General features: G+C 64.2%; 55 protein-coding genes, 2 tRNA genes and 1 pseudogene (2 of these 58 running past the window's edge). 31 read left to right on the top strand and 27 right to left on the bottom strand.

Annotation, left to right across the window (positions count from 1 at the left end; all coding sequences use genetic code 11):
• From NDO75_RS23745 to NDO75_RS23725, 5 genes are all read left to right on the top strand, one after another.
• Positions 1 to 1,142, top strand: partial view of a sulfatase gene (locus tag NDO75_RS23745; RefSeq protein ID WP_310909109.1) — the 3' portion only. Its footprint begins 448 nt before the window's first position; the window shows 1,142 of its 1,590 coding nt (coding positions 449–1,590); the start codon falls outside the window, past its left edge; its stop codon occupies positions 1,140 to 1,142.
• A gap of 128 nt (positions 1,143 to 1,270) precedes the next feature.
• Entirely contained in the window at positions 1,271 to 2,131 is an 861-nt protein-coding gene (locus tag NDO75_RS23740; protein ID WP_310909108.1) for a hypothetical protein, read from the top strand.
• A 112-nt stretch (positions 2,132 to 2,243) separates the two neighbouring features.
• Positions 2,244 to 3,227 carry a glycosyltransferase family 4 protein gene (locus NDO75_RS23735; protein ID WP_310909107.1) on the top strand — a complete coding sequence of 328 codons (984 nt, stop codon included), beginning with the start codon at positions 2,244 to 2,246 and terminating at the stop codon, positions 3,225 to 3,227.
• Positions 3,228 to 4,325 (top strand): glycosyltransferase, encoded by a 1,098-nt coding sequence (locus NDO75_RS23730; protein WP_310909106.1) that lies wholly within the window; start codon positions 3,228 to 3,230, stop codon positions 4,323 to 4,325. It begins immediately after the preceding gene.
• A 152-nt stretch (positions 4,326 to 4,477) separates the two neighbouring features.
• A complete protein-coding gene (locus NDO75_RS23725) occupies positions 4,478 to 5,890 on the top strand; it encodes an FAD-dependent oxidoreductase (protein WP_310909105.1) in 1,413 nt (470 codons plus the stop codon).
• A gap of 15 nt (positions 5,891 to 5,905) precedes the next feature.
• Here the strand turns inward: NDO75_RS23725 and NDO75_RS23720 are convergent, their stop codons facing one another.
• Both NDO75_RS23720 and NDO75_RS23715 read right to left on the bottom strand, forming a co-directional pair.
• Positions 5,906 to 7,765, bottom strand: coding sequence for a glycoside hydrolase family 15 protein (locus tag NDO75_RS23720; RefSeq protein WP_310909104.1), 1,860 nt, complete (start codon positions 7,763 to 7,765; stop codon positions 5,906 to 5,908).
• 262 nt (positions 7,766 to 8,027) lie between these two features.
• The gene (locus NDO75_RS23715) at positions 8,028 to 9,074 is read right to left on the bottom strand and encodes an NAD(P)/FAD-dependent oxidoreductase (RefSeq protein WP_310909103.1); all 1,047 of its coding nucleotides are present in this window, start codon (positions 9,072 to 9,074) and stop codon (positions 8,028 to 8,030) included.
• A 185-nt stretch (positions 9,075 to 9,259) separates the two neighbouring features.
• Here NDO75_RS23715 and NDO75_RS23710 point away from each other — a divergent pair, with 185 nt between their 5' ends.
• Positions 9,260 to 9,634 (top strand): helix-turn-helix domain-containing protein, encoded by a 375-nt coding sequence (locus NDO75_RS23710; protein ID WP_310909102.1) that lies wholly within the window; start codon positions 9,260 to 9,262, stop codon positions 9,632 to 9,634.
• Positions 9,635 to 9,751: 117 nt separating this feature from the next.
• Positions 9,752 to 10,060: a hypothetical protein gene (locus tag NDO75_RS23705; RefSeq protein WP_310909101.1), complete on the top strand. Its 309-nt coding sequence runs from the start codon at positions 9,752 to 9,754 to the stop codon at positions 10,058 to 10,060.
• A gap of 56 nt (positions 10,061 to 10,116) precedes the next feature.
• Here NDO75_RS23705 and NDO75_RS23700 read toward each other — a convergent pair whose 3' ends face one another.
• Positions 10,117 to 10,347: a hypothetical protein gene (locus NDO75_RS23700; protein ID WP_310909100.1), complete on the bottom strand. Its 231-nt coding sequence runs from the start codon at positions 10,345 to 10,347 to the stop codon at positions 10,117 to 10,119.
• A gap of 207 nt (positions 10,348 to 10,554) precedes the next feature.
• On the opposite strand from NDO75_RS23700, the gene NDO75_RS23695 reads away from it, so the two are divergent.
• Positions 10,555 to 11,646, top strand: coding sequence for a lysyl oxidase family protein (locus NDO75_RS23695; RefSeq protein ID WP_310909099.1), 1,092 nt, complete (start codon positions 10,555 to 10,557; stop codon positions 11,644 to 11,646).
• 144 nt (positions 11,647 to 11,790) lie between these two features.
• On the opposite strand, the gene NDO75_RS23690 is transcribed toward NDO75_RS23695, so the two are convergent.
• Positions 11,791 to 11,943: transfer RNA gene (locus tag NDO75_RS23690), tRNA-Met, on the bottom strand.
• A gap of 102 nt (positions 11,944 to 12,045) precedes the next feature.
• On the opposite strand from NDO75_RS23690, the gene NDO75_RS23685 reads away from it, so the two are divergent.
• Positions 12,046 to 13,200 carry a hypothetical protein gene (locus NDO75_RS23685; protein ID WP_310909098.1) on the top strand — a complete coding sequence of 385 codons (1,155 nt, stop codon included), beginning with the start codon at positions 12,046 to 12,048 and terminating at the stop codon, positions 13,198 to 13,200.
• Here NDO75_RS23685 and NDO75_RS23680 read toward each other — a convergent pair.
• Positions 13,197 to 13,625 carry a DUF5830 family protein gene (locus NDO75_RS23680; protein ID WP_310909097.1) on the bottom strand — a complete coding sequence of 143 codons (429 nt, stop codon included), beginning with the start codon at positions 13,623 to 13,625 and terminating at the stop codon, positions 13,197 to 13,199. The genes NDO75_RS23685 and NDO75_RS23680 overlap by 4 nt on opposite strands.
• 226 nt (positions 13,626 to 13,851) lie before the next feature.
• On the opposite strand from NDO75_RS23680, the gene NDO75_RS23675 reads away from it, so the two are divergent.
• The gene (locus NDO75_RS23675; RefSeq protein WP_310909096.1) at positions 13,852 to 14,829 is read left to right on the top strand and encodes a TFIIB-type zinc ribbon-containing protein; all 978 of its coding nucleotides are present in this window, start codon (positions 13,852 to 13,854) and stop codon (positions 14,827 to 14,829) included.
• Entirely contained in the window at positions 14,826 to 15,092 is a 267-nt protein-coding gene (locus NDO75_RS23670; protein ID WP_310909095.1) for a MarR family transcriptional regulator, read from the top strand. Before NDO75_RS23675 ends, NDO75_RS23670 begins: the two co-directional genes overlap by 4 nt.
• Before the next feature lie 75 nt (positions 15,093 to 15,167).
• On the opposite strand, the gene NDO75_RS23665 is transcribed toward NDO75_RS23670, so the two are convergent.
• On the bottom strand, positions 15,168 to 16,316 hold the full coding sequence (locus NDO75_RS23665) for a multicopper oxidase domain-containing protein (protein WP_310909094.1): 1,149 nt from the start codon (positions 16,314 to 16,316) through the stop codon (positions 15,168 to 15,170).
• Between the two features lie 132 nt (positions 16,317 to 16,448).
• Positions 16,449 to 17,810: an NAD-dependent succinate-semialdehyde dehydrogenase gene (locus tag NDO75_RS23660; protein ID WP_310909093.1), complete on the bottom strand. Its 1,362-nt coding sequence runs from the start codon at positions 17,808 to 17,810 to the stop codon at positions 16,449 to 16,451.
• Positions 17,811 to 17,984: 174 nt separating this feature from the next.
• On the opposite strand from NDO75_RS23660, the gene NDO75_RS23655 reads away from it, so the two are divergent.
• Entirely contained in the window at positions 17,985 to 18,290 is a 306-nt protein-coding gene (locus NDO75_RS23655; RefSeq protein ID WP_310909092.1) for a cupin domain-containing protein, read from the top strand.
• Here NDO75_RS23655 and NDO75_RS23650 read toward each other — a convergent pair.
• Complete coding sequence (locus NDO75_RS23650) at positions 18,287 to 18,880, bottom strand: uracil-DNA glycosylase family protein (RefSeq protein WP_310909091.1); 594 nt, start codon at positions 18,878 to 18,880, stop codon at positions 18,287 to 18,289. The genes NDO75_RS23655 and NDO75_RS23650 overlap by 4 nt on opposite strands.
• A 250-nt stretch (positions 18,881 to 19,130) precedes the next feature.
• On the opposite strand from NDO75_RS23650, the gene NDO75_RS23645 reads away from it, so the two are divergent.
• Complete coding sequence (locus NDO75_RS23645; protein WP_310909090.1) at positions 19,131 to 19,622, top strand: metal-dependent hydrolase; 492 nt, start codon at positions 19,131 to 19,133, stop codon at positions 19,620 to 19,622.
• Between the two features lie 28 nt (positions 19,623 to 19,650).
• Here the strand turns inward: NDO75_RS23645 and NDO75_RS23640 are convergent, their stop codons facing one another.
• The gene (locus NDO75_RS23640; protein ID WP_310909089.1) at positions 19,651 to 20,529 is read right to left on the bottom strand and encodes a cytochrome oxidase assembly protein; all 879 of its coding nucleotides are present in this window, start codon (positions 20,527 to 20,529) and stop codon (positions 19,651 to 19,653) included.
• 159 nt (positions 20,530 to 20,688) lie between these two features.
• Between NDO75_RS23640 and NDO75_RS23635 the strand changes: the two genes are divergently transcribed.
• Positions 20,689 to 21,801 (top strand): M24 family metallopeptidase, encoded by a 1,113-nt coding sequence (locus NDO75_RS23635; protein ID WP_310909088.1) that lies wholly within the window; start codon positions 20,689 to 20,691, stop codon positions 21,799 to 21,801.
• A gap of 9 nt (positions 21,802 to 21,810) precedes the next feature.
• Here the strand turns inward: NDO75_RS23635 and NDO75_RS23630 are convergent, their stop codons facing one another.
• The 7 genes and pseudogenes from NDO75_RS23630 to NDO75_RS23605 all read right to left on the bottom strand — a co-directional run bounded on the left by NDO75_RS23630 (position 21,811) and on the right by NDO75_RS23605 (position 26,710).
• Positions 21,811 to 22,509, bottom strand: coding sequence for a helix-turn-helix domain-containing protein (locus NDO75_RS23630; protein ID WP_310909087.1), 699 nt, complete (start codon positions 22,507 to 22,509; stop codon positions 21,811 to 21,813).
• A 54-nt stretch (positions 22,510 to 22,563) separates the two neighbouring features.
• Positions 22,564 to 23,646 carry a glutamate--cysteine ligase gene (locus tag NDO75_RS23625; RefSeq protein WP_310909086.1) on the bottom strand — a complete coding sequence of 361 codons (1,083 nt, stop codon included), beginning with the start codon at positions 23,644 to 23,646 and terminating at the stop codon, positions 22,564 to 22,566.
• 94 nt (positions 23,647 to 23,740) lie between these two features.
• Positions 23,741 to 25,333, bottom strand: a complete 1,593-nt coding sequence (locus tag NDO75_RS23620) for a fatty acid--CoA ligase (RefSeq protein ID WP_310909085.1) — start codon at positions 25,331 to 25,333, stop codon at positions 23,741 to 23,743.
• 398 nt (positions 25,334 to 25,731) lie between these two features.
• Positions 25,732 to 25,839 (bottom strand): annotated as a pseudogene (locus NDO75_RS27815) (VapC toxin family PIN domain ribonuclease); the annotation flags it as partial.
• A complete protein-coding gene (locus NDO75_RS23615) occupies positions 25,836 to 25,988 on the bottom strand; it encodes a hypothetical protein (protein ID WP_310909084.1) in 153 nt (50 codons plus the stop codon). The pseudogene NDO75_RS27815 and the gene NDO75_RS23615, both read right to left, overlap by 4 nt.
• 162 nt (positions 25,989 to 26,150) lie before the next feature.
• Entirely contained in the window at positions 26,151 to 26,288 is a 138-nt protein-coding gene (locus NDO75_RS23610; protein ID WP_310909083.1) for a hypothetical protein, read from the bottom strand.
• Complete coding sequence (locus NDO75_RS23605; protein WP_310909082.1) at positions 26,285 to 26,710, bottom strand: PadR family transcriptional regulator; 426 nt, start codon at positions 26,708 to 26,710, stop codon at positions 26,285 to 26,287. The genes NDO75_RS23610 and NDO75_RS23605 overlap by 4 nt, the downstream gene beginning before the upstream one ends.
• An 867-nt stretch (positions 26,711 to 27,577) precedes the next feature.
• Between NDO75_RS23605 and NDO75_RS23600 the strand changes: the two genes are divergently transcribed.
• Both NDO75_RS23600 and NDO75_RS23595 read left to right on the top strand, forming a co-directional pair.
• Entirely contained in the window at positions 27,578 to 28,237 is a 660-nt protein-coding gene (locus NDO75_RS23600) for a helix-turn-helix domain-containing protein (protein WP_310909081.1), read from the top strand.
• A gap of 92 nt (positions 28,238 to 28,329) precedes the next feature.
• On the top strand, positions 28,330 to 28,755 hold the full coding sequence (locus NDO75_RS23595) for a response regulator (RefSeq protein ID WP_310909080.1): 426 nt from the start codon (positions 28,330 to 28,332) through the stop codon (positions 28,753 to 28,755).
• A gap of 408 nt (positions 28,756 to 29,163) precedes the next feature.
• On the opposite strand, the gene NDO75_RS23590 is transcribed toward NDO75_RS23595, so the two are convergent.
• From NDO75_RS23590 to NDO75_RS23575, 4 genes are all read right to left on the bottom strand, one after another.
• On the bottom strand, positions 29,164 to 29,796 hold the full coding sequence (locus NDO75_RS23590) for a fibrillarin-like rRNA/tRNA 2'-O-methyltransferase (RefSeq protein ID WP_310909079.1): 633 nt from the start codon (positions 29,794 to 29,796) through the stop codon (positions 29,164 to 29,166).
• On the bottom strand, positions 29,789 to 30,676 hold the full coding sequence (locus NDO75_RS23585; RefSeq protein WP_310909078.1) for an NOP5/NOP56 family protein: 888 nt from the start codon (positions 30,674 to 30,676) through the stop codon (positions 29,789 to 29,791). Before NDO75_RS23585 ends, NDO75_RS23590 begins: the two co-directional genes overlap by 8 nt.
• 82 nt (positions 30,677 to 30,758) lie before the next feature.
• Positions 30,759 to 31,886: a DUF63 family protein gene (locus NDO75_RS23580; protein WP_310909077.1), complete on the bottom strand. Its 1,128-nt coding sequence runs from the start codon at positions 31,884 to 31,886 to the stop codon at positions 30,759 to 30,761.
• A gap of 86 nt (positions 31,887 to 31,972) precedes the next feature.
• Positions 31,973 to 32,776: an inositol monophosphatase gene (locus tag NDO75_RS23575; RefSeq protein WP_310909076.1), complete on the bottom strand. Its 804-nt coding sequence runs from the start codon at positions 32,774 to 32,776 to the stop codon at positions 31,973 to 31,975.
• Between the two features lie 174 nt (positions 32,777 to 32,950).
• Here NDO75_RS23575 and NDO75_RS23570 point away from each other — a divergent pair, with 174 nt between their 5' ends.
• Complete coding sequence (locus NDO75_RS23570; protein WP_310909075.1) at positions 32,951 to 34,135, top strand: S8 family serine peptidase; 1,185 nt, start codon at positions 32,951 to 32,953, stop codon at positions 34,133 to 34,135.
• A 33-nt stretch (positions 34,136 to 34,168) separates the two neighbouring features.
• Positions 34,169 to 35,512: a hypothetical protein gene (locus tag NDO75_RS23565; protein WP_310909074.1), complete on the top strand. Its 1,344-nt coding sequence runs from the start codon at positions 34,169 to 34,171 to the stop codon at positions 35,510 to 35,512.
• Positions 35,513 to 35,746: 234 nt separating this feature from the next.
• Here NDO75_RS23565 and NDO75_RS23560 read toward each other — a convergent pair whose 3' ends face one another.
• Positions 35,747 to 36,385, bottom strand: a complete 639-nt coding sequence (locus NDO75_RS23560; protein WP_310909073.1) for a DUF3883 domain-containing protein — start codon at positions 36,383 to 36,385, stop codon at positions 35,747 to 35,749.
• Between the two features lie 412 nt (positions 36,386 to 36,797).
• Between NDO75_RS23560 and NDO75_RS23555 the strand changes: the two genes are divergently transcribed.
• The 7 genes from NDO75_RS23555 (at position 36,798) to NDO75_RS23525 (ending at position 42,781) form a co-directional block, all read left to right on the top strand.
• Entirely contained in the window at positions 36,798 to 37,217 is a 420-nt protein-coding gene (locus NDO75_RS23555) for a hypothetical protein (protein WP_310909072.1), read from the top strand.
• A 254-nt stretch (positions 37,218 to 37,471) separates the two neighbouring features.
• Positions 37,472 to 37,924: a hypothetical protein gene (locus tag NDO75_RS23550; protein ID WP_310909071.1), complete on the top strand. Its 453-nt coding sequence runs from the start codon at positions 37,472 to 37,474 to the stop codon at positions 37,922 to 37,924.
• On the top strand, positions 37,921 to 38,124 hold the full coding sequence (locus NDO75_RS23545; protein WP_310909070.1) for a hypothetical protein: 204 nt from the start codon (positions 37,921 to 37,923) through the stop codon (positions 38,122 to 38,124). The genes NDO75_RS23550 and NDO75_RS23545 overlap by 4 nt, the downstream gene beginning before the upstream one ends.
• The gene (locus tag NDO75_RS23540; RefSeq protein WP_310909069.1) at positions 38,121 to 38,360 is read left to right on the top strand and encodes a hypothetical protein; all 240 of its coding nucleotides are present in this window, start codon (positions 38,121 to 38,123) and stop codon (positions 38,358 to 38,360) included. The genes NDO75_RS23545 and NDO75_RS23540 overlap by 4 nt, the downstream gene beginning before the upstream one ends.
• Positions 38,353 to 38,781 (top strand): hypothetical protein, encoded by a 429-nt coding sequence (locus NDO75_RS23535; protein WP_310909068.1) that lies wholly within the window; start codon positions 38,353 to 38,355, stop codon positions 38,779 to 38,781. The genes NDO75_RS23540 and NDO75_RS23535 overlap by 8 nt, the downstream gene beginning before the upstream one ends.
• Before the next feature lie 238 nt (positions 38,782 to 39,019).
• Positions 39,020 to 39,577 carry a hypothetical protein gene (locus NDO75_RS23530; RefSeq protein WP_310909067.1) on the top strand — a complete coding sequence of 186 codons (558 nt, stop codon included), beginning with the start codon at positions 39,020 to 39,022 and terminating at the stop codon, positions 39,575 to 39,577.
• A gap of 2,010 nt (positions 39,578 to 41,587) precedes the next feature.
• Positions 41,588 to 42,781, top strand: a complete 1,194-nt coding sequence (locus tag NDO75_RS23525) for a transposase (RefSeq protein WP_310909066.1) — start codon at positions 41,588 to 41,590, stop codon at positions 42,779 to 42,781.
• Positions 42,782 to 42,971: 190 nt separating this feature from the next.
• Here NDO75_RS23525 and NDO75_RS23520 read toward each other — a convergent pair whose 3' ends face one another.
• From NDO75_RS23520 to NDO75_RS23510, 3 genes are all read right to left on the bottom strand, one after another.
• The gene (locus tag NDO75_RS23520) at positions 42,972 to 43,163 is read right to left on the bottom strand and encodes a hypothetical protein (RefSeq protein ID WP_310909065.1); all 192 of its coding nucleotides are present in this window, start codon (positions 43,161 to 43,163) and stop codon (positions 42,972 to 42,974) included.
• An 82-nt stretch (positions 43,164 to 43,245) separates the two neighbouring features.
• Positions 43,246 to 43,455 carry a hypothetical protein gene (locus NDO75_RS23515; protein WP_310909064.1) on the bottom strand — a complete coding sequence of 70 codons (210 nt, stop codon included), beginning with the start codon at positions 43,453 to 43,455 and terminating at the stop codon, positions 43,246 to 43,248.
• The gene (locus tag NDO75_RS23510; protein WP_310909063.1) at positions 43,448 to 43,699 is read right to left on the bottom strand and encodes a hypothetical protein; all 252 of its coding nucleotides are present in this window, start codon (positions 43,697 to 43,699) and stop codon (positions 43,448 to 43,450) included. Before NDO75_RS23510 ends, NDO75_RS23515 begins: the two co-directional genes overlap by 8 nt.
• 178 nt (positions 43,700 to 43,877) lie before the next feature.
• Here NDO75_RS23510 and NDO75_RS23505 point away from each other — a divergent pair, with 178 nt between their 5' ends.
• From NDO75_RS23505 to NDO75_RS23495, 3 genes are all read left to right on the top strand, one after another.
• Positions 43,878 to 44,708, top strand: coding sequence for a hypothetical protein (locus tag NDO75_RS23505; protein ID WP_310909062.1), 831 nt, complete (start codon positions 43,878 to 43,880; stop codon positions 44,706 to 44,708).
• A gap of 212 nt (positions 44,709 to 44,920) precedes the next feature.
• Complete coding sequence (locus NDO75_RS23500; protein WP_310909061.1) at positions 44,921 to 45,106, top strand: hypothetical protein; 186 nt, start codon at positions 44,921 to 44,923, stop codon at positions 45,104 to 45,106.
• A gap of 276 nt (positions 45,107 to 45,382) precedes the next feature.
• Entirely contained in the window at positions 45,383 to 47,302 is a 1,920-nt protein-coding gene (locus tag NDO75_RS23495) for a PAS domain S-box protein (RefSeq protein ID WP_310909060.1), read from the top strand.
• A 903-nt stretch (positions 47,303 to 48,205) separates the two neighbouring features.
• Here the strand turns inward: NDO75_RS23495 and NDO75_RS23490 are convergent.
• Positions 48,206 to 49,399, bottom strand: a complete 1,194-nt coding sequence (locus NDO75_RS23490; protein ID WP_310909059.1) for a tyrosine-type recombinase/integrase — start codon at positions 49,397 to 49,399, stop codon at positions 48,206 to 48,208.
• 221 nt (positions 49,400 to 49,620) lie between these two features.
• Here NDO75_RS23490 and NDO75_RS23485 point away from each other — a divergent pair, with 221 nt between their 5' ends.
• Positions 49,621 to 53,652 (top strand): S8 family serine peptidase, encoded by a 4,032-nt coding sequence (locus NDO75_RS23485; protein WP_310909058.1) that lies wholly within the window; start codon positions 49,621 to 49,623, stop codon positions 53,650 to 53,652.
• Positions 53,653 to 53,981: 329 nt separating this feature from the next.
• Here NDO75_RS23485 and NDO75_RS23480 read toward each other — a convergent pair.
• Together NDO75_RS23480 and NDO75_RS23475 are read right to left on the bottom strand one after the other, a co-directional pair.
• Positions 53,982 to 54,064 (bottom strand) — tRNA-Leu (locus tag NDO75_RS23480).
• A 165-nt stretch (positions 54,065 to 54,229) separates the two neighbouring features.
• Positions 54,230 to 54,358, bottom strand: coding sequence for a hypothetical protein (locus tag NDO75_RS23475; protein WP_310909057.1), 129 nt, complete (start codon positions 54,356 to 54,358; stop codon positions 54,230 to 54,232).
• A gap of 160 nt (positions 54,359 to 54,518) precedes the next feature.
• Between NDO75_RS23475 and NDO75_RS23470 the strand changes: the two genes are divergently transcribed.
• A complete protein-coding gene (locus NDO75_RS23470; protein WP_310909056.1) occupies positions 54,519 to 55,013 on the top strand; it encodes a DUF309 domain-containing protein in 495 nt (164 codons plus the stop codon).
• A gap of 140 nt (positions 55,014 to 55,153) precedes the next feature.
• On the top strand, positions 55,154 to 55,675 hold the 5' portion of the coding sequence (locus tag NDO75_RS23465; RefSeq protein ID WP_310909055.1) for a succinylglutamate desuccinylase/aspartoacylase family protein. 276 nt of this gene lie beyond the right edge of the window; only the first 522 of its 798 coding nucleotides appear in the window; it begins with the start codon at positions 55,154 to 55,156; its stop codon lies off the right edge, out of view.

Here is a 55,675-nt window from a genome sequence, read left to right as displayed (position 1 = left end):
ATCTGGCGTCGAAGCTCGTCCACCTCGGCGCGATGGCACACTCGAAACTCGCCAGCGGCGACGGGGCGGACTCGAAGACGCCGTCGGTCATCGACCGCACGAAATCGTTCATCGACGACAGCGACAGCGACGAGGGCTGGTTCGCGTTCGTCAACCTGATGGACGCCCACCTGCCGTACTACCCGCCCGAGGAGTACCGCGAGGAGTTCGCCCCCGGCGTCGACCCCAGCGAGGTCTGCCAGAACTCGAAGGAGTTCAATTCGGGCGCGCGCGAGATCGACGACGAGGAGTGGAACGATATTCGCGGCCTGTACGACGCCGAGATCGCCCACATGGACGCCGAACTCGGCCGCCTGTTCGCGTGGCTGCGCGAGACCGGCCAGTGGGAGGACACGACCGTCGTCGTCTGCGCCGACCACGGCGAACTCCACGGCGAACACGACCTCTACGGTCACGAGTTCGCCCTCTACGACCAACTCATCAACGTCCCGCTGCTGGTCAAACACCCCGACCTCGAGGCCGACCGGCGCGACGACCTCGTCGAACTGCTCGACTGCTATCACACGGTGCTGGACGCGACCGGCGTCGACCCCGATGGGGTCGGTACGACGGCCGGTGCGGATGGAGCCGTCGGCCGCGACCCGACGCGTTCGCTGCTCTCGAGCGAGTTCCGCGCGTTCGACGGGACGACCGAGGCGGATCCCGGCCAGCGGGCCGTCCTCGGAAACGGGGAGGCGGACGCGGCCGACGGCGACTACGCGTTCGTCGAGTACGCCCAGCCGGTCATCGAACTCCACCATCTGGAGGAGAAGGCCAGCGAGGCCGGCATCGAACTCCCCGAGGATCACCGGGCGTACTCCCGGCTGCGGGCCGCCCGCAGCTCCGACGCGAAGTACGTCCGCGCGGATCGCATCCCCGACGAGGGCTATCGGCTCGACGAGGACCCAGCCGAGGAGTCGCCAGTCGATCCGGCCGACGACGAAACAGTCGCCGCCACGGAACGGGCACTCGCCCGGTTCGAGGAGGCCGTCGGTGGCGCGTGGGACGACCCCGACGAGCGAGTCGCCGACGCCGACGACGCGTTAGCCGACGCCGACGAGGAGACCCGCGACCGGCTTCGCGAACTCGGCTATCTCGAGTAGCTCCGCGGCTGATCCGATCGCCCAAACTCGGCAGATAGACCCGGATATTAGCCCGATAAGGGCGGTCGCGGTGACTTTCCGGGAACCAATAAGAATACGTAGGTCGACTCGAAAGGAGGCGATAACGAATGCAGGACCAGCGCTTCCTCGAAACTGACTGGGACTACTGCCTGGTGCTGGATGCGTGTCGGTACGACGTGTTCAGCGAGGTGTACGACGAGTACCTCGACGGGACGTTAGAGAAACGTCGAAGCGTCGGCTCGTCGACCCCGGAGTGGGCCTACCGGACGTTCACCGACGAACACGACATCGCGTACTTCTCGAGCAATCCCTTCATCAACGATCTGGGCATCCCACTGAACGAACTCAAGTGGGGGGCTAGTTGTGACTACGAGTGGTCGGCGTCCGACCACATCAGCAACGTCTTCGACGTCTGGAAGAGCGGCTGGGACGACGACCTCGGCACCGTTCCGCCGGACAGCCTCGGGGAGGCGTTCCACGAGCACCAGGACGCCGTCGAAGCGGCCGATCGGACGGTGCTCCACTACATGCAGCCACACGCCCCCTACCTCGCCCGGGGGAAAGGGCAGAAGCTCAAGCAGATCCAGAAGGGGATCAAGAAACAGGAGGAAGCCGAAAAGGAGGGCGACGGCGGTGGCGGCGCGCTCTCGTCGCTCGGCGATACGATCCGACCGAAAGTCGAGAACACGCTCGAGGGGAGCGAACTCGCCCAGAAGGCCGGCCTCTGGCTCGAACTCGATCCGGCCGACCTCGTCAAGAACGGCACGCGCGACGCCGCGATGGCCCTCTACGAGGAGAACCTCCGGATCGCCCTCGAGTCCGTCGCCGACCTGATCCCGGAACTCGACGGGAAAGTAATCGTGACGGCAGACCACGGCGAAGCCTTCGGCGAGGAGGGCGTCTGGGAACACCACATCGAGACCTACATCCCGGCGCTCATGGAGGTGCCGTGGCTCGAAGTCGAGTAACGCCGCGTTCGATCGAGAACGGAGGCGGAGCGAGTACCGAGACGAAAACCGACGGTCGCCGACGGCGCCCAGCGACGCGGTGCGCCCGGTGGTAACGACACGGGAGTCCGGTATGAAGATCAGCCACTACTTCGAACTCGAGGATCACGTCACCGGCGGTATCCGGGAGTCCGTCGTCCACCAGCGGAAGATGCTGGACCGACTGGAGCTTTCGTATACGACCGAGCCGACGCTCGACGCCGACGTGTTCCACTGTAACCTCATGGGGCCGCGGTCGGTGTTTTACGCGAGACGAGCGCGACGACGGGGCGTCCCGGTCGTCGCGCATACGCACGTCACCGCGGAGGACTTCGGGGACAGTTTCCGGTTCACGAACGCCCTCGCAAAGCCGCTCAAGCCGTATCTCGAGCGGGCCTACGGGCTGGCCGACGCCCTCGTCTGTCCCTCGGAGTACAACCGGGGGCTAATCGAGACCTACACCGACGCGCCGACGACGGTCATCTCGAACGGCGTCGACCGCGAGAAACTCGAGGGGTTCGAATCGCTCGAGGACGAGTACCGCGAGCGCTACGATCTCAGCCCGCCGACGGTGTTCCTCGTCGGTCACGTGATCAAGCGGAAGGGACTGGAGACGTTCGTCGAGCTGGCCCGGCGGCTGCCCGACCTCGACTTCGCGTGGTTCGGCCCGCTGGACCTCTCGCTGAAGGGGCGGGAAACGACGGCACTGATCGAGAACTCACCCGACAACTGCACGTTCACCGGCTTCGTCGACGACATTCGCGGCGCGTACGCGGCCGGCGACATCTTCTGTTTCCCGACCCACGAGGAAAACGAGGGGATCGCGCTGCTGGAAGCGATGACCGCCGGCAAGCCGCTTCTCGTCCGCGACATCGAGACGTTCTCGTGGCTCGAGGACGGCACAGACTGCCTGAAGGCGTCCGGATCGGACGTCGACGCGTTCGAGGACGCCCTCGAACGGCTCACGGATTCCGATCTCAGAGCCCGGCTCGGATCGAACGCGGCCGAACGGAGCGAGGAATTCTCGCTCGAGACGGTCGCGAACCGCTATCAGTCGTTGTACGAGGAGGTGGCCTGAATGAAGATCGGATTTTTCACGGACAGTTATTTCCCTGAGATAGATGGCGTAACGTATACGATCAAACTCTGGCGCGAGGAGCTAGAGCGCATGGGTCACGAAGTGTACGTGATCTACCCTGACGGCGACTACGAGCCCGGCGACCGCGAGATTCCCGTCCGGTCGCTGCCGAATCCGTTCTACGCCGGCTACCGCATCCCGCTCACCCGACGGCCGTCGACGCTGCCCGACCTCGACGTCGTTCACTGCCACGGCCCCGCGCCGATCGGCCTGCTCGGACGGTACTACGCCCGGAAACACGACCTCCCGTCGATTTACACCCACCACACGCCCCTCGAGGAGTACTTCCACCAGAACGTCAAATTCGAGTCCGTCGCTACCGCGCTCTCGAAGCTGTACGTCCCCATCGAGAACGCGTTCCTCGAGAGCTTCGACATCGTTACCGCCTCGACCGAACGTATCGAGCGCGACGTCGAACACGTCCAGCTTCCCGTCGGGATCGATATGGACTTCTTCCAGCCGACCGACGAAGACTGGTACCCCGACCGGACCGTGATCGGCTACAGCGGCCGGCTCAGCATGGAGAAAAACGTCAGCGAGATCCTGCGGGTCGCCGAGGAGTGTCCCGAGTACGACTTCGTCATCGTCGGTGACGGCCCCTATCGGGACTGTCTCGAACGCAATGCCCCCGACAACGTCGAAGTCCGGGAGTTTCTCCCCCGCGAGGAGCTTCCCATCTTCTACTCCTCGATCGACACCTTCCTGACTGCCTCGACCGCCGACACACTCGGGCTCTCGACGCTCGAAGCCAACGCCTGCGGGACCCCCGTCGCGGCCGCCGACGTCCCGCCGTTCGATCGGACGATCGGTCCCGACAACGGCGAGCGGTTCGAATACGGGGACCTCGAATCGATGGTCGAGTCGATCGAGACCTGCCTGGTCACCGAGCGCGAGACCAGGGCGGCCGTCGAACGCTACTCCGTGGGGTATACGATGGACCATCTCGAGCAGCTGTACCACGACGTACCGCTCTCGCGAGAGGAAGCCGCCGTCGCGGCCGACAGCCCGTGGCGGTTCTCCGAGGAAGAGCGGAGCTGAGCCCGTCTCTCGGTTCGACGCGTGACTGACACCCGACAGTGGCGCCTCTCGACGAGTAGCGTCGGGTCCAGAAACGCCGTTCGCTGACGCTCTTGTAGCGCCCGTGCACAGTCAGCGACTAATTATATGAGTCGCCTGTGATGGTCTCCGATATGAGCGATCCGTTCGTTATCGTCGGCGGCGACGCGGCGGGGATGTCAGCGGCGAGCAAGGCCAAACGCGACGACCCCGACCGCGAGGTCGTCGTCTTCGAAAAAGGCGAGTGGGTCTCCTACGGCGCGTGCGGGCTCCCCTACTACGTGAAAGGAGAGATCCAGTCGCTCGAGGACCTCGTCTCGGTGACGCCCGAGGAGTTCCGCGAGGAGCGCGACATCGATCTCCGGACGGGACACGAGGTCGTCGACATCGATACCGACACGCGGACCGTCACCGCCGAGGGCGAGTCCGGTACCGTTGTCCAGCCCTACGGTCACTTGCTGATCGCGACGGGGTCGGAGTCGGTAGTGCCCCCGATCGACGGCGTCGACCGCGAGGGCGTGTACACGCTCGGCTCGATGAGCGACGGGAAGGAACTACGCGAGTACGTCGCTCGAGCGCGCGACGAGGAAGAGCTCCAACAGCCGGACCGGGGACCGGCCTGCCGGTATCTCGAGGACTGTACCGGCCCTGTGGGAATCGTCGGCGGCGGCTATATCGGCGTCGAGATGGCCGAAGCGCTGGCGGCGAACGGTTTCGAGGTAAACCTCTTTCAGCGCGGCGACCGCGTCCTGAACGGATTTAGCGACGAAACGAGCGAGTCCGTCGCGGAGCACCTCCGGGAGCAGGACGTTTCGCTCTACCTCGATTCCGAGGTACGGGCGCTCTCGGGCGGCGACCGCGTCGAGGCAGTCGTTACCGCCGACGAGCGGGTCGCGGTCGAGATGGTACTCCTCGGGACCGGGGTTCGCCCCCGAACGAGCCTCGCCGAGGACGCTGGTATCGAACTCGGCGAGACCGGTGCGATCGCGACCGACGCCTACCGCGAGACGAGCGCGCCCGACGTCTACGCAGCGGGCGACTGCGCCGAGGCGCCCCACGTCGTTACTGGCGAGCCCGCGTACGTTCCGCTGGCGCTGACCGCCAATCGCCACGGCCGTGCGGTCGGCCAGACGGTCACCGGGACGCCGACTGAAGACGGCGACATCGCCGGTACAGCGGCCGTCAAGGCCTTCGACGTCGAAGCCGCTCGAACCGGAATCGTCGACCTCGAGGAGGCCCGCGAGGCCGGGTTCGATCCGGTCAGCGAGACGATAACGGCGAAATCGCGGGCCGGCTACTATCCCGAGGACGGCACCGTCACGGTCACGCTGACCGCCGACCGTGACTCCGGTCGCGTTCTCGGCGCGAGCCTCGTCAGCGAGTACGGCGAGGGCGCGGTCCACCGAAGCCACGCTATCGTCGCGGCGCTCTCGGAAGGTGCGACGGTCTCCGACGTGGAAAATTACGATCTCGCGTACGCGCCGCCGTTCAACACCACCTGGGATCCGGTGCTCGTCGCTGCGAAGGTGCTTTCAGACGAACTCTAAGGTCGATTCGGACGCTCACCAGCCGTCGATGTCGACCGGATCACCGAGGCGGATACCCATCGGCGCCAGTGCGGCCGAATCACGACCCATCGCGTAGCCGATGTACAGGGAGCTGTTGATGATGCCGATGTGGCTGAACGCCTGCGGGAAGTTGCCGAGGTGTGCGCCGGTATCGGTATCCAACTCCTCGGCGACGAGTCCGAGCGGGTTCACGTACTCGAGGAGCGCCTCGAATCGCTCGCGGGCCTCGTCTACGCGCCCGGAGAGCGCGAGCGCGTCGACCAGCCAGCACGAGCAGAGGACGAAGGCCCCTTCGTCCCCCGGCAGGCCGTCGTCGCCGTCGTACCGCCTGACGAGCACGTCGTCTTCGACGAGGTCGGCCTCGATGGCTTCGATCGTCCCACGGATCCGCTCGTCGTCGAACGGGAGAAACCCGACGATGGGAAGCAACAGGCCGGTCGCGTCGAGCGCGTCCGAGCCGTAGGCCTGCACGAACGCACCGATATCCTCGTCGTAGCCGTTCTCGAGGACGTCCGTCTCGATCGCTTCGCGGACGTCCCGCCAGTCCTCGAGCGGCGCGTCGCGGTCGCGTTCAACGGCGATATCGATTCCGCGATCGAGGGCGACCCAGCACAGCACTTTCGAGTAGACGAACTGCTTCGCGCCGCCCCGGACCTCCCAGATTCCGGCGTCCGGTTGGTCCCACACGTCCCGGACGTACTCGACGATATCGCGGATCGTCGCCCAGTCGCCGCCGTCGAGGTCTCGGCCGTGGCCCAGCATCTCGTCGACCGCGAGCAGGAGTTCGCCGTAGATGTCGAGTTGCGTCTGGTCGGCGGCCCCGTTGCCGATCCGAACCGGTCGGGAGTTCCGATAGCCGGCGAGGTGGTCGAGTTCCCGTTCCTCGAGGTCCGCGTTCCCGTGGAGCCCGTAGAGGGGCTGGAGTTGCGCGGGGTCGTCGGTCTGGCAGAGATCCATGAACCAGTCGACGTAGTCGGCCGCCTCCTCGACGTGGCCGAGGTTCATCAGCGCCTGGACGGTGAACCCTGCGTCGCGGAGCCAGTTGTACCGGTAGTCCCAGTTTCGAACGCCGCCGATGTCTTCCGGCAGCGACGCCGTTGGGGCGGCGGCGACCGCGCCCGACTCGGCGTGCGTGAGGAGTTTGAGGACGAGCCCGGAGCGAACCGCGCAGTCGTGCCACGGGCCGCCGAAGGCACAGCCGCCCGCCTCGGCACAGCTGTGCGACCAGTCCCGCCAGAACTGAATCGTGTCGGACAGCGCGTCTTCCGGATCGGAAGCTACGGTTTCGGCACCCGTACACCGGAGCGCGAACCAGGCCGTTTCCTCCGCCTCGAGCGAGATCTCCCCCGTCGCGCGATCACCGTCGACGGCCAGATCGATCGGGGTTTCGAGCACCGTCTGCTCGTCGTGACCCGCCGCACGGAGTCCCGTCTCCGTCCGCGTGAACGTCGTGTTCGCGCGTCCGTAGTCGAAGCGTGGCTCGTACTCGATCTCGAGGTCGATTTCGCCGTTCGCACAGCTGACGCCGCGGTAGAGGATCTTCTTCGGATGATCGACGGCCCCGGCCGGCGGCAGGAAATCCGTCACCGTCGCCGTCCCGGCCGCGGTTTCGAACGCCGTCTCGAGGACGTTCGTCCCCTCGACGTACTGCTGACTCCCCTCGGCCGTATCCGTCGGACCAATGCGAAACCGACCGCCGCGCTCCGGATCGAGGATCGCAGCGAGGATCGTCGGCGATTCGAGGTGAGGGTACGGAAACCAGTCGATCGACCCGTCCGGGCCGACGAGCGCGCACGTTTCCAGGTTCCCGATGACGCCGTAGGATTCGATCGGCGTGTAGCCCGAGTCAGTCACGTGACCACCCCGTGATCGGCACCTGGCTGGCGCCCCGAGGATAGAGACGGGGGTACAGCGGCATGACGATGGCTTCCACGTCGATCAGAAAAAGATCGAGTGTCGTCGAGAAAGACAGTCATCGGGTCCGACTCGTCGGTAGCGGAGTACTACACTCGGATCGAAACGCCCGAGCGATGATTCCGAATCGTCCGGTCCGTCCCGCACGGCGTCCGACGGCCGCTACAAGTTCGATCTCGATCTAGACTCCACCCGAACTCTCTCAGTCGCCCTCGGCCGCGGAGTGGTCACTCGCCTGGCTCCTGAGATCGGGGGCCATCGCGGGAACGTCGTTCGTCGTGACGGTTCCCTCGGCCTCGAGTTCGGCGACCGATTTCGGGAACTCCCGGAGCGACTTGTGGATCGCGATCCCCGCCTTCGCGCCCTGTCCCATCGCGACGGGAACCTGGTTGTGACCGGGCGTTAGATCGCCGACGGCGTACAGGCCCTCGACCGACGTTCGGCCGTGATCGTCGACGGCGACCGTGCCGTCGTCGTTTATTTCTGCGCCGAGGTCGGCCGCGAGGTCGTTGTTGTACTCGCTCCCGTACATCGCGAACCCGCCGCGGTACTCGCGGACGGCTCCGTCGGCGAACTCGAGGGCCTCGAGCCAGCCGTCGTCGCCGTTTCGGACGCCGGTCACGTCCTCGCGAACGATGTCGACGGGGTGGCCCTCGAGCATCGTCGCCGTCTCGTCGCTCCACGTGGGCTCCTCGCCCCGGAGCAGTAGGTCGACGTCGTCGGTGTAGTTGAGCATGATCATCGCGACGTGAGCCGCGCTCTCTCCGTGGCCCATCACGTACACCGGTTCGTCGACGAACATGTAGGCGTCGCAGTGCAGACAGTAGTGGAGGCCGCGCCCGGTTCGGGGCAGCGGTGGGTCGGGGCGACCGTCCGAGAACCCGGTCGCGAGAACGACGCGCTCCGCGACGGCCAGACCGTCCGTCGTCTCGAGAGCGAACGCGTCATCGACGCGCTCGATGTTCGTGACGAACTCCCGGCGGTAGTCGGCACCGTACGACTGGATCTGGTCGACGGCTGTCGAGAGGAATTCGGTTCCCGATACCGATTCCGGGGTGCCGATGACGTTATGCGTCTCCTGCATCATCGCGGCTCGGCCGCCGCCACGGTCGAACACGGCGGTCTCGTGACCGAGGCGCGTTGCATACAGTGCGGTCGTCAGCCCTGCCGGACCACCACCGACGACGACGACCTCGTAATACTGCTCGTCGCCGATAGCGTCCTGATTCGTCAGTCCGTGGTTACTCATTGTAACCTGGTTACGCCTCTGCAGGCATAAACGTCAGCTAACGCGACGGTTACCCGGTTACGAACCGGTAAGTGACCCGGCTCCACGTCGGCGATGGCGGTGATCAAACACGCCAGAGACGAGTTACAGCCGGTAACTCGCTTCCCAGATACAACTATTTGCGCGTTCGGGACGTACCGAGGGCTATGGACGAGTCCACACAGCGAGTAGACGTCTGGTGTGCGGGGGAGGAGTGGTGTCCGATCACTTCCACCGCGTCGCTGATCGGGAAGAAATGGCACACCGTCATCATTCACCGGCTGCTCGAGAACGGACCGCTCGGGTTCAACGCCCTCGAAGACGAGGTCGGCGGCATCTCGAGCAAGGTCCTCTCCGACGTGCTCGACGACCTCGAGGAAAAGCAGCTGGTCAACCGAGAGATCGTCAGCGAGAAGCCGGTTCGCGTCGAGTACTCGCTGACCGAACTCGGCGAATCGCTCGAGCCCGTCATCGAGGAGATGCGCGACTGGGGCCGACAGCATCTCGCGGCCGCAGCGGACGAGGACAGTTCGATCGCCTGAATTGGAATGCTTCACGAGACGCCGGGTAGTTTGATCGCAACCGGATCCCATCGACGTTTCGGCGACTGAAAAATCGGATGCCAAAGTGTAACCCGCGCGCTACGCGAATACACGAACATGACTGTCGACGAGGGGACCGATTCCGGGGGCGGATCGACTGCGGCCGGCGGTCGTCTATCTCGGCTGCGAAATCGTGTCGAAGCAGAGATTAGGGGCCGACTCGAGCGGCTTCGCTGGTGGTACGCGCTGCGAGTTGGCGGCGCGCCTCGCTGTGCGGTCTGTGGCGACGAGGCAGCGTGGATCGCCGTCACGGAGGACGAACCGCGCTGTTTCAAACACATCCCCAGCGAGGGGATGGAGGCGATTCGTGACGTCGAACCCGCGGACTGCTTCACAGACTGGGGCGAAACGACCGACGACGCCTGACCCATCACCCCTCGACCGGACGCATCGACCGCGATCCGCCTCGGTCGGCTTGCCGTTCATACTTTGTGGAGTCCGAGGCGCCGTGCCACCGAGACCGTCAGGAAATCGAGGAGCAGGAGCACGGCGGTCCCACCGACGGCGTTCGCGACGATTCCAGCATACGGAAACTGTGGTATCAGCTCAGTAACATCGAAAACAGAGCGGACCGCCTCTCGAGCGAGGAGATAGAAAATCACGCCGAACCCGGCTCCCTCGAGCGCGAAAATCACGATATATCTGTTCTGCATACCGGTACCGTGATTGTAAACTCTATTAAACGTAATGGCTGTGTGTATTATTGCTATCAATTCGTTCCTCCGAGCCGGCTTGCTGGTTTACCGTGAGACTCACAGACCACTGATACCAATGCGATCACCGAACTGGCCGCCGAAACCGATCGCGTAACATCGATGACGACTCGAGCGAGACTCCTCCCGGGAACAGATTCGTTTCCGATGTTCGGTAGCCAGATCCTAAGCGAAAGCGAGCGGAGGTGTTTCTCGGTTGTCGACGATTTCGAACGAGTACACGAGGTCTACGATCAGTCAGTCGGATTCTTACTATTTTTCTTCTCGTTTTGGTCCAGCGCAGACCGGGAAGAGAAGATGAAGGGTAATTACATACGAGACAGGAAGCGTGCGGCGGTAGTGGCGGGGATTCTTCTCATCGCAGTGGCGGGGGTAGCCACGATTACGCTCGCGGGCGTTGCGGTCGACAGCCCGTTCACAACGAGCGTGTCCGACAGTAGCACGGACCCCGCTACGGCCTCCGGAAGCGAAGACACTGCGGACGAGGGGGGGACTCCTGCGGACGAAGCGAACTCGACAGCGCCGCCGTCCACGCCGACCGAGTCCGACCCTGAATCCGCGGACGACCAAGCAGAAGACGGTCAAACCGAGGACGACTCAGTCGGGGAAGACCGAGCCGAGACCAGGTCGGGGGTCAACTTCGTCCCGGGAGTCAGGGAGTTTACAATTTCGACAGAAGTGTTCGACGAATCCAGCGCCGATGTCGAAGACGGGTTCGTGACCCCGGGCGAACACCGACTCCTTCGATTCGACATGATCATCTACAATGCCGGAAATAGGGATGCCGAGTTAGGGAATCCCATGAATCGTCCGGATCTGTACGAATATTCGGATTCTCATAGCCACGCTCACTTGAAAGGATTCAATAAATATGCCTTATTCAATGAATCTGGCGAGAAGATGGGCGTCGGAAAGAAACAGACGTTTTGTCTCCGGGACAACTTCCGGATGCCGTCCCGTCCAAACGCCAACAGCAGTGCCCAGTTCGACTGTGACTATCAAGGGATCAGTGCCGGATGGGCTGACGTGTACGACTCGTCGCTTCCCGGGCAATATCTCGTAATCGACGCGCTCCCCGACGGAACGTACACGCTTCGAGCCACGACGAACGCGGAAGGGACGATCGACGAGACCTGCACCGGCGATAATACCGTTCGGGTCGACCTTCGCATCGACGACGGCGAAGTCACGGTGACGAACGCCTCACAGAGCCGCCCGATTAGACCGTCTCCTTGTTGAGGACCGAACCGTAGGAAGGTTCATTTCGTTCGTCTTTCCTGCCTCGTGCCCACCTCGTCCGCGCAAGACCTGCGGGCTCGGAGTAATTCGGGCCTGCTTCCAGTGTTACCACTCGTCTTCGACTCGTGATCTCTGTGAGAAGCATGCCCGGGGAGGGCTCCGAACCCTCGATCTCCGCATGTCCCAGGTTCGAGGCTCGGCAGAGTCCTCGAGGGACACGGAGGCTTCCAAGGCGAAACCGCACCGAATCTCTGAACCCTATGAGTGCGGCGCTATGTCCAGCTAAGCCACCCGGGCTCGATTACGGATAGTGCGGTCCGTTTCTTTAACCTTCTCATTCGAGACTGGCGTGTAACGCGGACCCACGGATTTATCACATACTGATACGAAGGGCGCCCCATGAGCGTTCCCGGCATCGTCCACTCTACTCTCGATGGCGAGGAGATCGCGGCGCGGGTCTCTCTGGGCAGCGACGACGAGATCTTCATCACACCCACGCGGACCATCGTCTACCGCGCCGACGGCCTCCTGAGCGACGAATCGGCCGACGAGTATCCCCACGACGCCGACCGACTGACCCTCTCGGAGGGCCGGCGCAAGACCAAGTTCTCCCTCGAGTACGCGCTCGATGGCACGCAGGAGTTCACGATCCCCGCGGGGAAGACCGACGCCGTCCTCCACCCGGTCCTCGCCGGCGTACTCAATGGCAACGGGATCACTGAGTCCGGCGAGACGGTCGTCAAGACCTACCGGTTCAGCGAACTGACCCTGATCATCACGAGCGATCGACTCGTCAAGCACATCGGCGGAGCGGTCTGGGACGGCGATTACGAGGAGTATCGGTTCGACGGCGTGACGAACCTCTCGTTCGAGGACGGCAGCGTCGCGACCCAGATCGTCCTCACGGTCGACGGTCGCCCACAGCGAATCAAAGCGCCAAACGAGGAGGCAAACGACCTCCGCGAACGACTCCAGCGGGCGCTGTTCGACTATCACGGCGTCGGGTCGCTCGAGGAACTCAACGAGACCCTCGGCGGCGACGATGACGAGCCGGCCAGCAGCGAGGGTTCGGTCGATTTCGGCGGTGGCGTCGATCCGCTCGATGCCGATCCGCCGGAGCCGGAGGACAGCGAGCGACGTGACGAGGCGAGCGTGGCGGACGAATCGGACGCCGCCGATCCGCTCGCAGATGTCGGGACGGACGAGACGCCGGCTGCAACAGTGTCGACCGACGAGGGCGACGGTCAGTCTGCCGCCACGCCGTCCCAGTCCGCTTCGACGACGGGAGGTGACCACGACGCCGATGCGATGACGACGGAGACGGAGTCGATCCTCGCGGACGCCGCCGATGCGGCGGCCTCGAGCAGCGCCGGAGACGGTGTCACCACCGCGGAGCCGAGCCAGAGCACGTCTGCGCCCACGCCCGAGACCGATCCCGAACTGCTCGAGCGGATCGACGCGCTCGAGGCGGCGGTCGAGCGCCAGAGCGAGATCATCGAGCAACAGGGAGAGACGATCGAACAGCTCATCGAGGAACTCCGGCAGGGCCGTTAGTCGTCGCGGCCGGTCACTTTTCGGATACACGAGGAGCCGAACGGGCCGAGTTCGCCCGCCTCGAGGTCGATGAAGTAGCCGGTCGAGAGCCCGGAGCCACAGCGCTGGCAGGAGAACTCGCCTTCTTTCGTGATCACGTCCCGTTCGAAGCGGACGTACTGGCGGCTCTTCGGCCGGACGATCCCGTCGTCGCGGTCGATAATGCCGCGGAGTTCCGCCCGGTCGAGGATCGTCCGCGTCACAGTCGGATCGGTCGTGACCGTCTCGATCCGGTCGACGGCGTCGGCCAGCGACAGCGACTCGTGCTCGAGGCGGGCCAGTAGCGCGAGGCCGAGTTCGACGCGGTCGTCCTCGGCGCGCAAGCCAGCCGCTCGGTCGTGGTCGACGTCGGGGTCACCGTCAGTTCGGTCACCGTCGCGGTCCATCTATACGTGGTGTCTGTCCGGAGCGAATAAACGTTGTTCCTCTCGGCGACCGAACCGCCGTCTGCTGGGAGATACTGGCTCGTCTACCCGGCTGCCGTCCGGACAGCAAGAACGCGGCCGCCGGTTCTCACGGGCTGGGAATCCGCCTGTCGTTGATACCCTTTGTCTGCTGTAGTTCGAGCGAGAACAGAACGAAACCGGAGCGTGAACTCCGGCACTACCACTTATGACTCGGACGACCGTTCACACGGCTGACGAGGGATCGACCCGGAACGATGTGCCCGCGATAGAGCGCGAGCGACAGCGGTCCGAGTGTCCGGAGTGTGGAGGTCGGATCGATCACGACGAGGAACACGGCGAGCGGACGTGTCGGGAGTGCGGGCTCGTCCTCGATGCGGATGCGATCGATTACGGCCCCGAGTGGCGGACGTTCGAGGACGACGACGAGAACCGCCGCCGGGTCGGCGCACCGACAACGGCCCGTCGACACGACAAGGGGCTCAGTACGATGATCGGCTGGAGCGACGAGGACGCATACGGCAACAGCATCTCGTCGCGCAAGCGCGAGCAACTCCGGCGGCTGCGAACGTGGAACGAGCGGTTCACCTCGAAGAACGCCGCGGAGCGCAACCTGAAACAGGCCTTCGGCGAACTCGAGCGCATGGCATCGGCGCTCGGCCTGCCGGAGCCGTGTCGCGAGACGGCCGGGGTGTTGTACCGCCGCGCCGTCGACGAGGACCTGCTCCCCGGCCGATCGATCGAGGCGATGACGACCGCCTGTCTGTACGCGGCCGCCCGCCAGCACGGTACCCCGCGGACGCTCGTCGCGTTCGCGTCGGTGAGCCGCGTCGACAAACTCCCCGTCCAGCGGGCCTATCGATACCTGTCGAGCGAACTCGGGCTCGAGATCGAACCCGCTGATCCGGTCCACTACCTCCCGCAGTACGCGTCGGAGCTCGCGGTCAGCGACGACGCCGAACGGCTCGCCCGGGAGATCCTCGAGGCGGCGAAGGCCCGCGACCTCCACAGCGGTCGGAGCCCGGCGGGGCTCGCGGCCGCGGCGATCTACGGCGCGGCGCGGCTGACCAACGAACGGCTGACCCAGGAGACGATCGGCGAGGAAACCGGGGTCAGTTCGGTCACGGTCCGGAACCGATACCGCGAACTCCTCGAGGCGTACGAGGAGGTGGCCATCTCCCGATGACCGCTCGGAACGACCTCGAGTGCGAGATTCTCGAGGCCCTCGCGGACGCGGGGCCGTTGTACGTCGTCGACCTCGCCGCCGACATCGATGAGCATCCGCTCACGGTCGAGAACGCGTGTGGCCGTCTCCGGGGAGACGGCGAGATCCGGTCGATCGGCTGCCAGCGATACGATATTACCGGGACCGGTTGTGCCCGCCTCGCCGAACGGAATCAGTTGGCCGGGGGTTCGGACGGTCGCTCGAGACGGGAAGGCTGGACGTAGCACGGATCGGCGTAAACGGCGTCGATCCGCTCGTTTCTGCTCGAGTCGAGTATCGCGAACTGCTGCTCGAGGGGGTTAGCCCTCGTAGCCGGCGTACTTCATGAGGTTCGCGAAGATGTCGGTGTTCATCGCCTCGCGGTAGACGATCCCGTTGACCATGCCGCCGGGGTAGACGTCTCTGTTCATTGCGTGATCGACCTTGTGGCAGTGCATGAGGTAGATACCGGGATCGGCGTTGGCCTCGAACTCGACGGTGTGGCGCTCCGCTGGGGCGAGGTTCGTAACGTCCTGTTCGTACTGGGCGGCTTCGGGGACCTGCCCGCCGTCTTTTTCGACGAGACGGAATCGGTGGTTGTGCGTGTGCATCGGGTGGGACATGTAGCCAGCGTTGACCATGTGGAGGCGAACGGTGTCGCCGTGATCGACGATGATCGGCGAGCCGTCCTCGGGGTGGAGCGTCCGCGGGAGGCTCTTGCCGTTGATCGTGAACACGTCCGGGTTCCGGTTCCGTGGGCTGTAGTCGAGGTCCTCTCCGGCCATCTGGCGGTTCAGCCGGGAGTCCCAGTCCTTGAGGGTGAAGAAGTACTCCTTATCGGCGGGTTCGTACCCCTTCGGATCGACCCGGAAGATGCCGTACATTCCCATGTCGATGTGGCGGTGGGTCTGATAGTGACAGTGGTAGAGGTGTGTCCCCGGGACGTTCGCGGGGATGGTATAGGTGTGTTTCTCGCCGGGGTTGACCGTGATGCCCGTCGTCGTCGGGACGCCGTCGTTCTCCCACGTCTTCTGCGCCCCGTGGAAGTGCAGCGTGTGGGGCATGTCGGCGTTCGTGTTGTCGAGGGTCACCTCGATGTCGTTGCCCTCGGTCGTTCGGAGGATCGGCCCCGGTACGCTCGGCTGGCCGTCGTCGGCTTTGAACGCCCAGACCTGCGGGAGTTCGACCGGGCCGCCCATCGAGTCCATCGGGTGAACGGCGTGGCGGGAAGTAACCGACGACAGCGTCACGCTGCCGCCCTGTTCGTCGACGTTGACGACCTCGGGAGAACTCGTCCACGGCAGACTCGAGCCGGACGACTTCGTCTCCGGTTCGTCGGCCGGTTGTGCCGATTGTGTGTCCGACGAACCCTGACTCAGACAGCCGGCCAGCGCCGCAACGCCGCCGGTCGCCGCAACGAATTCGCGTCGCGATAGCCCCAATCCGGGTGCACCGATACGATCGCTCATAACAACTTCTGGTAAGAAGAGCCGGCGTATAACGGGGCGAGAGCGTTCTTACGGGACGGGAAAGACCGAGAACATGTTCTCCGACAGTATATAAAGGACGACGGCAGCCGTCGGTGTCGGTCCGGCGATCCGTTACTCGACCCAGACCGTTTTCCGGTTGACGAACTCGAGCATGCCCTCACGCGCGAGTTCGCGGCCGTAGCCCGAGTCGTTGACCCCGCCGAAGGGGACGCGGGGATCGGACTTGACCAGCTGGTTGACGTAGACGCAGCCGGCGTCGACCTCGCGGGCGAGGCGTCGGCCGCGTTCGCGGTCTTCCGTCCAGATGGTGGCGCCGAGGCCGAACTCGGTGTCGTTCGCCTTCGAGACGAGTTCGTCTTCGCTATCGATCTCGTAGACGGCGGCGACGGGACCGAACGTCTCCTCGCTGTCGGCCGGACAGCCCTCGGGAACGTCGGCGAGGACGGTCGGCGGGTAGAACGCACCGTCGCGGTCCATCGGCTCCCCGCCGGTGAGCACCTCGGCGCCTGCCTCGACGCTCGCCTCGACCTGCTCGTGCAGTTCTTCCATGAGATCCTCGCGTGCCTGTGGGCCGATGTCGGTCTCGTCGTCCATCGGATCGCCGACGGTCAGCGACTCGACCTCGTCGACGAACCGCTCGAGGAACTCGTCGTAGACGTCGGTGTGGACGAGGAATCGCTTGCCGGCGATGCAGGACTGGCCGCCGTTCTGGTTTCGCGCCCACGCGCCTGTTTCCGCCGCGTCCTCGATGTCGGCGTCGTCGAGGACGACGAACGGGTCGCTCCCGCCCAGCTCGAGGACCGACTTCTTGAGCTGGTCGCCCGCCGTCGAGGCCACGGCGCGGCCCGCCGGTCCGCTGCCGGTGACGGTCGCGGCTTTGACGCGTTCGTCCTCGATGACGTCGTCGACCAGATCGGAGGGGATCAGCAGCGTCTGGAAGACGTCTTCGGGGTAGCCGGCCTTCCGGAACACGTCTTCGATGGCCTGCGCGCAGCCGGGGACGTTCGAGGCGTGTTTCAGCAATCCGACGTTGCCCGAGGTGAGATGTGGGGCCGCGAACCGGAACACCTGCCAGAACGGGAAGTTCCACGGCATCACCGCCAGGATCGGGCCAAGCGGATCGTAGACCGTCTCGACGGACGACCCTGGGGGGCTCGGGTGTCCGTCGGACTCGAGGTAGGCGCTGCCGTGTTCCGCGTAGTGGTCACAGACCCACGCACACTTCTCGATCTCGGCGATCGCCTGCGAGATCGGCTTGCCCATCTCTCGGGTCATCGTCTCGGCGTACTCGCGTTTGTTCTCGCGGAGCACCTCGCCCGCGGCCGCGAGCAACTCCTCGCGCTCGCGGATCGGCCGATCGCGCCACTCCCCGTAGGCCGCCGTCGCATCCTCGAGGGCCGATTCGACGTCGGATTCGGTGTGTTCCTCGACCGTCTCCTCTCGCTCTCCGGTCGCCGGGTTGACAACCTCCATACAGCAAGTGTATACCAAATATACGCTTAATGTTAACGCAATATCTGCGAGCGGTCGCTCTGACGGTCCGTCGAGGCCCGCGTGCAGCCGACGCCGAGCGTCAGCATTTCGTCGGCATACGGCCCGAACGAATTCGGCCGCACGTTCAAGTCCGAGAACCGTCACCGATCAGCTATGCCCGAGCACACGACACTGGACGCCCTCGAATCGACGCCCCACGCCGAGGTCTTCGGGGAGCGATCACCGCGAACGGTACGGCTCCGCCTCGAGGCCGACCAGCGCGTTCCCGAACATCGCCATCCGGACTCGAACGTCGTCTTGCACCTCCTCGAGGGCTCGCTCGCGCTCACGCTCGGGGACGACGTGTACGACCTCGAACCTGGCGACGTCGTCCGGTTCGACGGCGATCAGGACATCTCACCGCACGCGATGGAGGAGAGCACGGCGTTGGTGGTGTTCGCGCCGAAAACGGACGTCTAGCCGACCGTCGTCGCGACGCCTTTCGTCTGTCGGTAATCGCTCGCCAGCAGCGCCTCGAGCCGCGAGACGATCGCCGCCCGGTCGCCGTCGATCCACTCTTCGGGATCCCTGATCGGAACGACCAGGAACCCGCGCCCTCGAACCTCGCGGGCGTGTAAGGCCGCCATGTCGAGGTCCAGTCGATCCCGCTGGGTCGTATACTCCCGTAGAACGTGGTCCGTCGCGTGGCGGCCGACCGGCAGGAGGATGTGGGCGTCGATCGCACGGAGTTCGGCGTCGAAGAACCGCTCGAGGTCGGCGTAGCCGTCCGACGTGGGCCGTTCTCCGTGTGGAAGGCTGCACATGTGGACGTAGCTCAGAAAGCAGTTCTCGAGGACGGGTGCATCTCGCGGCCCGCTCGCGAAGCCGACCTCGCGGAGGACGGCCTGAACCGCGGCTCCGCTCTCGGTTTCGGTGAACGGGATTCCGGTCGATTCGCCCCCGTGAACGCCGGGATAGTCGCCGATGACGTGAAAGTCGGCGTTGGCGTCACCGTAGCCGAAGACGGCCGTCCGGTCGCCGGGATCGGAGCGGTCCCAGGGCGGTCGCATACCGAACGGATTGCTCGTCCTGTCAGTGACGTTTTCCACGGTATCGGAAAGGGAACGCGCGGCCAAAACAGCAGTGGTCGGTACCGACCGATTCACTGCCTGTGGCCCGGCCCGCCCCCGTGGCCCCGACGACGCCGGACGAGGAACGGATATCGGAACACCGGCGGCGGTGGCTACCGGAGACGACCGGGGACCGCGATCGTCGGCAGTAAGGTGAGTTTATAAGTTGATTGTCCGTCTCATGCTATACATGTATCAGGTGGGCCACTACGGCGGTGCATTGCTAGCGTACACGCCGCTTGGCACCATCGTCACCCTGAGTGGGCACGGGGACATCGCGATCGTCGGTGGCCTCGTTTGCGTGATGCTGTCGACGCTGCCCGACTACGACCATCGGTTACCGCTGATCGAACACCGCGGCCCGACGCATACGGTCGCGTTCGCGCTCCTGGTCGGCGCCGGGCTCGCCGCTCTAACTGCCGTCCTCGTCGACAGTGGCTCGGCGTTCGTCGGTGCCAGCGTGGTCTCCTTTGCGTTTCTCGTCGGCGTCGTCTCGATCGGCTCGCACCTCCTCGTCGATGCGCTGACGCCGATGGGAATCCGACCGTTCTGGCCCCTCTCGCGCCGACGGTATTCCCTCCACCTTACGACCGCCGCGAACCCGATCACGAACTACGGCCTCTTCGGCCTCGGCGTCGCTGCCGTTGTCGCCGGCCTCTCTCTCGTTCTCGTACTCGGCTGATGCGCGTTCAGAAAGGTATAGCGACCCGCTACGGTGAGAGTGCGTCTGCTGCTCCGCTCGCCGACTCGCCGCGGCGGGTGAGCACCAGTCCCGCGACGAACGTCGCGAGTAGCGCGACAGCAGCGACGAGGTAGGGCACCTCGAGCGTCGGGTTCACCGCCTGCCGGCCGAAGAAGAGAACGAGGACCGCGATCGGCGGTGCGGCGGTCAGCGGGGTGACGGCGCGACCGGTAAAGCGCCGGCGACCGATCATCGCGGCGACGATGGCCGCGCCGAGCAGCGTGAGACTGACGGCGTACATCGTCAGTTGCATCGTCGGCGAGTAGATCGCGATCCCGGCCTCGATAGCCGGGCTGAGGACGAGGTGTGCCGGCAGCGCGACGATCCCGAACGCGAGCGCGGCGGTGACGTGAGTACCCGTCAGTCGCGGTGCCCACACGAGGACCGTGGCGATCAGGAACAGCGTGAAGATGGTGACCGCCGTCCAGAAGTGCAGCGAGAGGATGTCTATCGTGTACTGCTTGACGGTCTGGCGGCCGAGCGCGACCTGCACCGGCGTCAGGAACATACCGAAGACGACCAGGCCGGTGATGCGGCGGTCGACGTCGGGGAGCCGCCAGGCGGCGAGCGCGGAGCCGACGATGGCGAACCCGGCGAACATCGATACGAAGCGGTGGAACCACTCGTAGAAACTGGGGAGGTTCGCCGGGAGCAGGTTGAACGGGCCGCCGTCACACCGGGGCCAGTTGGCCTCGCAGGCCAGCCCGGAGCCAGTCGCCTTCGCTGCGACGCCGAGCAGGATCGTCGCCGCGACCAGCGCGAGCGTGGCGGTCAGCAGGTGCGGATAGCCGAATCGGCCGATCAGCGATCGAAGCCTCGAGTCGGGCGTGTGATTATCGTACGACACGGTCGTTCAGCGGGAGTTAGGACGGGCCGTACTTAGGTTGCCCGAGTCGTCCGATCTCGCGGGAATCGTCGAACCCGTCGCCGTTCCACCGAGAACACTCACGCCGACCGACGGCTTCCCGTTCGTCGGATTCAAGGACCGTCCTCGCCAGCACCCGACATGGACAAACGCGAGCGACTCGAGGCCTTCCTCGAGTCTCACGACCTCGAGTCGGTCTGGTTCGCCCGGCCGAACTCCTTTGCGTGGCTCACGGGCGGGAGCAACGTCGTCGACCGCGAGACCGACGCCGGCGTCGCTGCGATCGGCTACGACGGGGACGAGGTGACCCTCGTCACGGACAACATCGAGGCCGACCGCATCGTCAGCGAGGAACTGCCCGACCTCGAGACGAGCGCGGTCGAGATCGAGCGGTTCCCCTGGCACGCCTCGTCGCTTTCCGACGCCATCGCCGAGCGCGTCGGTGACGGGCGAGCGGCCGCCGATATCGATATTCCCGGTTTCGAGCGGGTCGATCCGACGCCGCTGCGCCAGCCGCTGACCGAGCGCGACTGCGAGCGGTATCGCGAACTCGGCCGGGAGACGGCGGCCGCCGTCGAGTCGGTCTGTCGAGAACTGCAAGCCGAGGACACGGAACACGAAGTCGCGTCTGCCCTCCGCATCGCGCTCTCGGCGCGAGAGATCGAAGCCCCGGTCGTCCTCGTCGGCGGCGCGGAGCGAGCGCAGGCGTACCGCCACTACACGCCGACGCGGGCCGAGCTCGGCGACTACGCCCTCGTCTCCGTCACCGCCGAGCGGAACGGCCTCCACGCGAGCTGCACCCGGACCGTCGCGTTCGACCCGCCCGAGTGGCTCGCCGAGCGCCACGAGGCCGCGGCTCGCGTCGAAGCGACGGCGCTGGCGGCGACGCGGGCGGCCGCGAACGGCGACGATCCGGCCGACGGGACGGCTGGCGACGTTTTCGACGCCATTCAGGACGCCTACGCCGCGGTCGGTCACGAGGGCGAGTGGGAACACCACCATCAGGGCGGCGCGGCCGGCTTCGCGGGCCGAGAGTGGATCGCTACACCGGGCCACGACGCGCCGGTCGAAGCGCCGATGGCCTACGCGTGGAACCCGACCGTACAGGGCGCGAAAAGCGAAGACACCGTGCTGGTCGCCGACGACGATATCGTGGTGCTAACGACGACTGACCGCTGGCCGACGACGACCGTCGAAGCGATCGACGGCGACCTCGAACTCGTGCGGCCCGATATCCTCGAACCCGAGGCCTAACTCGAACGTTTATTCGTCCGCCGTGCCCGTCTCGGAATCGTCGCTCTCGTCGTCCGCGCTTTCGTCCGCCTCCGTGTCGACGGTGTCGATCTGCACGTCGTCCTCGAACTCGATGACGTCGGCGTCGTCGTCGGTCTCCGGTTCGTCGTCCGACGCCGGCTCGTCGCCCAGCGTCGGCGCGGTATCGTCGACGGTGATCTTCACGGGCTCTACGTCCTCCTCGAGTTCGGCTCGCGGCTCGCGGTCGCTCTCCCGGTCGAGGACGCGGTCGAGCGTGAAGATGGTGTTGAGCTCTCGCTGGACCTGATCGGCGACGCCGCCGACGAGGTCGCTGGGCTGGATCGCCGTGTACTCGTAGGGGTTGTTGCCGGCCCCCTCGCTGGCGCGCTTTTCCCGCGTCACCCGTTCCTCGTCGTGGAGCTCTGCGAGGGCTTCGCGGACGGTGCTCGGATAGAGCCCGGTCCCCTTCGCGACCTCTTCGGAGGTGCTCCCGGGGTTGGCCAGCAGGTAAACGTAAATCTTCGCGCGCGTTTCCGTGTCGAGGATCCACGAGAGCAGATCGACGATCCGCTGGTCGAGCTCCTCGACGGCCGGGCGTCGACCGGGGTCCTCCGCGTCGGTCTCGACGAAGTCGGCCGGTCCCTCGAGCGATTCGTCTCGATCGTCCGTACCGTCGACCGGACCCTCGTCAGTGTCGTCGGAACTCATGTGGCTTCTCGTACAGGACGAGGCCTCGAGCGGAGTTAAACCTTTGCGGAGCGGTCACTCCGTCTGGAGGAACAGCGACTGGCAAAGGGCGTCGGACCCCTCGTTTTCCAGCAGGCGACGTTGCCGATCGGCCCCGCTCTCGCGCTCGTAGACGTCTTTGATCCCGTCGATCCCGAGGCGCTCGCACTCGCGGTCGACGACTTCGCCGAGGTCGACGGTGCCCTCGAGGTCGCGGTCGATGAAGGCGGCGTCCTGACCGTACCGGATGGCCCGCCACTTGTTCTCGTCGAGCAGTTCGCGGCGGTGTTCGTGGCCGCTCGCGCCGTCCTCGTACTCCTCGGCGAGCGCTTCGACGAGCGCGTGGGTGTACTCGACGAACGCGAGCACGACATCGGGATCGGCCTGGCCGTCCGGCGCGCGGAGTTCGACGGTTCCATGGGCGGTATGGGGGCGCACGTCGTACCAGAGCTCGCCGCGGTCGTTGATCGAGTCGGTCTCGAGCATCAGCCGCTCGAACCGATCGAACTCCTCGAAGTCCTCGAAGTGGGTCGGCATCCCGGTGTTGGGCAGCCCCTCGAAAATCTTCGCGCGGGCGGACTGGAGACCGGTGTCGAACCCGTTCCAGTAGGGCGAGTTCGCGGAGAGGGCGAGCATCACCGGGACGTACCACCGCAGCTCGTTGGCGATCCAGACCGCCTTGTCGGCGTCGTCGACGCCCACGTGAACGTGGACGCCCGCAGTCGTGTTCCGGTGTTGGGGATACTGAATGCGGTCGAGCTGTGCGCGGTAGCGCGGTTTCTCGGCGTGCTCGAGTTCCTGCCACTTCGCCAGCGGGTGGAGGCCGGCGGCGGCGATCCGGAAGCCGTGTGCCTCGGCGTGGTCGACCAGCGCTCGCCGCACCGCCAACAGCGAGTCGCGCGCGTCGTCGGGCTCCTCGATCAACGGCGTCTGCGTCTCGATAACGAACTTGAACAGTTCGTGATCGAGTCGTCCCTCGAGAATCTCGGGCGGGTCGTGTTCGTAGACGAGTTCGTCGGTCCCGCTGGTGGGGCGGCCGTCCTCGTCGACGACGAAACACTCCTCCTCGATCCCCAGCGTTCCCATGCGCGTAAACGATTCTCGCGACCCGCGTTCCATCGTCCCGTGTTTCTGGCCCCGACAGTAAATACGGTTTGGAGTCGGTGCGGACGACCGGAACTTCGCGCTCCGGCCGACCGCTCATCGCGGCGCGTCAGGACGAGACCGTCTCGGCCTCGGGCTCGACGGCCGCCTCGTCCTCGCGGAGCTTGAACTTCTGGACCTTGCCGCTTGGGTTCTTGGGGAGCTCGTCGACGAAGTAGTACGTCCGCGGGCGCTTGAAGTCGGCGAGCCGATCGCTCTCGAGGACGAATTCGTCGAGGTCCGCGGCGTCGACGCCGTCGGCCACCACGTACGCGACGATCCGTTCGCCCCACTCCTCGTCGGGTTCGCCGACGACGGCCGCCTCTTCGACGGCGTCGTGGGCGAACAACACGTCCTCGACCTCGGCCGGGTAGACGTTCTCGCCGCCGGAGACGATCATGTCGTCCTTGCGGTCGACGACGTAGAGGTAGCCGTCGTCGTCCTGGTAGCCCAGGTCGCCCGTGTAGTACCACGTCGTCCCGTCGGCCTCGCGGAGGGATTCGGCGGTCGCCTCGGGCCGGTTCCAGTACTCGCGCATCGTACACGGGCTGGAGATCAGGATCTCGCCGATCTCGCCGTCGTCGACCTCCTGATCCGGATCCGCGTCGGGTTCGACGATCCGCAGCCGGTGGTTGAGCCCAGGCAGGCCAGCGGAGCCCTGCTTCGAGAGCTGGTCCTCCGGCGGCTGGAAGACGCCCGCGGGGCCGATCTCGGTCATGCCGTAGGCCTGCAGGTAGTCGTCGCAGAGGTGCTCCCGGCAGTTCTCGAGGACCTGTTCGGGCATCGGTGCCGCGCCGTAGAGGCCGAGTCTGAGCGACGAGACGTCGGCGTCCATCTCGGCGGCGGTCATCGAGAGCGCGTTCCAGGCGGTCGGCGCGGCGAAGACGAGCGTGACGTCGTGTTCGTCGATCGCCTCGAGCACGGCGTCGGGTTCGAACTCGTGGTGGATCACGCTGGCCGCGCCGCGGTGGACCCGCGGGAAGAGGTTGCAGTGGAGTTCAGCGCAGTGGTACAGCGGCATCATCGAGAGGCCGACGTCGTCGCGGGTCATGTTCGCCTCCGCGATGCACAGGAGGTTGTGCTCGATCATGTCCCGGTGTTCGTGGACGACACCCTTCGGCCGACCCGTCGTCCCGGACGTGTAGATGAAGGCGTACACGTCGTCTTCGTCGACGTTCACGTCGGGCTTTTCCGGGGAGCCCGACTCGAGCATACTGTAGAACCCGCTCGCGTACTCCGGCACCTCGTCGCGGTCGTCGTCGATGTAGACGTACTCCGAGACCGTCTCGAGGTTCGGCCGCGCCCCCTCGACCGACTCTCGAGTATCGGATTCGAAGAGGACCATCTCTGCCGCGGCGTCATTGATGATGTACTCGATCTCGCCGGCCGGCAGGCGGAAGTTCAGCGGGGTGAAGACGGCACCGATCTTCGCGCACGCGTAGACGGTGAGTGCGATCTCCGAGCCGTTGTACAGTACCGTGGCGACTCTGTCTCCCTTCTCGATGCCGGCCTCGAGCAACGCGTTCGCGAGCCGATTTACGCGTTCGTCGAACTCCGCGAAGGTCCAGCGCTGGTCCTTGCGGGGATAGACGATCGCGTCGCGGTCGGGATGGCGCTCGACTGTCCCCTCGAGCGTGTCACCTAACGTGGGGTGTGCTGACATACCACGACGGCGTACCACGAACACCCTTATATTCGTTATTGTATAATAGGATCGTGGGGCCAGTTGTGGGCTATGTTACGAGGCCTCCTGTTTCGGGCTAAAGAGTGCGCAGTTCGGACACCACACGGAGCCGTCCGAGCGTCTGATCTTTTTGCCATTGCAGTCGGCACAGCACTCCTCAGCATAGCGTGCCATACGATAGATGGAGGGGAGGGGGCCACTATGTATATTCCGGTGGTGTCATGTTCTGTGCTGCCAGATTCTCACGTCACATTGGAGGACTAGATGCGGACTGAAAGTTCGCCTCGGAAACGATGGAGGGCTATACGACGATGCTACCGGTAATTCGATCTCGACTACGATTGGCTCAGACTAGATCTTGCGGTCGCTCTGCACCGTGTTTTCGTAGCTTCGAAGCCGTTGAGCACTCGAACGGCAGTTTCTGATCGGTCAGTGTCGTTGGTGACGGCGGCAACGATGACGTTCGTATCGAGAAAGAGTTTCAGAGGTGTTCGCGGACGTCCCGAACCGCTTCCACAGCATCGGTATCGACCTCGACGGCCAATTCGGTGAGTGCGTCACCGAGGGGAACATCCTCGTCGTCCGCCGGATCATCGGCCATGAATTCGGCGAAGTCGTCGGTGGTGAGGCTCATACCCGACGGTACCAGTGCCGTTCGCAAAAGCCTGCTGGGGGACGTACACGTTCGATCGTCGTCCTCGAGCGAATTCGATCGGTACAGATTCGGGATGGGAGAGAGCACGACCGGCTCACCGATCCGACGATGCGACGGCCAGAACGGATCTCACTCGACCGATCACTCGAGCCGTCGCCCGCGGGCGTCGACCGCGAGCGCGCAGTCGTCACAGAGCCACCAGCCAATCAGCGGATCGCGGTCGATGACCGCACCGCAGTCGGGACACCGCTTCGGCGCCCGATCTCGAGCCCCGCTCATCCCTCGCCGTCACCTCGAGCACCCGCCCCACCAGTTTCGGAGTCGAACGCGGCGATCCCGCAGGCGTCCGCGAAGCGCTCGGCGCGCTGGATGAGCAGCGCGCGGCCGGCGTCGGTGAGCGGATAGGCGTCGCCGCGGGCCTCGAGTCGTCGTTCCTCGAGGAGACCGAGTCCGACGAGGGGCCGCAGATTGAACTCGAGCCGGGTGCGGTCGACGCCGGGGTAGGCGCGCTCGAGCGTGTCGGTGATCGCGCGTTCGTCGGGGACCACGCCGTCGCGCTCGCAACGGGCGACGGCCTCGAGACAGTCGCGCTGGAAGCCAGTGAGGTCGATCCACGCACACCGGCCGTCTGCGGGTGGGTAGTTGGTGGACGATACGTCCGCTCGAGCGGGATACTCAGGGTCTTGCGAATCGTCGTGCATGGCTTCTGGAGGGGTTTTAGTCGTTATTCGTGGATCGGTGTCTGAAACATCGGCCGGCCGCTTTCGAGGCTGTCCGAGCGACATATACACAGCCCTTGTCTAATATTCATTAGATTAGACCTACTAATAGTTTGCTAGCACGCGTATCAGGGTAGTCTAAAACAAACAAAAATGTATTAATCGGGTGTTATAGGCGGGTTTGAACCGTATTCAGGGTAATGAGATTGGATGCGGAGTGGATGGTCAGGGCCGATGACCGAATCTTGGAATTTCTCGAGGAAGAAGGGCCTCATCCGCCCTCGAAAATGGAAAGAGATGAACGGATAAAATTCGGCGCAGAATATCTCGGCCGACGGTGCCGAGACTATCTTCGGCCGCACGGCCTCGTGAAGAATCTCGGAAACGGTGTGTATGCGGTCACCGAAGACGGCATTTCATATCTGGATGGCGAACTAGACGTGAGTCAGATAGCGCCTCGAGAGTAACCAATTACTCAGACTCGTACACACAGCTTCCGAACTTCTCCGTTCTCGACTTGCTGGACAGTCTGTTACGCACAAAACCGGTGAAGTATGTTGATCACTAAGGTGCCAGCAGTGACTCAGACAACGACTCGGTTCAACGCATACACACGATAAGTTGTGACTCGTGTGCATATTCGGGAATCGGATTCTGTCGACATGCAACCCCGAGGGGTCGAATCGGAATGATGCTTCAACGTCTTCTATTCACCCAGAGATAGCTGAACACCGCGATAACTACGGTGCGTAGTTAGCAAGTCGGGAGCAACAAGAGCGGATTTGCGGAATCGTTCGGGCTCACTACTCTATGGGAGGTTTTTACAGCCAACGCGACATCGTTCGAACAATGGCTACTGAGGCTACCTTTACCGTTCCATCCGATCAGTTCCCCCTCGGCACCGTATTCACACAACTACCGGACGTAACGGTCGAACTCGAACGACTGATTCCGTCGCGTGACGTGGTGATTCCCTACTTCTGGGTCCGAGGAACGGAAGTCGAGGGCGTTGAAGGGGAATTTTCTGACCATCCGGGTGTGAAGCAAATCCAACTCGTCGATTCCGTCGAGGATGAGTATCTCCTGCGTGTCGAGTGGCTACTCGAATACGACGACGTACTGAGTGTGCTGACCGAGACAGACATCCCGCTCATTAAGGCGACCGGCACGAACCAGCAGTGGACGTTCGACATTCGCGGGGACACTCGAAGCGATGTTGCAACCTTTCACTCTCGGTGTCGAGAACTGGACATTCCGGTCACGCTGACGGAACTGCACGCACTGACTCCGGTCGAGACCGGAACCGAGGCAGCACTCACTGATACACAGCAGGAAGCACTGGTACTCGCCTACGAGCGCGGCTACTTCGAGTCCCCACGTGAGGTGACGATGGAAGAACTTGGCGACGAACTCGGAATCTCCCAGCAGGCCATCGCGTCTCGGCTTCGCCGTGGGACGAAACACATCCTCGGGAGTACCCTTTCTGAAACGGATAAATCGAATCGCTAAACGCTTAAAGGCTGTTGTATATCCAAAAGTAGCCCTAACGGTGTTACCCGTCGAATAAGGCTACATTCAAACGTGTTCTGAGAGAGCAAACCGTGAAAACATCAAACTACCCCGACTCCCCGGGAAGAGTGAACGACCTCCTGTTAGTGGATGATAACCCGGCTGATATTCGCTTCGTCGAAGAGACGGTCAGCAATTCTTCGCTCGATGTGACAGTCCATAGTGTCTCGACGAGTGCGGCAGGTGTGGATTTCATTCACCAACGGGGGGAGTACCCAGATGTACCCGAGCCTGACCTCGTGTTTCTCGACTGGCACCTCCGGCAAACAACTGGGAGAGAAGTATTGAGGGCTATCAAGGGAGATTATTCTCATATCCCGGTAGTGATACTAACCGGCTCGAAAGCGAAGCAGGGGACCGGCCATCTACCCTCGACGAAGGCGGATTTGGTAAAGGAAAAACCGACCGACCCCGACGGATACATCAAAATCATCCGTTCGATAGCTCCCACCCAATAAACACAACACACGGTGTGTCTGTTTTAGTAGCAATCTGCCGGAGTCACCGAGAACTGCTTGCTGAACTATCCTTTGTTTTTGGCAACAGTTCGGTAGTTCGATTGCTGCTACGTTATCCACTTGACCTGTGCTTAGCGCTCGGTCGTAGTCTACTCTCTTCCCTCCTAAGCAGACTCGACAACACTCGTTATCGAGGTTCCGTTTTCTCCTACCAGTAGGTCAGCGCCGTTGTACTGTCCGGTATCAGCCAGTTTGTCTTTCCTTCAGCACGGCGCGCGCTCTGCGCGCCGCGCAATTGCCCTGCCCCCTTAGGGGCACCACAGACCGGTGCGATATGACGACAATGACGTGTGAATATTACGACTGATCAGCGTGGCGCTACCGGACCGAAATTGCGGTGAAGCTAACTCACCGCGGCCGCGCGACAATCCCGAGGTGATCCGCGTGATACGCCTCGAGCCGTCTCTCCTCCAAAACCTCGTACCCCTCCTTCAACTCCTCGCGAACGTCCGCGAACACCGCTTCCGGCTCTCGGGTCACGTCCTCGCTCCGCGCTTTCACAGCCAATAGCAACCGCCCGTCCTCGGCCAAGAACCGCCGATTCTCGAGCGCCACCCGCGCCTGCCCGCGCGTGGCCACGTCCTGGACGATCACATCCACGCCGGACTCCACGACGTGGGCGTAGCTCTCGGGCTTCCGGGCGTCTTTCAGCAGCGGAAAGAGCCGCTCGCGCGATTCCGCCGCCTCGAGCAGGTCCCGAGCAGGCCGCGCGGCGAACTCGACGGCGTAGGTCGGGCCGGCGAAATCGGCCACGTGGCTCACCGTCGTCCCGCTGGCGGCCCCCAGATAGAGGACGGTCTCGCCACCCTCGAGGCCGGTGTCCATCCCTAACTCGAGCATGGCTCCGAGCTTCGACCGGTGGGGATCCCACGCGCGCCACTCTCCCTCGGTCGGTTCGCCATAGACGGGCTCCCCTCGAGTTGCGAGTCGCTCGGTGCTGTCGAACTCGCGGCGCTCGACGCCCGCCGGGAGGTCACTCATCGTCGGCACCCCCGTCGGTCGCGGCGTCGTCCCCGCCGTCGCCGTCAGTCGTTCGTGCCTGAATCGTCTCGATCCGCTCGGCGAGTTCGGCCTCGAGTTCGGGCTTCGACTCCCCCGAATAGTGATCAACGCGCGCGGCGATTGCAAGTTTGCCGGCCACCGCTCGCGCCGCTGAGCCGCGGTTCTCGGGGTGGGTTCCCCGAACCGCGTCGTGCGTGTAGATGATCCCGTGTTTGGGAGAGGGGGCGTGGCCCCGCAGGTGGGCGAACAGGGCGTCCTCCGCGCCGAGCACCTGAATCGTCCCGCTGGGTTTCTTCGCCAGTTCCTCGAGGCCACCGGCCAGTGCGATCAGCCGGGCCGCCAGCACGGGATCGGCCAGCGCCGACAGGTTCGGCGCGACGGCCGGGGTCTGTTGCTCGAGGAACGACCGTAGCTCGTCGGCCTCGTCCGCGAGGCCGGCCACTCGTTCGGCCAGCGATCGGACGGCGGGCTCCTCGAGGGCGTCACCGGCCTCGCCGCTCGCGACCGCTCGAGCGTACTCGACGCCGGTCCCCGCCTCGGGATCGACGGTGCCGGCCCACTCGGCCAACCGCTCGGCGAGTTCGTTGGCCGTCCGGGCGCAGTCGTCCATGGCCCGCACCGCGTGAACGAGCTGGCGGTCGTCGGCCCGTTCGCGGTCGGTCACCGCCGCTCGCGTCGCGGCCGTCGTCGCCGCTTTCAGCGCCTCGTAGTAGTCGTCCGCGTCGGTCGCGAACCCCGAATCGACGGCGACGGCGGGCCAGTCGCGGGGCTCGTCGGCGCTCCCCTCCCGGACCGCGGTCGCCAGCGCGTCGGGAGTATCGCGGTCTCCGTCCGCGAACCACCCGTCCGTGTCGGTCATGAACGCTCGTTCCCGCCGCGGGCGATTAAAGTCCCCGTTCCAGTCGCTGCCGCGCGGCGAGGGCTCGAGAGGAAAGTCCGACTCAGACCCCGAACGTCGCCCGCAGCATGTCGCGGGTGCCGGGACCGAGGCCGACGGCGACGACGGTGATCATCAGCAGGACGGCGTAGCGGGGGTTCTCTTCGAAGACGGTGTCGTCGAAGATCCAGATGATGAAGACGGCGGCGGCGACTTTGACGAACAGGAACGGCCAGGCCGACCCGGTCGCCGAGACGATGTCCGCCGGGAGGATGTCGGCCGTCGTATTAGCGATCGCCCGGTTGATCGGGTGCTTCGGGACGAGGTTGGCGGGCAGGCCGAGCGTGGTCGCCCAGTCGAGACCGATCACGTTCGCGACGCCGTCGACCGCGTGGGCCCAGATGACGACGATCCCCATGTAGCGGGTGCCGCGGTTCAGCTCCGGCGCGAACCGTTCGATCGCTACCCAGGTGATCGCCGTGGTCAGCGTCGCGCCGACGAGAATGACCAGCGGGATCAGCGGGTAGAACTCCGCGTACGGCTCCGTCGCGGCCGTGTAGGCGAGATACACGATCGAAACCGTCAGCAGGGTCGTGCCGATCCCGGCCAGCGGGTACTCGTAGCCCGAGACGTAATCCTCGCGCTCGAGCCTGACCGAGCTCGCGACCGCGAACAGGGCGATGAAGAAGACGGTGAAGTAGATCAGCGGGCTGATGATGAACCCGGACCAGGGGAGCTGGATGGCCATCTCGCCGGTCGCCTCGAAGGCGGCCGCGTTGGCGTCCTCGACGACTCGCAGCGCGCCGCCGAACAGCATGAACGGGAAGAGGGCGAAAAAGCCCGCGCGGTAGCGCTCGATCTCGAGCCTGCGGACGGCGAAGATGGCCCCGATCAGGAACAGGATCAGCGACGGGATGTAGCCGGCGTAGGAGACGAACGTGTAGCCGGGCTCGGCCGTCGGTCCGGCGTTGGCGGGCGCCTGGCTACACTGGACCTGTTCGCCGCCGGCCCAGGCGACGCAGGGCCAACTGTGAGCGTCGGCGACGACCGGCCCCCAGAAGTACTGCCAGATGATGTCGACGTACACGCGCTGGGGGAACAGGACGGCGCCGAGGACCACGACGGCTGCGAGACTCGCGACGGTCGCGGCCCAGACGCGCTCGGCCCCGTACCGGTCGATGAAGTCGTCCATACCCGAATCCCGTAGGGGGGAGCGCTTACCGTTTCCGATTTCAGCCCGATTGACTGTCCCGCTGACCGCCCGATCCGGGCCGCGGCTCAGTCCTCGATCGCGCGGGCCGCTGCGAGCAGTTCGTCGTGGATCGCGCCGTTCGAGGCCACTAACCCCGTGCTGTCGTGTCGCCAGCGGTTGCCCTCGAGGTCGGTCACGACGCCGCCGGCCTCGCGGATCAGTCGGACCCCGGCGAGGGAATCCCACGGGTTGATCGCCATGTTGGTCATCGCTCCCTCGAGCGCGCCGGTGGCGACCATCGCCAGCTCGAGCTGGGCGCAGCCGAACCGTCGCATGTCGCCGAACCGTTCGACGACCTCGCGGGTGGCCGCGGCGTACTGGTCGCGCTGGTCGAAATCCCACCAGAAAGTCGGACAGACGGTGGCGGCCTCGGGGTCGTCACAGTCGCTGACTGACAATGGCTCGCCGTTCAGAAACGCGCCGTCGGGGCCGACGCGGTACGTATCGGAGAGGGCCGGACAGACCGTGGCAGCGCCGACGGGCCCGCCGTCTGCGACGGCCGCGACGGCGGTTCCGAACGCGCGGGTGCCGTCGACGTAGTTGTTCGTTCCGTCGATGGGGTCGACGATCCAGGCCGGTCCTGACTCGGGAACGTCTTTCAGCGCGTCGTCCTCTTCACCGACGACGGGATCGTCGGGGAACTCCTCGCGGATCGTCTCGATGACGGTTTCCTGGGCGTCTCGGTCGACCTGCGTCACGACGTCCGTCTTGGTCCCCTTCTCCTCGACAGCGAGTTCCGTTCGAAACGAGCTGGCCGCGACGGCGGCGCCCGCTTCGGCCGCGCGAAGCGCCATCGTCGCACGACTCACAGCAGCGTCATCGTCACTCATCGTCCGCATTCGGTGGTCCGAACGGAAAAGTGGCCCTGCTGGCGCTCGCCGTGGGGGCAGCGGTCGATGGCGGCCATCCAACGCTGGGTCATCGGAGATTCGCGATCTCATCATCGTAGCTGAAAGACACGATTGCCATAATGTATTTATCACGCTACTGTCCACCTCGGCTGTATGTTCCCTCGTTCGCCCGAAATCGGGCGACTGCGATCCGGGCTCGTTCTGGGCGTTCTCCTGTTCGTCGTCTGTAGTCTCGTCGCGGCACCGCTCTCGAGCGCCGCCGCGGCCACGGCCATCGCGGATTCTGGTGGCAGTGTGGACAGCCTCGCGGCCGCCGACACAGATGGCGGCACCGCGAGCTCGGACGGCGGCAGCGACATTACCATCGACTCGGCGCTCGAGACGGACGCCGACGGCGAGACCGTCGAGGTCATCGTCCGGCTCTCGGAGGCGAACGTATCGCCGGGCGAACCGCCCGATCAGGCGGCGACCCAGTTGAAACACCACGCCGAGCGGACGCAGGGCGAGGTCATCTCTTACGCTCGATCGACCGACGGGGTGGCGATCGAGAATCGGTTCTGGGTGACCAACGCCGTCCTGCTCGAGGTCGATACCAGTCGCGTCGACCTCGAGTCGTTCGGTCGGTTCGAGGACGTGTCTACGCTGCACGCGAACTTCGAGGTGGAACTCGACGGAGCGGCCGCCGCCAGCGCGTCGACGAGCGGAGCGACGGCGGGGACCGACTCGACCGCGACGACCGCCGGATCGGACGCCACCTACGGCCTCGAGCAGATCAACGCGACCACGGTGTGGGACGAGTACGGCGTCAACGGCAGCGGCACGAAAGTCGCCGTCCTCGACACGGGCGTCGACGCGAACCATCCGGACATCGATCTCTATACGACCAATTCGTCGGACCCCACCTATCCGGGCGGCTGGGCGGAGTTCGACCAGGACGGGAACAGGGTGTCCGGATCGACGCCGCAGGACTTCGGCGACCACGGAACCCACGTCAGCGCGACGGTTGCGGGTGGGAACGCGAGTGGCTCCCACATCGGCGTCGCGCCCGGCGCCGATCTGCTGCACGGAGCCGTACTGACGGACTGCGAGAACGGTTGCAGCGGGACCTACGCCCAGATCATCGAGGGGATGCAGTGGGCGGTCGACCGGGACGCCGACGTGGTGAGCATGAGCCTCGGCGCGCAGACCTATGCGGAGCAGTTCATCGACCCGGTGCGGAACGCCCGGTCGGCCGGGACGATCGTCGTCTCGTCGTCCGGAAACGACGGTGACGGCACCAGCGGCTCGCCCGGCAACGTCTACGAGGTATTGTGGTCAATCCCTCCAATGTCTTGCTGACCATGATCGCGACCGCCACCGGAGGTGGTCGGCGTGACTGCGAACGACGATCACGACCGGCTGGGCAATCACGTCGTCGACCGCGACCGCGACGCCAACCTGTCGAGCGGCCTGAGTATGTGTCAAAGGGTACCGGGGGCAGGGGTGGATCGTGCGTCGCTCGAGCCGGCGTGGCTCCCGTGGTCTCGCCATCCGCGGTCGGACGTGAGAGAGCGAGCAGCCAAGAGAGTCGCGAAAGCAGGCTCCTGCGGCGTGGTACTGAGTCGGCTCGTCGGCGAGATGCACGGTTACGACGCCGTCGCGAACGCGACCTACGACTACAAGCATCTTCGGCGATATGTCGCCGAGCTTGAGAAAGACGGCTACATCGAGATCGAACGGATGCGAAACCCATTCGGCCGAGATCGGCCGAGTGAGCGCTGTCCGCTGTTGATAACAGCAACTGACGCGTTGTACCACGCGATCGCCGAGAGCGTGCTTGATACAGCGAGTAGGAGAAAGTGTCCGCAGGGGTCTCGGGATAGTAACGGGGGCGAATCCGAGAAGTCGATCGCGAAAGAGAATGCGGAAGCGCGTCTACGGAGACGGTCGACGTTCGAGACCGCTGCGGAGTGGGGCGGACTGATCGGCTCGTATGGGGCGTGGAAGCTGGGCTACGAGCGGACGCGGAATGCGGATCGAACGCGGTTCACGGTGGCGTCGGAAGCGTCGGAGGCAACGGGCCGGTTGCTCGACGCGTTCGATCTGGCGGCATCAACCGGCTATGAGGGCGGGGCGATCGTGACAGGGACGACGGATCCGGGGGAGTTCGAGACCATCGAAGACGCGGTGGCTGAGATAACAGACGACGAACGCCGGCTACGAAAGTGGATCGCTCGGCGACTCGATGATGGGATGCCGGCGTATATCGCCGCGCCGGAACCGACGAAATGGGGCGCACCACACGTCCATATCGCGCTGTTCGGCGTGGACGTGGATGGGGAGGAGTGGCCGTCGGACCACGCGTTGCATGACTATTGGCTCAAGCGTCGGGGACGCGGGCACCAGATCGACGTGGAGCCGATCGCGGTCGACGAGACGGGCTCGTGGTACTGGGTTGGCGACGGCCCGGACGGCGCCGGATGCCCGCCAGCCCCGTATCTCGCGGAGGGAGCACGATCGATTGAGACGGCGGCGCGGACGGAGGCCGGCGATATACAAGCGATCGCCAACGCCTACCGGGAGCGCGGGAGCGAGCCGATCAAGAAGTTGGACCCGGCAACGCTGGACGTGCCGGCGTCGGTGACGGCGAGCCCGGACGCGATCCGACAGGCGGCATGGTACTGGGCGTCGGATACGCGAGCGGCGACGAACGGGTCGGAGGAGATCCAGTCATGACCGACGAGAACGAGACGGGCGACGAGTGGGCGTGGCGATCGCCAGCGCCGTGGTCGACGCGACCGCGGGGGGCAACGGGGTAAACGATCCAAGATTATATGGTCCCTCGTAGCCCAGTCCTACGTGCTACTGGATGCGGGCTCTGGCCGTTGGCCGGTGTCCGCTACTTCAAACCGATGAGCGACAGCTCTCTACCGCGCTCATAGTTCAAACGCGATCGGGCGAGCTGCGGTTTCAGTAGCGGTGATGGACGGCTCGTGCATCCTCTGGGGATAGGTACGCGCCGTCGGTGACGTGGAGGTACTCCGGAACCAGCGTATAGCCACTGAGGCCGTACATATCGCCGAACTCTTTCACCGACGAGCGTCTCGCATAGCCGATGATCTCAACGCGATCTGCGCCGCGACTCGCGCGGCAGAGGACAAACCAATCCGCGTTGTCGATCCGAGATCGTTTCACCGTGGCTTTTGGGTCCTGTCTCCGCGTCGTTTTCACTTCGACGCGGGCGTTTCGGCCGTCTCGTCGCGGGATTTCGAGATCGTAGCCGCGGTCGCCTTCGTAGTCGTCGGTGATCCGCGTATCGAGCGGAACGCCGAGCCACGTGGCGACTGCGTATTCGCCGGCGACCCCGACGTTGTGGCGATCGATAGAGCGGAGGTTCGGTGCCCGCTTCCGAGCGTACTCGCGGAGGATGCAGCAGATCTCGTCATCGAACTCGACGCGCGTATAGTTGTCGCGACCAGCATCTGCAGCGGTCGCGAGCGGATAGAGGCGGTCTGGTTCGGTCGCCGTCTGCTCGTTGGTGATTGGGATTTCGGTCGTCTCTCGAACGTCGGTTTGCTCGTTACCGTTGGCGGAGTCGTGGTAGCTCATAGTTGTGACTGGTCGTGGATGTAGCTGATCGGTCGTGACCTCCGCCAGAATCGCTCCTGCTACTGGATGCGGGCTCTGGCGATGGTCGGGGAACGCGACATTCAACGTGTTGATCGCCGGGACATATAAGGATTGTACTACCGCGGTGAAAGTGAACGCCGAAAACCGCGATACGGCGTTGGGGTGGACGCCATTTCTTTATGTACCCTTTATAGGCTGATGTCCGTTCCATAGCTGTCGCTGGTGAGATGGTCACCAGAATCGCTCCTGCTACTGGATGCGGGCTCTGGTGCCTAATTCCCGCGTTATCTTCGAACGCGGCATTCCTGTCTGTCTCGAGCGGAAGCAAAAGCTTAGCGGAGACCACACGATCTGTGAATCTTATGTGCAATCGGATATGTATAGGTGTTTGATGGCTTTGTACGACATCCTCGACGAATACGAGAACGGCTGCGTGGCTGTTCGTGGTCCAACTACGTGCTTTGTTGACATTCCAGATGGTGATCGGGTCGTATTCGAGGAGTCAACCCGGGTTCTCTATGACCGGAGGGCTCGGGTATATGCAGCACTGTACGTGATGTTAGGGCCGATTCCTTTACTGGACGATCGCGATGTAATCCCGGTGAAAGTCGCGGCCGCTGGGAAACCTGCTATGGCCGCGTATCTCTTCGCGAACCATGGCGGGGACTACTATTCCGAAAGCGAACGCAAATATGAGGTCTATCAGAAGGTCGGTTCTGCTCTTGGTATCGGGGGAACCACTGTTAAGAAATACCACCGGCGGGTTCTGAGAGATGTCCAAGACAAACGGGTAGGTGGAATCGCTCGATAACCCGACCTCGGGGCGGTGTAGGAGCATCGACGCCGCGATCGGGACGCGAGCGTGGGGCCTGTTGCCCCGAAACATACTTCCATTCGTGGAGCGTGAAACGGATGAGGATATATGTCGACCGACTCTCACTCTGCGGTTCTCGTCCGGGATGCCGATCTCGCTGCGGTCTTCTCGGTGATCGGAGAAGAAAGTAATCGCACGATCGACGAACTCGAGCGGTACGAGCTCGGACTGGATGAATTGGGGGGATTGGAATGACGCGTTCGACGACGAAAGCGGACGACGAAACGGGCATATCAACGCATAGCGAACCCAAATACAGCGATCTCGAAATCCCGCTGACAGACCCGGCGGAATTGAGTTGGCCGCAACGTCGTGCCGACTTGCTCGACGAGATCTATGCGCGGGGCCACCCGTCGCTCATCAACCAGACGGAGATGGCGGAACGATATGACGTGAACCAGTCGACGATCTCGCGGGATCTGGACGCGCTGGCCGACCATATCGACGAGACGCTGGGCGACCGTCGCGACCTCGTCACGGAGTCGGTCTATCGGCGGTCGATCACGGGGCTATTGGAGGAGGAGGAGTGGAAAGACGCTGTCTCCGCCGTCGAGTCGTGGAACGAGTTCCTCGACTCTCGCCGCGATTTGAAGCGCCTCGAAGAACGCGTCGCGGAACTCGAGCGAATGGAGGGGCGACGATGACGGATCGTCGACGACGCGATCTGCGAGACCGCGTTGATCGGCTCGAGCAAGCCAGCGGCGGACGGATGCGCGTCCGGGTCAGAGGGTTGAACTTGCTCAGCGAGCCGACGCCCGACGAGCCGCTATGCTCGGGATGCGAGCGCGACGACTGCTTGGACTGCCTCGACCTGCTCGGGGACGACGCGGAGGGCGGCCGATGACGCGACGGCGTCGCAAACGCGAGCTGCGAGACCGCGTCGCCGATCTCGAGACCGCCCGCGGCAGCTGGGATATTACGATCATCCACAGGTCAGTCGACGCGATCGCGACGGACGCGGTCGACGACGACGCGCTCGAGGACGAAACGGAGATCATCTCCGAATCGTCGTGGCCAGACGGTAGCCGCGTCGAGATCCGCCGCGAAATCAACGCGGACGGTGACGGTGACGATGACTGACGACGACGGTGACGGACGCGATCGGAACGATCTCGAGCCCGACCGACCGCGAGTCGAGCCGGCCGACGTGTCGTCGATTACGGAGGACGACCGCGACCTCAATGCGGCGCTGGTCGAGACGATCTCGGACGGGGCGGGGACCGACGCGTTCGACCGCGCCGACTGGTCGCGCTATGCGAAAGCGGTCTTGGCGCACCGCGGCCACGACCCGGAGAACGTCGTTATCGTCGCGAACGATGACGGCGTCGAGATCGTCCCGATGGAGGAGTACCGTCGAGAGAAAGAGTCGCTCGCGGCGATCAGCGAACTGGCGACGCGCTACTTACGGCGTGTCGAGCGGCGTCCGATCGCCGAGATCGAGCAGATGACTGACATAGAGCGCGTTCAGGCGTTCGTCGACAAAACGGGTGCCGGCAAATGATCGCGACCGATGACCGACGCGTCCGACGTGTCGACGGCAAGGCCAGTGGCAGTTACTGTCATAGTTCAGCGGTCGACCGCGGCCGCAAGCGGCCAGCCTTCTCGTTCGAAAGTCATAGAACGCGCTCCGATCGCGGGCAGGACCCCCGCGTTCGACGGCGCGCTTTCTCTCTCCGCTCACTCTGCCGTTGCCGTCTCGAATCGCTTTCCGACCGACTTCTCTAACTACGAATCCATATATGGAACCAGAATCTACCGTCGAATTGAATCGCGAACAGCTATCCTTGCTCTACGCCGCCCGCGAGATCTCGAAACGAGATGGCGAGCCGGCGGTCGTCGATCGCCACGTCGTCGACGACGTGCGCGAACTCCTCGGCGACGTGATCGGCGAGACGACCGGGTTGAGCGACCCGATGGCGCTCGACCTCGAACAGATGATCAGGCAGATCGACGCGGATCGCGACGACGCGGTCGACCAGCTCGCCGACGCGAATCAGATGCCGGAGACGGGCGGCGTCGAACCCGACCCCGATCCGCAAGGCGACGAGCCGGCCGACGACCCGATCGCGACGGTCGGGGACGCGTTCGGAGCCGCCGACGCCGACGCGCAGCAGGAGGCGATGCTCCTCCTCGCGAAAGCCGAGACGCTCGAGCGGAACGACCGGCTGCCGGAGCATTCACCCGAATTACGGGCTGAAGCGGCCGAAATCATCGACGTAAGCGTCGACGATCTCGAGTCGGCGATCGACGCGGACGAGATCGACGTACCGTCGTCGCCGAAACTGGCGCTCCAATAAGCGACGCACCGCACCGCGATCGCGACCGGCGGTCGGTCGCGGGCCGTTTTCCTGTTGGTCTCGCTCTACGGTTTGAGAGTCCGTGTCTTATCTCAGGTATATCGATCGCGAAGTCCAGATTGAGAAGGGAATGTGCCTTTCGTGGTGGTGTTGGTAGCGGATGTCCCGGTCCCGCCGGGACCGACACCACTGGACCGCCCTCCCCATCAGATGGTACAGTTGCACACCACAAAAGGGTAGCTATTGTTATATTACAATGAAATTGAACGTTAAAGAGAACAGACGTGAAAATGCCCAAAACGAATCTATATCTACGGCATGAGACCGATCAATAACGTTTTAGGAACGATCTCAGACGGTAGTGGTCGGGTTTATCAGTCCAGACTCGTTCTTCCGTTAGGAACCACGTCTCGAGAGTCCATCTTCTATCTCGATTTGTGGGACCAGAACCGCGATCGAGAGCTGTCGGTCTCGAACAGTGGGTCGCCGCCGTCGTGCGTTCTACCTGAGTTAGATATTCGATCGGAGAGGACCGACGCGCCCGTTGCCTCGAGAAAGCGAGAGCTCTCGGTCAGTCGTCGCCGATCCAGCGGTAATCGTGGTGGCCGGCGCGGTATTCGACGAGCCCGACCTCGTCGCGGGAAAGCGACGAGAGTGCGGGCCGGACGGCGCGCTCCCACCAGATGCGGTCGGAAAGCGAGCTATCGGCGGCGTTGATCCTCAGCCCCTGTAACGCTAAATATGCCGCCTACGGGCAACGTTTCAATCCCATCGCCGAGATTGACTGTTGGAACTGAATACGGTCATGCTTGCGCTAATCCATCCGTGCAAGGTTTCAGTCCCATCACCGAGCGATCGACCGTTGGAACCGGCAGTCGGCGCGCCGGTGTGGAAGAGGACTCTCTGTTTCAGTCCCGTCGCCGGGAACTCGGCCGTTGGAACTGTATATCTATAGAAGCCTGTGGATATATTAGTGCGTTTCAGTCCCGTCGCCGGGAACTCGACCGTTGGAACACGGGTCCGGGGGCCCCCTGCGCGCCTATCCGATAGTTTCAGTCCCGTAGCTGGGAACTCGACCGTTGGAACGTCGTCGCGAGCGATTCGGGGATTCGGATGTACTAGTTTCAGTCCCGACGCCGGGAACTCAGCCGTTGAAACGTCGTAGTGGTCTTACTTGGACACTCAGGGGGCGTCCGTTTCAGTCCCATCGCCGGGACCTCAGGCGTTGAAACGATGCTCGAGACACTGGAGCGTGGGATTTCGATACATAAGTTTCAGTCCCGTCGCCGGGAACTCGGCCATTGGAACAGTCTGGATTGTGACGGAGACGACCGGAGAGTCCGAGTTTCAGTCCCGTCGCCGGGAACTCGGCCATTGGAACTGGGTGGACTGGAACCGAAATATGCTCTGCATTCCAGTTTCAGTCCCGTCGCCGGGAACTCGGCCATTGGAACAGGGGGTGAGATCGTTGTATGAGTACGCTCGGCGAAGCTTATGGCGTCGTATCGAAGTAGCCGATCGTCGACCCTTGTTGTCCACCTCCTTTATATGAGTCGATGAACTCGCGATATGAGTGTGAGATTTCTGTTTCCGTTCTTCGGGCGATTGGTGGATCGCCCTCGGTATACGGTGGGATACCCACTCTTGGCGTGACGAATTCCTTCCCACAGGGGATATGCCCTGTACCTACGGTCTGTAATTTCCGGGACCGCGTCGGACTCTCGTCCTGTGTCCCAACCGCTGTTGGTGTAGTACTACCTCGAGCCGGGCGCTGTCGATGCGCCTCTTTTCGCCTATCCCGGCGGAGACCCGTGGGCGAAGAGGTCCGTGCCCGTGCATCTAAGCAAGGATCATCCGGGCCGGGCTTAACGGCGGGCGGGCCTACAGCCGTAGTATCGACGGCTGAGAGGGGTGAAACTGCCCCTCGTCGGCCGTGACCTATAGCCACGACCGAGTTAGATAATGGATCTATAGCCACATTGATAAGGATTAGGGAATACTGTCAGTTCGATGGCGGAAGGGGAGCCTACCACGCTCGACGAATTCACCGCGGGGACGACGACCGAATCGGTCGCGCGGACACTCCGGCTGAAACTCGAAACGAGCAACCAGAAGAACAGCCGAATTCGGGACGCGGTCGATGACTGGCAGACCGTCGCCAAGATCATCGCGGCCTACCTTCCGTCGTTCCCACCGTATCGATGGTCCGGTCGAGATACTCAACTGACTCGTGTTGCGGCCCGAGAAGCGCCGGACGATCTCAACTTATACGCCCACGATCGGAACGCGGCGGCCTATAAGGCGCAGGAGGCGTTTAACAGCTGGAACGAGAGAGGACGTGATGGCGAGCGTCCGATCGGCGAATTCGGTAATAGCGACTATCTTCGGATTTGTAGTTGCTGTACGAAGCCCAGCCGCCGCGTTGAAATCGTCGAAAACGAACGGGGATATGGTCTCCGAGCGAAGATCGTACCACGGGAAGATCCGCTCTGGTTCCATATCGACTGCGGTGAGTACCAGCGTGAGTACCTCGAACGGCTCGTCGCAGGCGATCTTTCGTATGGGGCACTGGAGTTCCGGCTCAACGACGGCGATCTCTTTGCTCATCTCTCGATCGAAGAAGAGGTTGAGGTCTATCGACCGGAGGACGTATCGACACGGATTGGCGTTGATTTAGGCGAGACGACGCTCTACGCGGCTGCGGTCGTCGACGATGAGGAAATCGTTGAGGTCGAGATGGAATCCGGTGCGGAATTCCGACACCACCGCGAGCGGCTCGATCGCCGGCGGACGGAATTGATGGAAGCCGGGGATTTACGCGGCGTTCGAGCGATCCGGGGCGAACGGGAACGGTATACCAACCATGTCACTAATACGGCGACTCGTGAGATCGTCAGGCTCGCCGAGCGCCATACTCCCGCGGTGATCCACCTCGAGAACCTAACCGATTATCGCGAGACGGCTACAGACCCGATCCACGACTGGCCGTACGCGCGTCTTCAAGAGCAAATCAGTTACAAAGCGACGGAACGGGGGATACCCGTTCGCTTCGTCGATCCCGCCGGGACAAGTACGACGTGCCGAAAATGCGGACAGCGGACGCCAGAAGCGCGAACAGGTGATACTTTCCATTGCCGCCGGTGCGACTACGAAGTTCACGCCGACGTAAACGGGGCGATCAATATCGCGCTCCGAGCGGAGTAACCGAGCGTACTATCGCTCTCCTGTGGCTTGGGCTATCGATTGGGGGTCCGTTGGTTACCCGGCGATGGTAGGACCACCGTCGCGTCTGTTAAACCATCTCACACCGGTCTCTGTCTGACGTACACCTCCGCTAAGAAATTGGCCGAGAGAGAACCGCCGGATCGGTCCTCTTGAGACGAGCGTCGCCGAATTACTGGCGGCGGTCGCGATCAGGGGACAGCCGCTCGTAGGTGTCCTCCGTCACGTCGACCATCTCGACTCGCCACTCGGACTCAGCAACACGGCCGGAGCTGATGATCGTAGCCCGATCGATCGGGTGTTCCTCAGGTGCGATGCTCTGATTCCAGTCTATACGGATTTCTTTTGATGGGGATTCTACCATCGGCTAACACTACTCAAAGTAGACTTAATTATCATTGGACAAAATGTTCTGCGAACACCCGTTCTCGTGCAACTCGGACGTGTTATTCGGGGACTTTGCTCTCGTCGTCCTCATTACCCTCGTCCTTGTCGGCCCCCGTTCGAACTGCTCGACCAGCCGCGGTATCTGGCCAGTCATCGCGCCGGTACTCGCCGGCGTGCTCGGTATTGACGTGCTCGACGAGCGCCGCGGCGCTATCTGCCTCGAACTCGCAGTGGTCGGACGACGGACACGGATAGACGCGGTCAGTCATCGTCGACGAACCAGACGAGAGATTTCGCGATCTTCTTGCTGTTAACTCTCCCCTCGTCGCGGAGCTGTCGCAACCGACGATCGGCACCTTGGCGGGTCATACCGACCTCGTCGCCGACCTCGCTGGTTGCGGCCGGTTCGTGGGTGCGAACAGCGGCGACGATCTCGTCGTCGGTGACGCGCTTGGTATATTCGCCCGACTCTGTGCGGTCGAGATCGCCGCGCTCGTGTCCTCCGTCGTCCATACGCGACGGTATGCGGAGGTGTCACTTATCCCTGTTGCTTCTAAAGCAAGTGGACAGTCACCACGATCGCGTGTGAGCTTTATATGGGTTTCCACCGTAGCAATAGGCAAGGAAGGAGGGCGAGACGGGCGCTGGAACGCCCGGATGACCGCGCTCGTTCCGCTACGGTGTTCAGCCAATGACCCGAAATTACAAGTTCGATTGGGAAATCGCGGAACGAACGGAACCGCTCACGAAACGCGACGTGCGAGCCCTCACGCAAGGGCACCGGGTCCGCAACGGCGGCGGCGACGGTGCGTTCGTCGTCGAATCGATAGCGAGCAGCAACGAATACGCGGTCGACCTTCGGCGTGGTGCGTGTGACTGCCCGGACGCCGATGGCGACGGCGGAACGATCTGTAAGCACCAAAGGGCAGCCCAATTCGCCACGGGAATGCGGCCGATCCCGACCGACGCGCTCCGGCTCGACGAAATCGCGGTCGACGTGATTCGCGACGGCGACAACGACGTGGTCGACCTCGACGCGGTCGACGACTACGCGCAGATCCGGCTCGAGACGGACGACTCGGTCACCCGGACGCCGCGGTGGGCGACAGACGACGGCGAGATCGTCGAGACGGTCCAGTCCGAGCCCAAGCCGCCGTCGGTCGGCGCGGAGCTCGACGCCGAGCGGGAGATGGTCGAGCGCAACGCGGAGGAACGCCACGCGCTCGACGGCGGCGAGAGCGAACCGGCGACGTGCGGCGCGCAGTGCCGGGACGGCTCGGACTGCGAGAACCCGGTCGGCGATCATGACCGGTGCCACCTCCACCGGGACGACGAGCCCGAGCAGGTCCAGTCCGAGCCGGCGGCCGACGCGATCGGCCTCGAGACTGACGACGCGACGGCGCTCGCGAACGCCGCGACCGACGGCGGCGCGGTCCAGATCGACGCCGACGGCGACGGGGACGTGCTCGAGCGCGTCCTTGCGATCGCGGACGACCGGCCGATCATCGTCGTCGTGAACTGACGAGATCGCCTCTCTTTTCGCCGATTTGTGCTACCGTGGCAAGAGGTGGCAACTCGAGCGACTCTCCGCCGGACCCCGGAAATGAGTTAAGTGAATGGCTACCGTAGCAATTGGTGAGGAGAGACGGCACGCTCGGGCGTTCGGTCGCTCGAGAATGCCCGGCTGCTGGAACAGCCGGACGGTGCCTGTCTCCGATCACGGTGTTCAGGCCAATGACCCGGAATACAGGCGGTCGAAACTCGGTGGCGAACGGACTTGAAACTGACCCACGCGACGGGGGCTGCCCGCGGTGTGGGCGGCCGACGGCGGTCGTCGACCTTTCCGATTTCGGGCCGGCGGCCGGGCAACTCTGCGATCACTGCGGACTCGTCTCGGCGACGGAGGTGCCGGCGCGATGACGACGCGTTGTGCGAGATGCTCGGGACGACTCGAGATCGTCCGCACCGAGCGGACGGAGACGCGCCAGTACGGCGTCGGTCGGGATGACGCAGCCTCGATCGTGTGGTCGGTCTAATCGATCGGCCACGGCTCCCAAATCAGCCTCCGCTCGCGGAGGGTTTATAGCCCGTCGTGATCTGATATAGTCCATTATGACCACCAGTTCGCTGACTGATAATCTCCGAGAAACTCTTGCACTCTTCGATATTCCCGGCGCTCCGCAGACGACACTCGAGGTGGCAGATCAGCTCGATCTCGGTCGCCGAAGTACATACGAACGTCTTGAGCGGCTTGTCGACCACGGTGAACTCGAGACCAAGAAGGCAGGGTCAAATGGCCGTGTTTGGTGGCGACCTCATCACTCGAAAGCCGAAGAGACCGCCAACGCCGGGGAGTGGCCAACCGGTACCGAATCGCTGGCCGACGCCGTCGAAGAGTACGCGATCTTTATGCTCGACGCAGACGGCTACGTCCGGAACTGGAACACGGGGGCCGAACAGATGAAAGGCTACATGCCTGACGAGGTGGTCGGCGAACATCTCTCGACGTTCTACACTGAGGAGGATCAAGCAGCGGGCGTTCCCGAACGGAATCTCGAGCAAGCGACCGAAAGGGGGTCAATCGAAGACGAGGGATGGCGCGTCCGTAGGGACGGGACGCGGTTCTGGGCGAACGTCACGATCACGGCACTTCGGGACGATGACGGTACCCACCGAGGATTTCTGAAAGTCACTCGCGATATGACCGATCGGTACGAGCGCGAACAGGAACTCGAGAGCGAACTCCAGCGCATTCTTGACCGAATCTCCGACGCATTCTACGCCCTCGACGAGGAGTTCCGGTTCACCCATGTCAACGGGCAAGCGGAAGAACTCCTGCAACAATCTGAATCGGACTTACTCGGCGAAGTCGTGTGGGACGTGTTTCCCGATGCCCGTGGGAGCCGTGGTGACGAGGCGTTCCACACCGCACTCGAAAGGCAAGAAGCCGTCTCCTATGAAGAACAATTCCCGACCCTCGACAAATGGTTCGACGTTCGGGTGTACCCGTCCGAAACGGGGCTTTCGGTCTACTTCCGCGAGATTACCGAGCGCAAGGAGCGTGAACAAGAGTTAGAACGGTACGAGCAACTCGTGGAGACAATCTGGGACGGCGCGTACGCACTCGACGAAAACGACCGCTTCGTCCTAGTCAACGAGGCGTTCTGCGACCTCGTCGGCTACGATCGCGACGAACTGCTGGGGGGACACCCGACGCTAATCAATAGCGAGACAATAAACGAAACCGCCAACGAACTGGAAACCGAGGTTATCGCCGGCGAGCGCGAGGTTGGCGTCCTCGAGTACGAGTTCGAAACGGCCGACGGGGAGACCGTACCCGTGGAAACGCGGTTCGGACCTTACGAGTACGGCGACGGTCGCATCGGTCGATGCGGAGTAAGTCGCGATATCAGTGAACGCAAGGAATATGAGCGGAAGATCGAGGAATCGAACGAACGGTTAGAGCAGTTCGCCTACGTCGCCTCCCACGACCTGCAAGAGCCGCTGCGGATGGTCACCAGCTACCTCCAGTTGCTCGAACAGCGCTACGGTGACACCCTCGACGAGGACGGTGAGGAGTTCCTCGAATTCGCGGTCGACGGGGCCGAGCGGATGCGCGAGATGATCGACGGCCTCCTCGAGTATTCTCGGGTGGAAACCCGCGGTGATCCGTTCGAACCCGTCGTCCTGAATAATACTCTCGAGGCCGTCCATGCCGACCTACAGTTCCAGATCAAGGAAACGGATGCCGAGATCACGGCCGAGGACCTTCCCCGCGTCGAGGGCGACGCGAGTCAGCTCCGGCAGGTATTTCAAAACCTATTGTCGAACGCGCTCGCCTACAGCGGCGACGAACCGCCGCGGGTACACATCGGAGCCGAGCGACGCGACAGCGAGTGGGTAATCTCCGTCGAAGACGAGGGTATCGGGATCGAACCGGACGAACACGAGCGAATCTTCGAGGTGTTCCAACGGTTACACTCCCACGAGGAACGCGATGGAACCGGGATCGGGCTCGCGCTCTGTAAACGGATCGTCGAGCGCCACGGCGGCGAAATCTGGGTCGAATCCGAACCCGGCGACGGTTCGACGTTCTCGTTTACCCTCCCAACGTAAGCGATGATCGGAATGCCGCTGGCGATATTGAGTTCGACGGCAGCGGACGACCTCGCGCAGGCACTAACGAGAGTCACGGCGGAAGTGGCGCGGCGGTAACCGACGGCGGCCCGCTCTTGCTCGAGCGTTGCCGTCTCTCGTCCGTTCGACGCTCGCGGAAGGGGTTGACGGATCTCACTCTGGATCGGCAGAGAAACCGATCTCTGGCCGCTCTCGGGCAGCGGGTATGATCGGCGCGGTTGACTCGACGCGAGCCCGTTACCGTCGGCGTCGGACTGGCCGGCGCGATTGACGCGCCGGCTACGGCGGCCGACCGGTACCGGACCGCGACCGAGACTGACCGACCACGACCACCGGAGCGCTGCGGGATCTCGCGCCGCTCGGTCGCCGATCGGACGCGGCTTTCTTTGCTCATCCGACGGACGGTAGTTATAGACAACCGTTCCGCTTGGACGGGGAGTTACGGGCTGAGACGGCCGAATCTCCCCGAGAGATTCAAGGTGATAGAGCGCTGACGCACGGCTATCGAAATGATCTGAGTGCGAAAGAATCGACGCGGGAGGACCCAACTCCCGCGTCACGGCGGCGGTGAATGCCTCATCCACGACCCGGCTGGCTTGACTACGATCACACCGGTCGCGGTATCTCGGAAGACGCGCCGAACGCTGGTAAATGTTCGGTGGCCGTCGGCAGATCGCGCGATTTCTCGGTCGTCGGTTGGGTCGTGAGCCACATTTGCGATCTCTCTCCGATATGGCACACACGACTGCGACGACGACGCGAACGCGATCGACGACGAACGCACCGACCGGACACCGACGCGGGCTCGGGCTCGAGCGGCGGAGACGGCGACGGAGACGGAGACGGAGACGCTGGCCGACGCAAGCGACCACGCCGACGCACTCACTCGTCGGTGTCGTCGGCGTCGAAGACAGCTTGCGGGCCGTCGAACAGAATCTCTGCGGCGTCGACGCTCTCATCGCGCTCGGCGAGCTTGCCGAGTGCCATCGAGAGTTGGCCGACCTGTTGCTCGAGCGCCTCGATCTTGTCGGCGCTGGGCGTCTGGCGGTCGGCTTTGTCCGGGTCTTGGGCCGTCCCGCACACCGGACAGAAGTCGGCCTCCGGTGGGATCTCGCCGGGACAGGTTGCGATACGACACGGCTCGACGGTCGCGGGCTCGGTGTCCTCGTCGTCGTCGAGATCGACACCACGTTTCCGCTGGAGACGCTCGAGTCGCTCGTCGCTATCGAGCCGGCCGTAGCGCTGGCTCATTTCCGAGACGCTGTCGTCGCTCCACGCGAACGCGTCGCGAAGCTCGACCCAGTCGTAGTCGTAATCGATCTTAAGCCGCTTGACGAGCGAATGTCTAAATGCGTGAATGTGTGTGGGCTTGTCAATGTCGGCGGCGTCGGCGGCCTTCTCGATTTGATCGCGGAGGGTGCGCGTTGCGGCTGCGCAGTTCTCCCGATCGTCGGGATCGTAGCCACGCCGGACCGGCCAGAGCGGGGCGTCGTCGGGCGGGTTCGGGGCCTCCGGGTGCTGTGTGTTAACCCACTGCCGAAGGATGCCGGCCGACTCGCGGAGGGGAAACTCGGTCATCTCGTGGGAGTTCAGTCCCTTCTGGCCCGGCGCATCGTTCGGCGTGATCGTGGGGGACTCGCTATCGATGGCGTGAATATCGCCGACGCGAAGCTGGCAGGCGGCGGCGGCGCGCAACCCGCTATCGCCGAGAAACGCGATCACGGCGGCATCTCTCGGGTGGTCGGCGTGCTCCGTCATCTCCATGATCTCGGACCACTCGAGCACCTGCTCGGGCCGAACCTTGCCCTCGGAGTCGGTGACGCTGGCGCTGGAGCGATCGTCGCCGTCGTCGGAACTCTCGAGACCGGTCTTCGGCTTGATCCTATCGTGAAACGGATAGTCGGGCCAGTTGCCGTGATCGTCGAGATAGCCGAACAGCGCGCGAAGCCCCGACGCGTAGCCGCTCTGTGCACTGGCACTTTTCGCTCCGGCGTCGGCGTGGGTCCGGAGCAGTCGGTTCACATCGTCGATCGACGCGAAGTCGGTCAGCGGTTTCTCGGCGCGGAGAGCGCTCATCCTGTATTGACTTACTCGATTGCGCTGGGTTGCCGAGCGGCACCATTCGGTCCCGACGAGCGCGCTGAAACAGGACGTAATCGCATAGTAGTCTGTCTCGCTTATCTCTCCGTCGACGCGAGTTTGCTCAAGATTCCGGAGTTGGCTCTTTACCTGCTCGTCCATCCGTCGGATATTGTTAACGTTCGCCATGAATCGCCCCCTCTCGAGCGGGATTCGGGATGGAAAGTCAAGAAGACGTTGGTGGGATTAACCACAACAACTACGAGACGTTCGCGATCGGGGCCTCGACGGAGTCCGGCGACGTCGCCTCGTTCTCGAGCGGCGAGACCATCGTCACGGACGACGCCTGGTCCTCGCCGCCGGCCGACTGGCCAGCGAACTACACGGTCCCCAACGTCGCCGCGCCCGGCTCGTGGGTCGAGAGCGCGGTTCCCGGCGGCGGCTATCAGCGCAAGTCAGGTACCAGCATGGCGGCCCCGCACGTCAGCGGCTCGGTCGCGTTGCTGCTATCGGCCAACGAAAACCTCCGGCCCGACGAGGTCGCGACCGCGCTCGAGGAGACGGCCTGGAAACCCGACGGCGAACCCGCCGGACAGGACACCCGGTACGGGCACGGGATCGTCGACGTGAAGGCGGCGGTCGACGCCACTTCGCTGGTCACGCTCTCCGGGACGGTCACCGATCAGGCGGGTGCGCCCATCGCGAACGCGACCGTCTCGGTCGACGGCGGCCGGTGGAACGCGACGACTAACGCCACCGGTGGCTACGAACTGCAGGTCATCCCCGGCGATCGAACGGTCACCGTCAACGCGACCGGACATCACCCCGACACCGAAACGCTCGCCCTGTCCTCGGGCGCGACGGTCGCGCACGACGTGGCCCTCGACTTCGTCGCCGTCGTCGACGGCGGACTGCCGGAGCCGATCGAGTCCAATAGTTCGGTGACGACGACGTTCAACGTCACGGGACTCGAGAACCTGACGATCACCCGGACCGAGAACGCGACGCTCGCGGCCAGTGCGCTCGAGTTCGAAGCCGGCGGACAGCGGTTCGGGCCGAACGAGACCGTCACCTTCGACCCGGCGGTCACGGACGGCCAGTTCGACGTCACGACGTCCCTCGCGAACGACGTTAACGGCACCCTCGAACTCGATCACGAGTTCGTTCGCGGCAACGAGACGCAGACGGTTCGGACGGGGCCGTCGCGCGTCGTGCCGGAGATCTACGACGTCGGCGTCGTTGCGGATTCCGGAGATTCGGACGCCGACCGACTTCGAACGAATCTGACGGCGCGGCTGCCGATCGCCTACCGAACGAGTCAGGTCAACACGTCCGATGCAGTCTCAGCTGCTGAATCCGGCGCGTACGACGTCTTCGTCGCGCTCGAGCTACCCGCGACCGACGACACCCATACCGATCCGACAGCGACGTTCGTCGACGCGACGACGGCCAACGACACCGGCGTTCTCTACCTCGGCGACGGCGTCGGCGACGACGCGCTGGTTCGACTCGCGCAGAACACGTCCGAGATCGCTGGCCTCGAGACTTCGAGTTCGAACGGGACGGTCGAGGCCGTCATCGACCGCGACCATCCGCTGTTCGCTGGCGTCGGCGGCGAACGGGACGCCGTGACGCTGCTCGAGAACGCCACGAACCGGACGTGGTTCGATGCGCCGGGGACCCGGACGCTCGCGTCGTCGACTGACGACGGCGTGCTCGCCGACGGCACGGGGATCTCGGTCGACAGGGCAGACGAGCAGATTTTGCTCGGCGTAACGCCCCATGCCGGGACGGTAACCGACGACGGGCAGGCGATCCTGTCGAACGCCGTCGCGTACCTCGGTGCAGGGCGATTACACGTCAGCGACGATTTCGACGCCTACGGCGTCAGCAACGGCTCCGCGGAGACGGCGACGTTCGCGGTTCCCGAGACGGGGAACGTGACGATCGACCTCTCCGGCGAGACGACGGTCGATCCGGCAAACCTCACCATCGCAGTCAGCGGAACCGAGCTCGCGCCGGGTGAGGAAGTCGCGGTCGACCGCGACGCCGTCGAGAACGGCCTCGGGGTCAACGTCACGGCGGCCGACGGCGTCGACGGCGAGGTCGTGGGGCTCGCGGCCACCTTCGAGAACGAGACCGCGACCACGTCGACGGTCCGCTTCGAGGTCGATCCGCCGGCGCGATACGCCGGCACCGTCGCAGTCAACGGCGCGCCGGCACGCGACGGCCTCGCCGTTCGAGTCACGCACAACGGGACCATCGTCGCGAACGCGACGACCGCCGACGGCCGGTTCGGCGTTCCGACCGCCGCGGACGGCGGCGGAGTGCTCGAGGTCGACGCCTCGGCCGTTCCCGACGACGCGACGGTGAACGTCTCGCTCGAGAACGCGACGACGAACGCGTCGCTGACGCCGACCGCGGGCGAAGAAGTGCGGACGGATCTCAGAGTCACCTACGACGACCCCTTCGCGGCGACGACCGTCTCCGCCCCGTGGTGGGCGGCGACCGGCGACGAAATCGACGTTTCAGTCACGTTCGACAGTGAGGCGGACCAGTACATCACCGGTCGGGCGTGGCTCGAGTCGTACGACGCCGTCCCCGGAGAGCGGTGGAACGCGACCCACACGTTCGATCCGTCGGACGAGGGCGTGGTGCGGGTCGGCGCGAACCTGACTGATCTGGCCGGGGACACGCGGACCGTTTCGTCGGGCGTCCTCGTCATCGACGGCGGGGTCGCACGGGTGAACGGAACGATCAGCCGCCCCGCGACCGGATCGGGAACGCTCGCCGCGACCGCACAGAGCGGCGTCAACGGCACCGTTCTCGTCACGCCGGCTCACGGTAACTGGACCGACGAGCGCACGGTCGAGGACGGCGAGTTCGAGGCCGCGACCGAGGCAAACGTCAGCACCCACGGCGTCTACCTCGAGAACGCGAGCGCGTACCCGACCTATCAAACGGTCCTCAACCGCGAAGTCAGCGGCAACGAGACGGTCGCCGTCGAACTCGATCCCGGCCACGATCTGGCGGTCGAGGTCACGAACGAGAGCGGTGGCGGCGTCGCGAACGCGTCGGTCGCGGTCTCGCCGATCGACGCGGACGCGACCGAGAACGCGGTGGTCACGCGGGCGACGGCGACCAACGAGTCGGGCCGCTGGCTGGGGCCGAACGGTGACGGTCTGGGCGCGTCGGTCAACGGCACGGTAACGATCACGGTCACGCCCCCCGACGGCGCTGGCTTCGCCGATAAGACCTACGTTCGGACGCTCGCCGTCGACGAGGCGACCACCGCGTCGTTCGAACTCGCGGAACGATCCGGGGGTGGCGGTGGGGGTGGAGGCGGTGGTGGCGGTTTCGGTATCGGATCCGGAACCGAAGCAATCCAGCTCACGTCCACGACGGTCGACGGCAACGCGCTACTCGAGGTCACCGGCTCGCAGGATGGACAGCCGGCCGAAACGATGCTCACCGGCGTCGGCGCTGACGGCGTCTCGTTCGAGCGCGTGCGGATCGTCCCCGCGACGAGCCGGACGAGCTACGAGTTCACCCTCCGCCCCGGAACCCGCGGTACCGCTCCTCACCGGAACGGAGCCGTCAGCTACGCCAGTTTCGACCACGACGGCATCGCGGACACGATCGGCTGGCACACCCTCGAGTTCACCGTCGCCGAAGAGGCGCTTCCCGCGGGAACAGCACCCGAGGACGTCGTCCTCTCGGAGCACCGAAACGGCGAATGGCGCTCGGTCCGGACGAGATACGACTCCGAGACGGGGACATACACCGCCACCGTCTCCGGCCTCCCGTCGGTTGCAATCGGCGTCGAGGGTGCGACGCCAGCGTTCGACATCGTGGACGCGAACCTCGAGCCGAGCGAGGTTCGATCCGGCGAACCGGTCCGGATCGAGGCGACAGTCGAGAACGCCGGCGACGTTGCCGGTACCCGGGAGATCACCGTCGCCGCCGACGGCGAACCGATCGCGACCGAACGGGTCGGTCTGGCTGCCGGCGAGCGGACCACGATCTCGCTCGAGGCGACGCTCGAGTCGTCGGCGACGATCACCGTCGACGGATCGACCGTCGGGGACGTGACGGTGACCGACGAGTCGGGGGCCGCCCGATCGACGGCGACGCCGTCGGGCCCCCTCTCGGACACCGTTCCTGGATTCGGCGGGCTGGCCGCCGCCGCGGCCATCGCGACCGTTTTGCTGGTCCGAATGCGCTCCGGACTGCGGCGGGCCGATCGCTAACGGACGCGGTCGCGCCGCTCACCAGTGTTCCTCAGACGGACGGATATCTCCAGCGGGTCACCTGCAACGCGATCGACTCGAACCAGCTGTGGCACATCGCGTCGCTCTCTTCGTCGGAGCGATCGCTATACGCGAGACGTCGCGGATCGTCGCCGTAACCGGGTAGACGAACGTGATAGGGCGGCTATATCTGCTACCGGATCCGTCCGGACTGCCCTCGATGACAGGCGCGTCGCTACGTGGAGTACTTCGGGAAACGTTTGCGAGGGAAGATCGCTTCGTGCTGATCTTCCGCATCTCGCTCCGTGCGACCGTGCACTTTGCTGCGATGCGAGGGGAGGGAATCGAACCCACGAACGTCTACACGAGCGGATCTTGAGTCCGCCGCCGTTGACCGCTTGGCTACCCTCGCACGCATTGCTGGCTGAGGGCGTCCTCGGGGTTAAATCGACCGATCCGTGTTCGGTAACGGACCGGCGGGAGATAATCGTCGCGTCGGGCGGCGGCTAGCGGTACGACTGCCCTACCGTTGCTCGAGCCCCGCGCTCCTCGAGAAGCCGACCCCCTGTCCGATCGCTCAGGCCGACTGCGTCTCGAGGTCCCGCTCGGAGTAGCGCCGGTCGCAGTTCAAACACTGGTAGCCGCCCTCGACGTGTCCGTAGAGGCGTTCCCCGCAGTGCTGACACCGGCCGTACGGCTGGGTCATACACCAATGTAGGGCGTCGTATCCGAATAAAGGCGGTGCTTACACACTCCGAAGGTGACACGTCGAACCGAACAGCTGCCGGTGGACCCACTGCTCGAGCACGGCGACGCCGTCCGAGTCGTCCCAAGAGAGATAGTTCCAAAGGGCCTACGTGATACCGATGGGCGACCATACGCGTGACAACGCCGTGAGCCCCCCGGTTTCGGGGTCTCCGACCGGCTGGAGCGCGGAACGGGGTGAATCGAACGGCTGGGAACACGGCACGCTTCGACGAGCCGTGATTCACGGCGTCGCGCTCTACAATGCCGGCGAGTACCACGATTCACACGACTGCTTCGAAGCGGAGTGGTACAATTACGGGCGTGGGACCACGGAAAGCGCGTTTCTCCACGGGATGGTGCAGGTCGCGGCAGGGGCGTACAAGCACGTCGATTTCGAGAACGACGACGGCATGCGCAGCCTCTTCGAAACCGCGCTGCAGTACCTCCACGACGTCCCGCCGGACTACTACGGCGTCGACGTCCGCGCCGTCAGAACGACGCTCGCCGCCGCACTCGAGGAGCCAGCCCGGATCGACGGCTGGCAGATTTCGCTCGACGGTGAACGTCCGACCGCCAGCGCGGTCGACCGCGAGTACGCCGACTCGCTCGAGTGATCGCCCGCTCGCGTCGCGATCGTTGGCAGGTGTTCGCAGGCTAGTCGCGATCGCTCACATCCCGTATGGTGGTGGTTACCAGGGCGTGCCGGCTGTGAAAGACCGAATCGCCTTTCCCCTTTCAGCCGAACTAACTGGTAATGAGAGTCGCACAGCTCGGGTCGGGAACGCCGGAAATCGCAGTCGTCGCGGGTATCCACGGGGACGAACCCTGTGGCGTCAGAGCCGTCCAGCGACTGCTCGACGAACGCCCGACCGTCGAACGCCCCGTCAAGCTCGTCGTCGCCAACGAGGAGGCACTCGAGCGACAGGTGCGGTTCGTCGACGAAGATCTGAACCGTGCGTTTCCGGGCGATCCGGACGCCACAACCCACGAGGGACAGCTCGCTCACGAACTCGTCGCCGAACTCGAGGACTGCCTGACTTTCTCGATGCACTCGACGCAGAGCCACGGCGATCCCTTCGCGATCGTCAAAGGTGTCGACGAGACGGCCAGAGAGATCGTTCCGCAACTGCCCGTCGCGGCGATGGTCGAGACGAGCAACTTCGCCGAGGGACGGCTCTTCTCGGCGATCGAAACCGTCGAAGTCGAGTGTGGGCTTCAGGGATCGGACACGGCGGCGGAGAACGCTGACCGACTGACGCGGTCGTTTCTCACCGCG

Origin of the sequence: Natrinema sp. 1APR25-10V2 (assembly GCF_031626495.1) — an archaeon.
GTDB lineage: Archaea > Halobacteriota > Halobacteria > Halobacteriales > Natrialbaceae > Natrinema.
This window is presented reverse-complemented; position numbering and strand designations above follow the sequence as displayed.

Bases quoted from the DNA above. Each gene is read 5' to 3' on its own strand.
- NDO75_RS23635 (WP_310909088.1), top strand. From the start codon at position 20,689: ATGGACAAACGCGAGCGACTCGAGGCCTTCCTCGAGTCTCACGACCTC.
- NDO75_RS23560 (WP_310909073.1), bottom strand. From the start codon at position 36,385: ATGAGCTACCACGACTCCGCCAACGGTAACGAGCAAACCGACGTTCGA.
- NDO75_RS23615 (WP_310909084.1), bottom strand. From the start codon at position 25,988: ATGAGCCTCACCACCGACGACTTCGCCGAATTCATGGCCGATGATCCG.
- NDO75_RS23665 (WP_310909094.1), bottom strand. From the start codon at position 16,316: ATGAGCGATCGTATCGGTGCACCCGGATTGGGGCTATCGCGACGCGAA.
- NDO75_RS23725 (WP_310909105.1), top strand. From the start codon at position 4,478: ATGAGCGATCCGTTCGTTATCGTCGGCGGCGACGCGGCGGGGATGTCA.
- NDO75_RS23685 (WP_310909098.1), top strand. From the start codon at position 12,046: ATGAGCGTTCCCGGCATCGTCCACTCTACTCTCGATGGCGAGGAGATC.
- NDO75_RS23505 (WP_310909062.1), top strand. From the start codon at position 43,878: ATGACCCGAAATTACAAGTTCGATTGGGAAATCGCGGAACGAACGGAA.
- NDO75_RS23730 (WP_310909106.1), top strand. From the start codon at position 3,228: ATGAAGATCGGATTTTTCACGGACAGTTATTTCCCTGAGATAGATGGC.
- NDO75_RS23620 (WP_310909085.1), bottom strand. From the start codon at position 25,333: ATGTCAGCACACCCCACGTTAGGTGACACGCTCGAGGGGACAGTCGAG.
- NDO75_RS23570 (WP_310909075.1), top strand. From the start codon at position 32,951: ATGTTCCCTCGTTCGCCCGAAATCGGGCGACTGCGATCCGGGCTCGTT.
- NDO75_RS23610 (WP_310909083.1), bottom strand. From the start codon at position 26,288: ATGAGCGGGGCTCGAGATCGGGCGCCGAAGCGGTGTCCCGACTGCGGT.
- NDO75_RS23715 (WP_310909103.1), bottom strand. From the start codon at position 9,074: ATGAGTAACCACGGACTGACGAATCAGGACGCTATCGGCGACGAGCAG.
- NDO75_RS23550 (WP_310909071.1), top strand. From the start codon at position 37,472: ATGACGCGTTCGACGACGAAAGCGGACGACGAAACGGGCATATCAACG.
- NDO75_RS23645 (WP_310909090.1), top strand. From the start codon at position 19,131: ATGTATCAGGTGGGCCACTACGGCGGTGCATTGCTAGCGTACACGCCG.
- NDO75_RS23510 (WP_310909063.1), bottom strand. From the start codon at position 43,699: ATGGACGACGGAGGACACGAGCGCGGCGATCTCGACCGCACAGAGTCG.
- NDO75_RS23700 (WP_310909100.1), bottom strand. From the start codon at position 10,347: ATGCAGAACAGATATATCGTGATTTTCGCGCTCGAGGGAGCCGGGTTC.
- NDO75_RS23575 (WP_310909076.1), bottom strand. From the start codon at position 32,776: ATGAGTGACGATGACGCTGCTGTGAGTCGTGCGACGATGGCGCTTCGC.
- NDO75_RS23680 (WP_310909097.1), bottom strand. From the start codon at position 13,625: ATGGACCGCGACGGTGACCGAACTGACGGTGACCCCGACGTCGACCAC.
- NDO75_RS23740 (WP_310909108.1), top strand. From the start codon at position 1,271: ATGCAGGACCAGCGCTTCCTCGAAACTGACTGGGACTACTGCCTGGTG.
- NDO75_RS23675 (WP_310909096.1), top strand. From the start codon at position 13,852: ATGACTCGGACGACCGTTCACACGGCTGACGAGGGATCGACCCGGAAC.
- NDO75_RS23625 (WP_310909086.1), bottom strand. From the start codon at position 23,646: ATGGAACGCGGGTCGCGAGAATCGTTTACGCGCATGGGAACGCTGGGG.
- NDO75_RS23525 (WP_310909066.1), top strand. From the start codon at position 41,588: ATGGCGGAAGGGGAGCCTACCACGCTCGACGAATTCACCGCGGGGACG.
- NDO75_RS23650 (WP_310909091.1), bottom strand. From the start codon at position 18,880: ATGCGACCGCCCTGGGACCGCTCCGATCCCGGCGACCGGACGGCCGTC.
- NDO75_RS23555 (WP_310909072.1), top strand. From the start codon at position 36,798: ATGGCTTTGTACGACATCCTCGACGAATACGAGAACGGCTGCGTGGCT.
- NDO75_RS23660 (WP_310909093.1), bottom strand. From the start codon at position 17,810: ATGGAGGTTGTCAACCCGGCGACCGGAGAGCGAGAGGAGACGGTCGAG.
- NDO75_RS23585 (WP_310909078.1), bottom strand. From the start codon at position 30,676: ATGACCGACACGGACGGGTGGTTCGCGGACGGAGACCGCGATACTCCC.
- NDO75_RS23695 (WP_310909099.1), top strand. From the start codon at position 10,555: ATGTTCGGTAGCCAGATCCTAAGCGAAAGCGAGCGGAGGTGTTTCTCG.
- NDO75_RS23540 (WP_310909069.1), top strand. From the start codon at position 38,121: ATGACGCGACGGCGTCGCAAACGCGAGCTGCGAGACCGCGTCGCCGAT.
- NDO75_RS23530 (WP_310909067.1), top strand. From the start codon at position 39,020: ATGGAACCAGAATCTACCGTCGAATTGAATCGCGAACAGCTATCCTTG.
- NDO75_RS23630 (WP_310909087.1), bottom strand. From the start codon at position 22,509: ATGAGTTCCGACGACACTGACGAGGGTCCGGTCGACGGTACGGACGAT.
- NDO75_RS23485 (WP_310909058.1), top strand. From the start codon at position 49,621: ATGGAAAGTCAAGAAGACGTTGGTGGGATTAACCACAACAACTACGAG.
- NDO75_RS23545 (WP_310909070.1), top strand. From the start codon at position 37,921: ATGACGGATCGTCGACGACGCGATCTGCGAGACCGCGTTGATCGGCTC.
- NDO75_RS23470 (WP_310909056.1), top strand. From the start codon at position 54,519: ATGGGCGACCATACGCGTGACAACGCCGTGAGCCCCCCGGTTTCGGGG.
- NDO75_RS23600 (WP_310909081.1), top strand. From the start codon at position 27,578: ATGGCTACTGAGGCTACCTTTACCGTTCCATCCGATCAGTTCCCCCTC.
- NDO75_RS23535 (WP_310909068.1), top strand. From the start codon at position 38,353: ATGACTGACGACGACGGTGACGGACGCGATCGGAACGATCTCGAGCCC.
- NDO75_RS23590 (WP_310909079.1), bottom strand. From the start codon at position 29,796: ATGAGTGACCTCCCGGCGGGCGTCGAGCGCCGCGAGTTCGACAGCACC.
- NDO75_RS23655 (WP_310909092.1), top strand. From the start codon at position 17,985: ATGCCCGAGCACACGACACTGGACGCCCTCGAATCGACGCCCCACGCC.
- NDO75_RS23735 (WP_310909107.1), top strand. From the start codon at position 2,244: ATGAAGATCAGCCACTACTTCGAACTCGAGGATCACGTCACCGGCGGT.
- NDO75_RS23710 (WP_310909102.1), top strand. From the start codon at position 9,260: ATGGACGAGTCCACACAGCGAGTAGACGTCTGGTGTGCGGGGGAGGAG.
- NDO75_RS23705 (WP_310909101.1), top strand. From the start codon at position 9,752: ATGACTGTCGACGAGGGGACCGATTCCGGGGGCGGATCGACTGCGGCC.
- NDO75_RS23515 (WP_310909064.1), bottom strand. From the start codon at position 43,455: ATGACTGACCGCGTCTATCCGTGTCCGTCGTCCGACCACTGCGAGTTC.
- NDO75_RS23605 (WP_310909082.1), bottom strand. From the start codon at position 26,710: ATGCACGACGATTCGCAAGACCCTGAGTATCCCGCTCGAGCGGACGTA.
- NDO75_RS23520 (WP_310909065.1), bottom strand. From the start codon at position 43,163: ATGGTAGAATCCCCATCAAAAGAAATCCGTATAGACTGGAATCAGAGC.
- NDO75_RS23475 (WP_310909057.1), bottom strand. From the start codon at position 54,358: ATGACCCAGCCGTACGGCCGGTGTCAGCACTGCGGGGAACGCCTCTAC.
- NDO75_RS23580 (WP_310909077.1), bottom strand. From the start codon at position 31,886: ATGGACGACTTCATCGACCGGTACGGGGCCGAGCGCGTCTGGGCCGCG.
- NDO75_RS23670 (WP_310909095.1), top strand. From the start codon at position 14,826: ATGACCGCTCGGAACGACCTCGAGTGCGAGATTCTCGAGGCCCTCGCG.
- NDO75_RS23490 (WP_310909059.1), bottom strand. From the start codon at position 49,399: ATGAGCGCTCTCCGCGCCGAGAAACCGCTGACCGACTTCGCGTCGATC.
- NDO75_RS23500 (WP_310909061.1), top strand. From the start codon at position 44,921: ATGACCCGGAATACAGGCGGTCGAAACTCGGTGGCGAACGGACTTGAA.